Genomic DNA, 57,671 nt, shown 5'->3' on the forward strand with positions numbered 1-57,671 from the left:
AAATCTGCGTGCGCGGCTTTCTGCGCTCCCCGAAAACAATGAGGTTCGGGCACTTTACGTCACGCCGGGGGGCGTCACCGCCGGTGATAAAACTATGATCCATGCTATTATTGCGGCGGCGGGCGCGCGCAACATCACCGCAGAAGAAGGCAAAAGTTATTACCCACCTCTTTCCGCCGAGGCGTTACTACTTGAACCGCCGGAATTTGTTGTTGCTGGATTTTTCCAATCGCGCGATCAAGACGTCAACCATTGGTCGGCGGTGCACCACCCCGCCCTCACTAAGGTGATCGCAGATCGCCCTCATATTAGTCTGCCGCCTGATTTGATTTCGTGCTCAGCATGGTTTGGTGTCGAGGCGGCTGAATTAATCGCTGCGGCGATTGCGGAGAACGACCGATGAAAACAATCCTTCATCACCAGACGCTTTCCATTTCCCTCGTTGTCCTAAGCTCTATACTGATTATCATATCACTGTTTATAGGCCCCGCATCCATCGCCCCAACCGCTGCTATTGCAGCGCTTTTTAATGATCACGGCGCTATAAGCGTTGTCGTCCGCGAAATACGACTACCGCGCGCGCTTGCCGCTTGGGTTGCTGGCGCTTGCCTCGGTGCTGCCGGGGCCGGGCTTCAAGGGTTATTGCGCAACCCACTTGCGGACCCCGGTGTGCTTGGGGTATCTGCGGCAGCCGCCTTAGGCGCTGTTCTCTCTATATATTTTAATTTCGCCACCCTGGCTTTTTGGGTGACGCCATTTTCGGCGATCCTTTTTGCGCTTGGCGCAACCACAATATTATATGTTTTGGGCGCAGGACGGGTTTCAACCGCAAGGTTGATTTTAATCGGCGTAGGAATTTCATCGCTTTGTGGGGCGCTACTCTCTCTCGTCATGAATCTGTCCCCTAACCCTTACGCACTTTCTGATCTTATAAATTGGCTTTTCGGCACCGTAGCCAATCGCAGTTTCCAAGACATCGCTTTAACCGTACCATTCACAGTCGTAGGATTCGCAGCGATATATGCGAGTGGGCCTGGACTATCCGCCCTAACGCTGGGCGAGGAAACTGCCGCAACGATCGGCGCGAATCTTGCGCGCACGACAATGCTCGTGATTGCGGGGGCCGCAGCGCTTGTGGGTGCAAGCGTAGCGATTGCGGGCGCGATTGGTTTTATCGGCATCGTCGCCCCACATATCGTTCGCGCGTTTTCTGGCCACAATCCCGCACACGTGCTCGTACCCAGCGCACTTCTTGGTGGCGCGATACTAACCGCTGCGGACCTTATGATCCGCGTTCTTCCATTTGATCAGGAACTAAAACTCGGCGTTGCAGCAGCACTTATAGGTGCGCCGGGTTTCGTATGGGTCGCCATGAGCAGTAAACGGATTACGTCATGACAATCAATATGCACAGTTTTTGTGTTTCTCTTGGTGGCACCGAGATTTTACGCAACGTATATTTGAACATTTCCCCCGGTGAGTTTATCGGGCTTGTCGGCCCAAATGGCGCTGGAAAATCTACGCTATTGCGGGCTCTGGCCGGACTCCAGTCCGGTGATGCCGGCCAATGTACCGTAAACGAACAAAACATCTCGGAATTATCGCCAATAGAACGAGCAAAAAAACTTGCTTACTTGCCACAATCACGGCCGGTTTATTGGTCAATGATCGCGCGCGACGTAGTTGCGCTTGGGCGATTTGCATATGGCAGCCCGTTGCAGATTGATGCGCGGGATGCAAAAGCGGTCGATAACGCCCTAATGGCCACGGGCGCAACCCATTTGAAAGCCCGACCCGTGGGAGAACTTTCTGGGGGGGAGCGCGCACGAATTCACCTTGCGCGTACATTGGCCGCAGAAACACCGATCATCATTGCCGATGAACCTATTGCGGCGCTTGATCCCGCCCACCAGCTATCGGTCATGCAAATGCTGCGGGACAAAGCAAACAATGGAAGCTCTGTCATCGCCGCACTTCACGAACTACCATTGGCATCGCGTTTCTGCACTCGGATCATTGTTCTTGATCAAGGTAGAATTGTCGGTGATGCCGACGCAAAAATATTACCCACCGAAGTTATTGAATGCACTTTTGGCGTAACCCCTATGCGTGACCAGAGCGGAATTATCAATGGCTTGCTGCCGAAAATCACCTAAGAAAATCCGCACTAGGAAAGGGATTTCTCTTTGCGCCAATAGATTTCATTGACCCCGATATTCCGCGCTTCAATTCGCGCGGCAATAAAGAAGACATCGGAAAGCCGGTTCAAATATTGAAGCGCGAAAATCGCCTCTGGCGCATCGCGATAAAACGTTGCCATCGAGCGTTCAATTCGGCGGCAGGTTGCCCGCGCCACGTGGCAAAAACCAAGTACCGGCGCGCCGCCGGGAAGAATAAACTCCTTCAGCGGCGGCAAATCTGTGTTCAACTCTTCAGCCGCACCATCGAGCCGCGCAACATGACGTTCAGATAAAAGCGGCGTACCCGGAAAACACAAAGCCCCACCGAGATCAAAAAGATCGTGTTGAATCTCCGAAAGCAGTGCCGGTAGCACTCCAGCAGAAAGATGGCTTTGCACCACGCCAACCCAGCTATTCAGCTCATCCACATCGCCCAATAGCGCAACTCGCGCGTCATCTTTAGGGACACGGGTTCCATCGCCCAGTGATGTTTCTCCTTTATCACCGCCCCTCGTCACAATTTTCGTCAGTCGGTTACTCATTTAAACACCGTCATACCGCGTAGACGCTTCATACAACAAAAAAGCGCCCGGCGATAACCGGGCGCTTTTCCTTTAAGCAATCAAGACATTTACGCGCCTTTTTTCTCAGGAGGATGAATGCCCCCTTCCATTGGCTGCCCCGCTTGCGCTTCGCCAGCAAGTGCATGGGACGGGTCACCCATCGTATCAATATGCATAAGCTTCTTGATCAATGGTGACACTAATAACATCACGAAACCTATCGCCATCGCCACGTAACCGACATTGGTATATACCGTCACATAAGTGGCTTTGGCAGCAGCAACATCCGTCAGCTGACCACCAATAGTCTCCGCACCAGTCCCGCGTGCAATAACACCCGCAAGATAGTTAGAAAGACCAGAGTATAGGAACCAAGCTCCCATGCTCATGCCAACGGCACGGGCTGGGGCAAGCTTGGTAACCTGCGAAAGCCCAACCGGCGATACCATCAATTCGCCCATGGTATGAACCCAATAGATCAAGAAGATAAAATAGACCGCCGTCATTGCAACGCCAGAACCCGACGCCGCAATTCCGCCAACAAGTGACAAGAATCCTAATCCAGCAAGGAACACGCCAATCGCAAATTTCACTGGTGCAGATGGTTCCATCTTACGCTTGGCAAGTGCGATCCACATCCATGCAAAAACTGGCGCAAACACAACGATGTAGGCTGCATTGAGGAATTGAAAGACAGGTGTCGGCACAGAAATGCCGAACATTGTTCTGTCTACCAAACGGTCGGTGAAAAGGGTGAGCGAAGAACCCGCCTGTTCAAACAATGCCCAGAACGGGATCTGAGCAAGAATGAAGTAGATCGCGGCCAGCATTCGATCACGTTCCGTACCTTTGAGCTTCGTTACCGCATACCCGATGAGAAAGACGAGGATCAAAATACCAAGACCGCCAACGAACCACTCCTCGATGAGATGCGAGTTCATCACAGTAAGCATCGCAACAATAATGATGCCGACACCAGCCAAATAGCATGCCCATTCCACATTGATTGGGCCAAAGACTTTTTCTTTTAGCTTTGCATAACTCGGCGGATCCGCACGGCCCTCAAGCCAGGGTTGGAAAAACAAGAACGTCAAAAGGCCGGCAAGCATACCAATGCCAGCAAGGCCAAAGCCCCATTTCCAACCCCAAACAATACCGATGATGCCGACAGTCAATGACGATAGCAGCGACCCAAGGTTGATTCCCATATAGAAAATAGTGAAACCCGAATCTCGCCGCGTATCACCAAGCCCATAAAGCGCACCAACAATGGTTGAGATATTCGCCTTTAGGAAGCCAACACCCGCAATAATCAGCGCTAGCGCCAAATAGAGCGTGTTGACGAAAACCTCTTCTTGTTCGATTCGCGTGTCATAAGCATCCGTTGGAATGGAGGCTGGCAAGCCGACAATTTCGGGCTGTTCAATCAACATCTCTTTTGCGCCCTCGCTAAAGGTGATGACTGATTGTCCGTTGTCGGAAATAATGATTTGTGGCGCATCGCCACCCCGACCATCAAGCGTGATCTGATACTCTTGTCCTTCATAGGTTAGTATCTCTTTTGAGCCACTCCCCTCGAAAGCCATCAACCCGTGACCCATCACAAGAAGAATTGCGCCATAGGTCACCGCTTTTCGTTGTCCAAGATACTTGTCCGCCAACGATCCGCCGATGATGGTCATCACATAAACCAGCGCAGTGTATGCGCCATACATGACTGCCGAACGCTCGTCCGAGAACAAGAAATGTTGGGTCAAATAAAGGACCAACAGTCCCCGCATGCCGTAATATGAAAACCGCTCCCACATTTCGGTGAAAAACAAAATGAAAAGGCCGCGTGGATGGCCAAGTATCGTTTTTTCGCCCGGGGGAATTGCCCCAACGGCGCCTGAATCGCTCATAAATGCTCCTTGCGCAGCACCCAAATCCGCAGAAAGCTGATCGGGCTGCCCTTATATTCACCCCATGCGTCGCCCCCTCCGGACGCGCATAAGCGGACACAATAAGCTCAAAATAGACGGAAAATCCAGCCGTTACGCACCCCCGGCATTTAGAAGATTGCCTCAACGTGACCGCATAGAATGGCCGAATATCCCAATGGCTGCGCTTAGAGTTCGAAAATTGATCTGGAGATTATCGCGATTTCAAAAGGAGGGCGCGAATCAACCCTGCCGCCGAAATCACCAACCAAAATACCTCAATCACAAATGACGCTGCATTGAATGTATTGGAAAGCGAATAAAGAATAAGGATGGCCCCGATACCATTAAGGCCGGGATAGAGCGGTTTGCGCACATCCATTCGGCCCATCTGCGACAAGAAATATGTCCCAACCACGAGGGCAACACCAACAAACCCGACAAAGTCTGGAACAGTAAGCTGCATCTTATTGGTTTATCGGAATATCGATAATTGTCGAGGGCACAAAACAAAAATTGACTATCGCCGGATTAGTCACGCCTTAGATGGGCGGAGTCCAAAAACATTTGCCCGTTTCGCGATATTTCGCCCCCAGCCCTTTATAAAAAGAAATTGCCTTTTTGTTTTCCGGCCTCACCGTCCAGCTCACTTGGGCCGATTGTTCTGTGGCAACCTCGAACACAGCTCGCATTAACGCTTCCCCCGCCCCATGGCCTCTACACTCAGCCACGACGAATAAGTCATCCAGCGTAATACGCGTGCGTCCGCTCCAAAGGTGAAAATCATGCGTATAGGTCGCATACCCTATTGGTCTGCCATCGAGAACTGCGAAAAAACCGCTCCACTTTGGATTTGGCCCAAAACCGGAATTACGCAACTCTTCGGGCGTGACCGTTAAAAACTGGTCCTCACCCTCATGAATCGCCAGCGCAGTAATAAAGTCATAAAGCGTATCAACCTCATTCTCGGCAATACGCGTTATGTTCAATTTCATGGGCACAATACTAGACGTTACGCCTGCATCGTCCAGCCTTCAACGGCCATCGCCGCTTGGCGGACGGCCTCGGATCGAGTGGGATGGGCATGGCATGTGCGCGCGATATCTTCGGATGCACCACCAAACTCCATGACGCTGACGGCCTCGGCAATCAACTCACCGGCCTCGACACCAACAATATGAACACCGAGCACGCGATCTGTTTCAGCATCAGCAAGCACTTTCACAAAACCATCTGTCTCATGATTAGTTTTCGCTCGACTGTTTGCCATGAATGGGAATTTACCAGTCTTATAGGAAACCCCTTCCTCTTTGAGCTGCTCTTCAGTTTTACCAACTGACGCCACTTCCGGATAGGTATAAACCACATTCGGCACAGTCTCGTAATTTACGTGACCAGCTTTTCCTGCAATCAACTCGATGCAAGCGACCGCGTCATCCTCGGCTTTATGCGCCAACATAGGCCCATGAATGCAATCGCCAACCGCCCAAACTCCATCCACATTCGTCTTGAAGTGGTCAGTCAAAATAAATCCGCGCTTATCCGTTTTAACGCCAACGGTTTCAAGACCGAGTTTGTCCGTATGAGGACGACGCCCGATTGCAACTAAAACCGCATCAGCCGTGATGGTTTCGACCTCACCGCCCGCAGCAGGTTCTACGGTGAGCTTAACGTTGGATTTGTTTTTCTTTGCGCCCGTCACTTTTGACGAAAGCTTAAAGTCAACGCCCTGTTTTTTCAGAATACGCTGGAATTGTTTGGAAACTTCACCATCCATAGTTGGCAGAATTCGATCAAGAAATTCAACGACCGTTACTTTCGCACCGACCCGGCGCCAAACTGAACCAAGTTCCAAGCCAATAACACCGCCGCCAATAACAACGAGATGCTTTGGCACTTTCGGTAACGCCAAAGCACCTGTGGACGACACAATCTGTGTCTCATCAATTTCGACGCCCGGCAACGGCGTCACTTCGGAACCCGTTGCTATAACAATATTTTTTGCCTCAAGCTCAACGGTCTTCTCGCCCGTCACACGAACCTTACCGGGCGCAATGATCTCACCAGCCCCAAGAAACGTCGTGACTTTGTTTTTCTTCATCAGAAACTCAACGCCGTTCGTCAGCGCATCGACGGCATCATCTTTTTGTTTGAGCATCTGTGGGAGATCAAGCGACACACCAGACGTTTTGATTCCAAGACCAGCAAAATCTTTCTCCGCGATCTCATAGAGCTGCGATGCGTGGAGCAGCGCCTTTGACGGAATGCAACCAACGTTCAAGCAGGTTCCGCCAAGTTTTTTATTATCGCGCTTTTCGATTATCGCAGTCTTCAGCCCCAATTGACCGGCGCGAATAGCCGCGTTGTATCCGCCGGGACCGGCACCAATAATCACGACGTCAAATGATTCACTCATCTGAATTCCTTACTATTGTAAAAGCAAAAACCGGCGCGAAATCGCGCCGGCAAAAGATTAAAGGTCCAACAACAAACGCTGCGGATCTTCGAGGTTCTCTTTGACACGCACAAGGAATGTCACCGCACCTTTTCCGTCAACGATGCGATGATCGTAAGACATAGCAAGGTACATCATTGGGCGGATTATCACTTCGCCATTGCGCGCGATTGGACGTTGTTCAATGCGGTGCATCCCAAGGATGCCCGATTGCGGTTGATTGAGGATCGGCGTCGAGAGAAGCGAGCCATAAACACCACCATTTGAGATAGTGAAAGTACCACCCTGCATATCTTCGAGTTTCAAATCACCAGAGCGAGCTTTACGGCCATAATCAGCAATCTCAAGCTCAATCTCAGCCATTGATTTCAAGTCAGCATCACGAATAATCGGTACGACCAGACCTTTTTCCGTACCTACGGCAACACCAATATCATAATGATTTTTGTAAATAATGTCGGTGCCATCAATTTCAGCATTAACATCTGGCACTTCTTTCAGTGCATGGACGCAGGCCTTAACAAAGAATGACATAAAGCCTAGCTTAATACCGTGCTTTTTATCAAATAGATCCTTGTACTGATTACGAAGCTCCATGACTGCCGTCATATCGACATCATTAAATGTCGTTAGCATCGCCGCGCTGTCCTGCGCTTCTTTCAACCGACGCGCAATTGTCTGGCGCAGACGAGACATCTTTACGCGCTCTTCGCGTTCGCCAAGGTCGCGTGGTGCGGATGGTGCACGCGTTTGTTGTGCTGGTGTCGACTGAGCAGCCAAGGCGTCGCCCTTGGTTACCCGACCGCCTTTACCTGATCCCTGGATCGCCGTCGCATCAAGGCCGCGCTCCGCAACCACCCGGCGCGGTGCCGGTGAAAGCGGTTTATCATTGCTGGCTGATACATCGTGTCCAGCCGCTGCTGCCGCACGCGGTGACGGACGATTAGCATCGCCAATCTCGCTAGACGAAGCCACACCATTAGCAGAAGCCCCAGCTTCGATAATTGCGATCAGCGAGCCGACTTCAACCGTATCGCCTTCCGCAGCAATGATTTTTTTGATCACACCGCCCGCCGGTGCTGGGACATCCATGGCCGCTTTATCTGTTTCCAGACTGACAATTGGCTCGTCCAGCTCGACTGCGTCGCCTTCTTTTTTCAACCATTCGCCGATATCGGCTTCGGTTACGGATTCGCCAGACGCAGGTACCCGCACTTCAATCTCTTCACCGCCGCCCGAGGCAGCCGCAGGTTTTGATTCAGTCTTTTTCGACGCTGGTTCCGTCTTTGCTTCTGCCGATGCGCCCGCAGCTTCAATCGCGCCCAACAGTGCATCCACCTCAACGGTGTCGCCTTCATTGGCAGAAATACTAGCGAGAACACCCGCTGCCGGCGCAGGCACCTCGACCGAAACTTTGTCCGTCTCCAGCTCAACCAACGGTTCATCAACGTTTACTGCGTCGCCCTCGTTCTTCATCCATTTCGCAATCGTGGCTTCGGTTACGGACTCGCCAAGCGTTGGGACGCGGATTTCGGTAGCCATGCTTTAATCTCCTATGGAGGTAACGTGCCCTAAACTGACAACGCTTCGTCCAGAAATTCTTCAAGTTCTTGTTTATGTTTGCTCATCAGGCCAGTCGCCGGTGAGGCCGCAGCCGGACGCCCAACATAGCGCGCGCGCTTATGCTTGGCATCAATCTGATCAAGGGTCCATTCGATATTTGGTTCCATAAAGAACCATGCACCCATATTCTTTGGCTCTTCCTGACACCAGATCATTTCAGCATTACGGAAACGCTGAAGTTCCTTGATCAACGAATGAGCCGGGAACGGATAGAATTGCTCAACTCGGAGCAAATAGACATTATCGATTCCGCGTTTTTCGCGCTCTTCGAGCAAGTCATAATAAACCTTACCGGAACAAATCACGACGCGCTTAATTTTGGCATCAGAGACAAGCTTAACGGTCGAGCCCGGGCGATATTCTGCGTCATCCCACAAAACACGATGGAACGACGAACCCTCACTCATTTCCGCCAAGGTCGAGACACATTTTTTATGACGCAACAGTGATTTTGGCGTCATCAAAACAAGCGGTTTGCGGAAGTTGCGGCGCATTTGACGACGGAGAATATGGAAATAGTTCGCCGGTGTCGTGCAGTTTGCAACTTGCATATTGTCTTGTGCACAAAGCTGTAGGAACCGCTCTAGCCGTGCTGATGAATGTTCTGGCCCCTGACCTTCATAACCATGCGGCAGGAGCAATACGAGGCCACACATCCGAAGCCATTTACGCTCACCCGACGAAATGAACTGGTCAATAATCGTCTGAGCACCATTGGCGAAGTCACCGAACTGACCTTCCCACAAAACGAGGAATTTCGGGTTTGCGAGCGAATAGCCATATTCAAAACCCATGACGGCAAATTCCGACAGATTTGAATCGTGGACTTCAAAGGTCGCATTCGCGCCATTAAGGTGACGCAGCGGGGTGTATGTTTTTTCTGTCTCTTGATCAATAAAGACTGCATGTCGTTGCGAGAATGTACCCCGTCGACAATCTTGGCCGGAAAGGCGAACGCCATAACCGTCTTTTACAAGACTTCCGAACGCGAGCGCTTCGGCTGTCGCCCAATCAATGCCCTCGCCCGAATCGAACATTTTCTTTTTCTGATCAAGAATACGTCCGAGCGTTCGGTGGATATTAAATCCCTTTGGTGCCGTCGTTAGTGACGCGCCCGTATCCTTTAAATCGTCAAGATCGACAGCCGTATCGCCACGACGATCTTCGTCCACCGGCGGGACAAAGCCAGACCACTGGCCATCGAGCCAATCCGCTTTGTTCGGCTTAAAGTTAGTTGCTGCCGAAAATTCATCGTCAAGGAACGTTCGGAAATTCGCTTGAGTGTCTTCGACTTCTTTATTGCCAACCATGCCTTCGTCGACCAACCGCTTGGCATAGATTTCGCGGGTAGACTTCAGGCTACGGATTTTTTTATACATCCGCGGCTGAGTGAAACTCGGTTCATCACCCTCGTTGTGACCAAATCGGCGATAACAGAACATGTCGATAACGACGTCTGACCCGAATTTCTGACGGAATTCCGTTGCGACCTTTGCGGCATAAACAACAGCCTCGGGATCATCACCGTTAACGTGGAAAATTGGTGCTTCAACCATTTTCGCAACGTCAGAAGGATAAGGTGACGACCGGGAAAATTTCGGACTGGTCGTAAAACCAATTTGATTATTGACGATGAAATGGATTGTACCGCCAGCGCGATATCCGCGCAGTCCAGAAAACCCAAAACATTCGGCAACAATACCCTGCCCAGCAAACGCTGCATCACCATGCAGCAAAAGCGGCAGAACATGCGTGCGCGGCGTATCTAAATCAGGCGGCTCAATCCGGTCCTGTTTTGAACGCGCCTTACCCAAGACAACCGGGTTCACCGCTTCAAGGTGAGAAGGGTTCGCCGTAAGCGACAAGTGGACTTTGTTGCCATCAAATTCACGGTCAGATGATGCGCCAAGATGATACTTAACATCGCCTGAACCACCGACGTCGTCGGGGGTCACTGAACCGCCTTGGAATTCATGGAAAATATGATGATAGGGCTTACCCATTACCGCCGCCAAAACGTTTAGACGACCGCGGTGCGGCATTCCGATCACGATTTCTTTTACCCCGAGCGCGCCACCACGTTTGATGATCTGCTCGAGCGCTGGCACCATGGACTCGCCGCCATCAATGCCAAATCGCTTCGTACCCGTATATTTAGTGTTGAGGAAATTTTCAAAGCCCTCAGCCTCTACCAATTTTTGATAGATGGCACGCTTACCTTCGCTCGTAAACGTAATGTCTTTATCCGCGCCCTCGATGCGTTGTTGCATCCAAGCTTTTTGCTCCGGATTAGTGATATGCATGAACTCGACAGCGAACGTACCGCAATAAGTCCGCTTAAGAATATCAAGGATCTGGCGCAATGTTGCGGTTTCGAGCCCGAGCACATTGTCGATAAAGATCGGACGATCCATGTCAGCTTCGGTAAAGCCGAGCGACGCCGGATCAAGTTCAGGATGTACTGTTTTGTTCTGCAACCCGAGAGGGTCGAGATCTGCGATTAAGTGTCCGCGAATTCGGTATGCACGGATCAACATCAACGCGCGCAACGAATCTTTGGTCGCTTGGCGCACATCAGCAAGCGAAGCCGCACCACCCGGAGCCGCTGCTGCCCGTTTCTCGATTTTCGCTTTCAACGCAGGCTCAAGTGCCGACCAATCACCGTCCAGCGCCGCCGTCAGCTCGCCATTAACCCGTGGCGGCCAATCTTGTCGGGCCCAACTTGGGCCGTCAGTCTGGGTAGAACCATCTGAGGCACCAGCTTCGCTTTGAAAGAAGTCGCGCCATTCTTGGCTTACAGAGCCAGAGTCCGCTTTATAACGAGCGTATTGCGCTTCGAGATATCGAGCATTAGAGCCCGAGAGAATTGAGTCTGTTTCCGACTTATTAGAAGCCGAATTTGCGGGAACTTCCCCGTCCTTGGCCATTGCCCTATCCGTCTTTACGCCGATTGACGCTAGCCCCTTAGATACGTCACGTTGCGCGGGTTTCAATCAAAATACACTGCCCATTAACGATAAAAGCGTTTATTTTTTAAGAATTTCCAGAAGTGTCCGGCCCATGGCCGCCGGAGTCGGCGAAACTGCAATTCCTGCGCTCTTCATCGCTTCGATTTTTGCCTCTGCCGTGTCTTCAGCACCAGAAACCAACGCACCGGCGTGACCCATGCGGCGTCCTGGCGGTGCCGTGACACCAGCAATGAAGCCAACAGTCGGTTTTTTGATTTTGTGCTGGCTGAGGAATTTAGCTGCATCCGCCTCCGCAGAGCCGCCGATCTCACCAATCATAATGATCGAATGGGTGTCATCATCATGCAAAAACATGTCGAGGATTTCGATGAAGTCTGTACCCTTTACTGGGTCGCCACCGATACCGACACAAGTGGACTGGCCTAGACCAGCCGCCGTCGTTTGGTGCACAGCCTCATATGTAAGTGTGCCAGAGCGCGAAATCACACCGACATGACCTTTGCGGTGGATATGGCCCGGCATAATGCCAATCTTGCATTCGTCCGGCGTTATCACGCCCGGGCAATTTGGGCCAACAAGGCGTGTCTTAGAACCATCAAGGGCGCGCTGAACCGAGACCATATCTTGAACAGGAATTCCCTCGGTGATGCAGATCACCAATGGAATTTCGGCCGCGATAGCCTCCAGGATTGAATCAGCGGCAAAGGGCGGCGGCACATAAATCACCGATGCATCAGCACCCGTTTTTTCTTTTGCCTCAGCCATCGTATCAAAAATTGGGAGGGTCGCGCCACTGGCTGCGTCGCCCGCTTCCCAAGTCATTCCACCCTTACCCGGCGTAACACCGCCGACCATGTTTGTGCCATAGGCGATGGCCTGCTCCGTATGGAACGTACCGGTTTTTCCGGTTAGGCCTTGGCAAAGAACTTTTGTATTTTTGTCGATGAGAATGGACATTGATGAATTGGCTCCGGCGGTTCATTTACTGACGCGGTCTTATAGACGCGCGCCAGACGCTGCAACAGCTTACCCGCTCGAAAATGGCCTGTTACGCCATTATTTCTCGCAGAACATAACCGTAGGCTATGAGATCGCGCAAAATTGTACATTCCTTCGCCGAAAAACGCGTCCGCGGGGTCGTTGCGTGCACAGGCTGGCCAATTTTTTACGGTTCGCAATCGACACTTTGTGAACGACGGCATCAATTGAATCGAAATTGTCACAAAAGCTTCGTTGCGGCGCAACATATGAAGAGCAAAGAGGCCACGCTTTGAAGCACTCCTTGCTTTTGAAGCCCCTCCAACTTTCAGACCGCGCTTGGCGCGGTCTTTTTTTGCGCGTTACTCATCGACCATGGGCAAGTCCTGTTTAGACCGCGCAGTGACTTCCTCGCCTGTGTTTAGTGTCCCGGCATTTTCGATCAGCAAAATCCAGCATTCGTCTTCGGCCACTGGCTTGTGCTCTTGGTTAGCCGGAACCTTGAGGAAATCCCCTTCCGACATCGGAATAACCCACTCTTTCTCGCGGTCTCGAAAATGCATCTCAAATTGGCCTTTGAAAACGAAAAAGGCTTCCTCCACCCCGTTGTGGTGATGCCAGTCAAACGCACCTTCGATTTTTGCGAGGCGAATATCCTGACCGTTGACGCAATCCGCGATATGCGGCGACCAATGTTCGTTGATCTGATCGAACGCTTTCAGAAGATTGATCTTTTTCAACGGTTGGCGCACGCGCGCACTCCTATTCGTCGTTTTGGTGATCAAGCTTAAACGTACCCTCACCCTGACTCAAACGCTCGGTCAGCTCAGGCAAAATTACGCGCAACTCTTCCGCAAGGTGCCATGGCGGATTGATGATCATCATGCCGGAACCCGCAAGGCCGCCATTCTTCTTAACGGCGCGGATATCAAGACGGACATCAAGAACATTCCGCAATCCCATCCCGGCGACAGCATCACGTAACTTTTGATCCAATCCGTCGCCCGTAACCGGATACCAGACACAGTAAATGCCAGTCGCGAACCGCTTTAGCGCTTCGGTCATCATGCGCACAACACGATCACCCTCATCCGTTAGCTCATAAGGTGGATCAATCAACACCAGGCCGCGTCGCTCGATTGGAGGCAAAGTCGCCTTTAGAAATGCCGTAGCATCGAGTTTGAAAAGCCTGACCTGCCCCGTCTCGCCATAACGTGCTGCAAGCGTTTCATAGTCAGTGGGGTGTAATTCATTAAGGCTGATTTTATCGGTAGGCCGGATGAGCCAATCGGCGATTTCCGGCGACCCCGGATAAAAAGCCAATCTACCCGGATTATTGACCGAGCGGATCGCATCCCGCCACGGTGCGATGATTGCCTCAGCATCCGATGACAATTCGATAGATGAGCCATCGGCCAAAAACAGCCGCCCGACACCTTCACGCCACTCAAAGGTCTTTTCTGCCTCAACACTTTCAAGGCCATAAAGGCCAATGCCGGAATGGGCGTCGAGCACGCGGAACGGTTTGTCTTTTTGCTTGAGGTGATCAATCACGCGCGCAATCACGATATGTTTTAAAACATCCGCATGATTGCCGGCGTGATATGCATGGCGGTAATTCATCTGTCGCGTTCAGCCTCTGGCCCCACGCCCGGCCCACATTTAACGATGCGACCTCAGGCGCGCGCCGGTGTTACCTTTTCAAAGGCTAGAACCTTTTGAATAAAGTCGTCAGGAATTGGAGACGGTTCCTGCGTTTTTGGATCTGCGTGAACATAGACCATCTTGCCTTCGGTCATCAATTGATCACCGCGAAAGATCCCCGCGTCTAGCGTCATGGATGACCGCCCGAATGAAACGCACCGCACACCGATATCAAGCATGTCATCGAATTTTGCCGACGCACGATAGTCCGCCTCTGCGTGGACCGTAAAAAATTCGGCCGTGTCAGAGCCCATAATCCCAAGAGCGCGCAACCATTCGGTCATCGCCACATCAATGAAAAGGAAATAATTGACGTTAAAGACAATGCCTTGGGCGTCGCACTCCGCCCACCGCACACGGAGTGGATGGAGGAGCGCGAAATCACTTTTGTTCTGCATGGAAAGGCTTAGCCCTGAACCGCAGCAACAACCTTCTTCGCAGCGTCTTCAAGGTCGTCAGCGGCTGTGATTTTCAGGCCTGAATTCGAGAGGATTTCTTTGCCCTTTTCGACATTCGTACCTTCAAGGCGAACGACTAGTGGATCTTCGAGGCCAACCTCTTTCACCGCCGCAACAATACCTTCGGCGATGATGTCACAACGCATAATGCCGCCAAAGATATTGACGAGGATGCCTTTTACGCCCGGATCGGTGGTGATGATCTTGAACGCTTCGGTGACTTTTTCCTTGGTCGCGCCGCCGCCAACATCAAGGAAGTTCGCTGGCTCAGCGCCGTAAAGCTTAATGATGTCCATGGTCGCCATAGCAAGGCCGGCACCGTTCACCATGCAACCGATATTGCCGTCGAGCTTTACGTAAGAAAGGTCAAATTCTGATGCTTTCAATTCGGCTGGGTCTTCTTCAGTTTCGTCGCGGAGCTCTAGAATATCAGGATGACGGAACAGTGCATTCGGGTCGAATCCGACCTTAGCGTCTAGCACCAAAAGATCGCCGCCCTTGGTCACGATCAACGGATTGATCTCAAGCATGCTCATATCTTTTTCGACAAACGCTTTGTAAAGCGTCGGGATCAGCTTGCCGCACTGTTTGGCTGCGGGACCAGAAAGGTCAAGCGCCTGTGCGATGCGGCGCGCATGATGCGGCATACAGCCCGTTGCCGGATCAATATTGATTGTCACAATCTTTTCCGGAGTCTCTTCGGCGACTTCTTCGATGTTCATGCCGCCTTCAGTCGAGGCAATAAACGCGATCCGTCCGGTGCCGCGATCAACAAGCGCTGAAAGATAAAGTTCGGTCTCAATATCAGAGCCATTTTCGATATAAACGCGATTGACCTGCTTACCCAAGTCGCCGGTCTGCTTCGTTACCAGCGTTGCGCCCATCATCTGCTTTGCAAATTCAGCCGCTTCCGCCGGTGATTTCGCCAAACGAACGCCACCAGCTTCACCCGCTGATTCTTCTTTGAACTTGCCTTTACCGCGGCCACCAGCATGGATTTGCGCTTTCACGACATAAAGCGGGCCGGGAAGTTCTTTTGCTGCGGCTTCGGCTTTATCGGCCTCTGTCACAATGCGGCCTTCGGAAACTGGCGCACCGTAGCTCTTAAGGACTTGTTTGGCCTGATATTCGTGAATGTTCATTTGGGCTCCGTCAGGAAAAATGGCTGTTTATCTGAATGGGGTTATAACTACGCCGCACCAACTGACAACAGGGCATTTGCTCACAAAGCCATCAAAGTCGCGCACGAATGTCTTTTAGACCCTCGCGCTGCTGGCCGTCTCGGTCAAAATTTGCCGGATTGAGCCATTTTTCGAACGCCGACTTTATAATTGGCCATTCTGAATCGAGCATTGAGAACCAAGCCGTATTCCGATTGCGCCCTTTTACAACTAGGTCCTGACGGAAAACACCTTCAAATTGGAAACCAAGCCTTAAGGCTGCACGTTTCGACGGCTCATTCTCGCCATCACACTTCCATTCATACCGGCGATAACCGAGGTCTTCAAAAATATGGCGGGCCATGAGGTACATTGCTTCGGTCGCAGCTGGTGTGCGCTGGAGCCGCCGCGAGAAAACCACGCAGCCGACTTCTGCCGATCCGGCATTCGGACGAATGCGCATAAAGCTCGCGGTGCCTAATGGTTCGTTCGTATGTGCGTCGAGAATAAGGTGAATTTTCCAATCCGCGCCAACAGTCACCAATGCTGTCGCCAGATCGTCCGGCGAAGCAAAAGGCCCAATCGGAAGATAGGTCCAGAGATCATCATCGTCCGGCCCGCAAATGGTCGGAAATAGCGTAGCCGAACAGTGCGGAAAGTTAGCCGGCTCTATTTTGACAAACCGCCCAGTAATGGATGGCAAGTTCGGTTCGGGCCGTGCCGACCATTTTGTGAGATCGGTCACTTTAGTCCTCCCGCCCTTATTTTTTGCTGAGCCATTTCAAAATCGATTGCGCAAAGTCAGATAGCGTATCGTCACGCGCCCCCATAATCACTATGCGGTCGCCACTACGCACTTCACTTTCCAAATATGTTCGGCAAGCCTCCCGGTCAGCCAGCGCGACGGCGTTCCGCCCACCCTCACGAACGCCAAGCGCGATATCATCGCTTGTGACAGAGCGGTCAACTGTTCCGCCAAAATATGCGGGTTGTGGCATCACTAAAATATCATCCGGCTCAAGGTGATCGATAAAAGTCTGTACAAATTCGGCCTTCATCTTTTTTAGCGGACCAAACCCATGAGGCTGAAACATCACCAACAGCCGCCCAGAAAATTCGTGAAGCGTATTCAGGCTAGCGCTAATCTTGTCGGGATTGTGCCCAAAATCATCAATGATCGTTACTTCATTTTCAGTACCGACATATTCAAGTCTGCGACGCACCCCCTCAAATGTACCAAGTGCTTCAGCGGCATCCGTCAAGGAAACACCACACGCCAACGCCGCAGCAATCGCGGCAAGCGCATTTGATACATTATGGCGACCGGGCATTTTTAGCGTCACATCCGCGCTGTCACCACCGCTATGAATAACCGTAAAGGAAACGCCAAACCGTTGTGGTTCGATCTTCGACGCGAGCAAGTCGACAGAACTATCGGTCAATGAGTAAGTCAGCTTCCCGCCGTCATGGGAAGCGGCAAGGCGCGCGGTTTCGTCATTATCGAGATTGAGCACCGCAAGTTCGGCACGATTGATGAAGCCGCCAAACAGCGTACGCAACTCGTCCATAGTTTTGTGATCGAGAGATATATTATTCAGTACCGCAATCTTTGGACTGAACATTGCGATGGACCCATCGCTTTCATCTACCTCGGAGATAAACGCGTCCCCGTCCCCCACCAAGGCACTGGCAAATAGCGCTTCCTCGGTCACGAAATTTTTCATGACCGCGCCATTCATGACCGTCGGCGATGCCCCCGCGTGATGGAGAATCCAACCGATCATGCCTGTTGTGGTTGATTTGCCAGACGTGCCAGCAACACCTATGGGACGGCGCGATTCGTTAAAAAGCTTTGCTAGGAGCGCCGCCCGCGAAAGACGCGAGGCCCCACGCTTATTCGCCGCAACAATATCGGGCACCGTATCTTCAACCGCTGCTGAAGCGACCAAAATTTGGTTGGCGCGAACCACGCCCGAACCGTCCTGAGGGTGAAGAGCAATACCTAAATCACGCAAATAGTCGAATTTTGCGTTGCTACGCCCTTGATCCAACGCACGGTCAGACCCCTCGACATGGGCACCACGCGCATTGACGATCATCGCCAGTGGCAACATGCCCGATCCGCCGATTCCACAGAAAAAATAGTCTTTTGTTTCACTCATAGGCGGATCGCAGTAACCCAAATTAAGTAATAAGTGGTAAGCACTGAACAATTATTCGATGACAAACGCCACAAAACATATTGCCCTCGTCTGTCCCGGCGGACCCATATCGCGCGAACTCGCCAATAATGTGGCGGAGATTGCCCGAAAGCAGCATGGTGACGGAATCGCGCTAGATTTCCATGCGCAGTGCTTTTTAACGTCCGGCCATTTCGCAGGTAATGATACCCAACGCACCGACGCGTTTCTCGAAGTGGCAAATGACCCGAAATATGATGCGGTGTGGTTTGCTCGTGGCGGATATGGCGCGGCGCGGTTGGATGAAAGCATGTTCAAGAAACTAAACGAACATGCCCGCCGCAAAACCTATCTCGGCTATTCCGATGCGGGATTCCTGCTGGCGCGACTATATAAAGAAGGCATCGGTCGCCCTGTGCATGGTCCAATGCCGCCGGACCTACCCCGCAATCGTGGTGAAACCGCTATCGCACGGGCTCTTGAATTTTTAGCATCCGGATCAGCTACGACCTTCGAGCCAAATGTTGGCTCCGGAAACCCTGTCGTCGCGTTCAACATCACTATTCTCGCGCATCTTTGCGGCACTGACTGGATGCCGGATCTTTCGGGACACGCCATCATGCTCGAAGACGTGTCGGAATATCTTTATCGAATCGACCGAGCCATGTTCTCAATCACCGGCAATCCAAGCATTCGGAGTGCATCAGGAGTATTGCTTGGCCGGATCAGCGATGTACCCGACAATGATCGCCCATTTGGTCAAACCGATGAAGAACTGATCAAAAATTGGTGCGCGCGGAAAAATTTGCCGTATTTGGGTCGCGCAGACATCGGGCACGATGCCGACAATAAAATTGTACCTTTTGGCGCTACATTGAGCGCGTAATGCTTCTGCACGCCAGCTTCGGATAGCAGAAAACGCCAGAACATCTCGGAAATTGAGAGATATGTACCGCCCCTACGCTTGACAGCGGCAGACATTTACCGCTCTTACGCAAGCGCAAAAGTGGAGTGCATATCATGGAAGTGAATGTCGCCGTTGTTGGCGCAACCGGAAATGTCGGTCAGGAAGTTCTGGCCATTCTTGAAGAACGCCTTTTCCCAGCCAAGGAAATTTACGCGCTAGCATCGCGCAAATCTATTGGCCGTGAGGTTTCCTATGGTGACCGAACGTTGAAATGCCGCGATCTTGAGACGTTCGACTTCTCCAAGGTTGATATTGCGCTCTTCGCGGCGGGCGGATCTGTTGCGAAAGAATGGGCACCAAAGGCCGCCAAGGCAGGCGCGATTGTCATCGACAATTCATCGCATTTCCGCATGGACCCAGACGTTCCGCTGATCGTACCAGAGGTGAATGCTGATGCGGTTCTTGGCGCACGCAAGAAAAATATCATTGCCAACCCAAATTGCTCAACCGCACAATTGGTCGTGGCACTAAAACCTTTGCATGATGCCGCAAAAATCAACCGGGTCGTGGTTTCGACATATCAGTCAACTTCCGGTGCTGGCAAAGAAGCCATGGACGAGTTGTTCAATCAGACGAAAGGTATTTTCGTCAATGACAGCCCGACCCCTTCTAAATTCACCAAGCAGATCGCGTTTAATGTCATTCCGCATATCGACGTTTTCATGGAAGATGGATTCACTAAAGAGGAATGGAAGATGGTCGCCGAGACCAAAAAAATTCTCGATCCCAAGATCAAGCTGACCGCAACTTGCGTCCGGGTTCCGGTCTTTGTTGGTCACGCCGAGTCAGTGAATGTGGAATTTGCAAATGCACTTTCCGATGACGAAGCCCGTGAAGTTTTGCGCGAATCGCCCGGCCTGTTGGTTGTCGATAAGCGCGAAGATGGCGGGTATGTTACACCGGTTGAGTGCGTCGGCGATTTTGCAACATTCATCAGCCGCGTTCGCATCGACCCAACAGTCGACAACGGCCTGGCATTCTGGTGTGTATCTGACAACCTTCGCAAGGGTGCAGCACTGAATGCCGTACAAATCGCCGAACTCGTTCTCAATCGCGGCCTTGTGAAAGACGCCGCCGCTTAATAGCACAATAATCGGGTAGGCCCGGAGCAACGGTCGGCCTATAAGGCACCGACCGTAACCGGACCTATTCCGAATGAACGACCATCCTACACCAGCGCAAAGTGCAATTCGCCTCGGCCTCATTACCGGGGTGATTGCCTATTTTATCTGGGGCATCTTCCCGATTTATATAAAATCGGTGGGCGCAGTATCCGCCATGGAAATTATGGCGCACCGCATTTTGTGGTCTATCCCTTTTGGTGCGCTCATCCTCACTTTTCGTCGGCAATGGCCAGAGGTCTTGGGGGCCTTAGGCGACAAACGCGTTCTCTTTATGCTGGCGCTCGCAGCGATCTCAATCGCAGCGAATTGGTATATTTATGTACTCGCCGTTCTTGATGGTCGCGTTCTCGAAGCAAGTCTTGGATATTACATCAATCCCTTAATGTATGTGGCGGCTGGGGTTTTCATCCTCGGTGAAACTCTACGCAAAGCGCAAATTGTTGCCGTTGCGTTGGCATCGGCAGGTGTACTGACATTAACATTTGGCGCTGGGATTTTTCCCCTAACGTCAATTTTACTGGCAGTGCTTTTTACCGCATACGGATATATCAGAAAAACCACCAACGTTGGCGCGATGCCGGGACTCTTTATTGAAGTATGTCTCCTGTCACCTATCGCGTTGATTTACCTGATCTGGCTCATCAAAGCTGGCAACGCTGTTTTTCTATCGGGCGATTTTGGAATGGATGTCTTGTTGGTGTTAGCAGGCCCCGTCACGGTTATACCGCTTGTTTGCTTCGCGCTCGCCGCACGTCGGTTACGCCTTTCAACATTGGGGTTTTTGCAATATATCGGCCCAACGCTCCAATTCGCACTTGGGATTTATTTCGGCGAAAAGTTTACCCTTTATCACGCGATTTGTTTTGGCCTGATCTGGACTGCGCTCGCGATTTTCAGTGTAGACGCCGCCCGTGCCGGAAAGACCATACGCCCTGTCACCCGAGCGGTGTAACACCGCTCACCTAAAAAGATAAAAGCGAGCAGCAATGCAGCCAATCAAATTTTCCAATGAAGAGCGTAAAGAAATTGTTGCGCGCATTCAAACCTATTTCCACGAAGAACTTGAGCACCAGATTGGCGACATTCCCGCAGAATTATTGCTCAATTTCTTTACTGACGAAATTGGTGCGCATTATTATAATCGCGGCCTTTATGATGCGCAGGCAGTTCTAAGCAAGCAGCTCGACCAATTCACCGACGCAGTCTATGGATTGGAACAACGGCCCAAACAGCGCTGACAGTTCAACCAATGCGTTTTAAGGTTCCGGAGTAACTCAAAATCGGTTCTCCGTCCGACGTCACAAGCCCCCTCGCAAAGACTAAATTTCGTCCCGCGCGCGTGACCTCTCCAGTCGCTTCAATAAAAGCGCCTATAGGGCCAGGCCCTACAAATTCCGAATTCATGGTGACAGTTAAACCACGAAAAGTACCGATTTTACGCGATGCGATATCCCAAAGGGACATATCCGCAAGTGTCATCAACGCCCCGCCATGAACAACGCCGGCGAGATTTGCGTGATGGGCTTCTGAGAAAAAGCCAACGCCGGGTATTGGGCCCGGATCACGAAAATAAAACGGGCCTGCATGACCGCTAAAGGTTTCGAGATGCGATTGAGGTCGCCATCCATCCGGTATTGTCGGTGTCTGTTTTTCTTGCGATGCCATTCGGCAATGACAAAGCATATTGATAGACAAGGCAATGACGAAACGCAGATGTAAAAAATACTTGCTGCGCGCAGCCCGAGGCCCGACTATTTACATATGAGCACATTTCCGACCCCGCACAGGATCCGCGCTGGAGATACAACCCTCGCCATTTACGAAAATGACGGCGACCCGACGCGCAAAAACCCACCCATTATTCTGATACATGGTTGGCCAGAGATCGCTTACTCTTGGAAAAACCAACTAGGCCCACTCGCTGATGCAGGCTTTCGCGTCATCGCTGTGGATATCAAGGGGTTTGGATATTCCGATGCACCAATAGACCCGACCCTATATGACGCAAAAACAATGACCGCCGATTTTTGCGGATTGCTCGATACACTCGGCATTAAAAAAGCGATTTTCTGTGGTCACGACTGGGGCGGTAGTTTGATCTGGAGCATGGCGCAGCTCCATCCCGAACGTGTCGTAGGTGCTATTGGGCTCTGCACGCCATTACGCCGGCGTGCACCGGTCGAGCCGATCTCAATACTACGCAAGCGCTTTGGCAATGTGCATTATTTTGTTCACTTCCAGCAACCGGAAATTGCAGAAAATTTGTTCGCTACCGACCCGGAACGCTTTGTAAAATTAATGTTCCGGCGGCCAGTCCCACGAGAAAAATGGCCATCGTTAGTGCCGGAAATTTTCGATGTACCCGGACGTTTTAAAAACGCGCCTGAGCCAAGCGATGACGGGTTAATCATTTCCACGCAAGATGCACAAGTTTATGTTGACGCTTACCGTAATAGTGGTTTCCACGGCGGGGTAAATTTATATCGAAATGTAGATCAAAATTGGAAATATATGGCCGGTCGTGATGAGGTGGTCCGTGCACCATCATTATGGATAGGTGCTGACCTCGATTTATTTCTCCCGCCGGAAACCGCCGTCGATATGGACGAACTGGTTCCAGACCTGGAAAAGCATATCATTCCCGATTGTGGACATTGGATGAATTGGGAAAAACCAAATGAGATCAACAAGATCATGATCGATTGGTTGAACCGTCGATTTTCAACTTAATTTATCACGGTTTCGCAAACAGCTTTTAGACAAAATCACCGCTCACGGATAAGTTTTCGGTGATTTCGCTCTGTCACGGTTTGACCACAACCACAGACGGAGAGATCGATGAAAATTATTCTCACCTTACTGGCAATCGCACTGGTGCTTGGGGCATCCCCGGCTGCGGCCGGATCGAAGCTCGACAAAAAGACGCCCTACCAAGCGAAACCGCGTGCCATTTATTCGCTCGACCTTACCGAGCATAAAATTCAAGTTTTGGCGATCACTAAACTTGCCCGGGCAGACACGAGGCTTCGTCGTGAACACTTAGACGACTGTGAGACAATGGCCAAAATTTTTCCGGGCTATCCGCAACCAGCACTTGTCAGCATAGACCTAAGCTTACGTTTTTAATTAAAGACAGTCATAAAGCGCATCAAGCAAATGCACAGCACGCGGATCACCGACCAAGTGCGGCGACATTTTATTCATTACATAGGCGACCGTCAGGTTATTTTCTGGATCGATCACGACGCATGATCCGCCAAATCCCGCATGGCCATATGCATTCTCATTCGGGCCAAAGTGTCGATTAATGTTACGCATCATCCCAGCGGCCCACGAAAGTCGAAATGGTAACACCAAATCGTCACCACACACTCGCTCTTTCAATGCGGCATCAATCGCGCTCTGTTCGAGTACGGGTTTTCCGTTCGTGTCTACACCATCATTGGCGAACGGATGAACAATCGCCGCAAGAGCGCGAGCAGCGCTATGCATGTTAGAGGCTGGAATTTCAGCCGCCATCCACCCTTCCCGAGAGACACGCGCTGGTGCCGACCACGGTTTCAAAAAAGCATATTTCTTGAACTCATTCATCACACCAAGATCCGGCGCTTTGGGCGGCTTCGGCATAAAACTCGTCCGGGCCATCTCCGTTTCGCTAAGGCCGCAATAAAGCGATAAATCATTAGGCTCCGTAATCTCGCGGATAAGCGCGCCGGCGGTTTTACCCGTAACGCGCCGCAATAGCTCCCCTGCGATATACCCCACTATTTGCGGGTGATATCCGCTCGCGCTACCTGGCTCCCATAATGGCTCCATCACAGCGATTTTCTTTGTGATTAAAACCCAATCCAGCCAGCTTTCTGGCGGCATCTCATCTTTGAATCCCGCCAATCCGCCTTGATGCGAAAGCATTTGCGCAATGGTTATTTCTGCTTTTCCGGCATCACCGAATTCAGGCCAGAAGGCAGCAACAGGCTTATCATAAGCGAGCAAGCCATCACTAACCGCGCGCGCGATTAGAAAGCTCATGACGGCTTTTCCGCTTGAATAAATGCAAGCTATAGTATCATCCGTCCAGGAATGTTCCTTTTTTCGATCCACAAAACCGCCACGAATATCAACGATCAATTCGCCATTTTGGAACGCTGTGAAGCTCGCCCCAAGTTCTAGCGCATTGCGAAAATTTTCCGCAAAAGCATCTCCAACAGGTGCGAATGGCGGTCTCAGCATTCCCGCTGCATTGGGTACAGCGGCATCAGTCCAATTCATAATAATTCAATCAACTAAAGGCGCAGGCGATTCCGGCGCGCGCAATGGCACCTGCTGCACGAGGGTTTTCAATACTTATTAGCGCATCAAGCGATTGCCCGGGAGAGTCTGCTTCATTGATGTTACCGATAAAATCTGCGACGGCTTTGAGGTCACTTCGATTCAACCGATCATCCAACTCATTACCCATACATCTGGCTTTATCTTCCGATAAGCCAAACTCAACAAACCGATTTTCAATCCGCATACGCGGGGAAACGGTGGCGCAGGCGACAACGGTAAGTGTAATCAGGCTAATCGCAAAAATTCTAAACATTACTGGCTCCTTCGTGGCCGATCCGCAACTCGGCGAGAAAAACACCTTATCCGCGTTTCGCATCCATTTCATTAAGACGCCAGACCAAAGAATCCAAACGGTCCTGACCAAAGAATGGTTCCCCGTCGAGCACCATTAGCGGCACACCCCAATGATATTCCAATTGACTGGCCTCATTCTCCTCCAGAGTAGTCGTGATTTCTTGCCTATTCTCAGCGATCCATTCGTCCAATGTCGCTAGCTCTAAGCCTAACTGGGCCGTGACGTCTGATAGTGCGTCATCATCGGCCCATGCTTGGCCGGTCCAAATTCGGTGCGAGAGTGCTTGCGCGAAATCTAAGCTCTTTCCGGCTACTTCTGCCGCAAATGCTAAATCCATTGCGCGCATCAATAAGGGCTGATCTGGCGCAACTTTACCGCTGACCATATCCATATTGATCGGGTCGGGGGTGGGCAACGCAAACCCCAGCCCTAGGCGCTGTGCCTCACGCGGGACATCCCGAAACAAATAGGGCAGGAACTGTTTGCGGCCGCGCTCAAAGAAATCAGGCTCACGCATGGCGAGCGGCCTCACGGGGCGAAAATTGATTTCCACCGCATATGTTTCGCGGATTGAAACCAGTCGATCAATCGCCAGATAGGAATATGGACTGCGAAAAGACCAGTAGATATCAAGCTTTGGCATGACGTTCGCCCTTTTCATTTCATCGTGATTGCAACATCGGCGACGCGCCGTTAAGCGTCAAGCATATCAGGAAGGTAGACCAATGGCCCGCACACTTCGCATCGCCGTTCTTCAGGCCGCTTTCGGCGACGACATGAACCTCAATATTGAAACCGTCGCTCGCCTAACCCGCGATGCCGCAAAGGATGGCGCGCAGATCATTTTGCCACCTGAGCTATTTCAGGGGCCCTATTTCTGTAAGACCGAAGATACCGCGCATTTTGCCTCGGCTTATCCCTATAAGGAGCATCCTGTCGTCACTAAGCTTGCGCCACTAGCCGCTGAGCTAGGGGCGGTTTTACCGCTTTCGATTTTCGAACGGGATGGTCAGGAATATTACAACAGTCTCGTGGTGGTTGATGCTGACGGTTCATTGTTAGATCTTTATCGTAAAAGTCATATCCCCGATGGACCGGGCTATGAGGAGAAGTTCTATTTCCGCCCAGGCGATACCGGCTTCAAAGTGTGGGATACGAAATTCGGAAAAGTTGGTGTCGGCATTTGCTGGGATCAATGGTTCCCCGAAGCCGCACGCGCGATGATGTTGATGGGGGCTGAAGTGTTATTTTACCCGACCGCAATCGGTACTGAGCCAGAAAACCCCGGTCTGGATACCCAGCCGCGTTGGCGACGCGCCATGACCGGACATGCTGTTTCAAATGTTGTCCCCGTCGCCGCGGCGAACCGGATCGGCGACGAAGGCGGGCAATCATTCTACGGATCGTCGTTTATATTGGACGATGGCGGCGATTTTCTCGGCGATATGAATCGGACCGAAGAAGGGTTTATTGCCGCCACGCTGGACCTCGATGAAATCGCAGAAAAACGTGCCGGTTGGGGGTTTTTCCGCGATCGCCGCCCAGATCTCTATGGTCGATTGACAGGTAACCGCTAAGTCTCGCTTGGCATTTTGGCGCGTTTCTCCGCGAGATATGCCGCATCGTCTTCGCTTAACGTCCACGCGGATTCATCAATATCTAGATCTTGATAATCCAGCGGGTCTAACACCGGCCTAACGCCGTTGCGCCGTTGCGCATCAAAATCGCGCATCACCCGCAAGCCGATCGGGAATAGAAGCACCAATGCGAATAGATTTACCAGTGCCAACATGCCCATCGCCGCATCAGCAAACCCGAACGCCGCGCTAAGATCGATATTTGCACCAACGATCACAAACCCCAACGTTGCAATACGGAAAATATTGAAAACGAGCTTGTTGTCTTTGACGAAGAAATCGAGCGCGTTCTCGCCGAGAAAGTAATTATACATGATCGAGCTGAACACAAAAAGCATCAGCGCGAATGCTACAAACTCATCCGCCCAATCACCGACATGGGCCGCGAGGGAAATCTGCGTGAGAAGTACGCCATCAATATTGGGGTCGTTAATATCAACCCCAGACAAAAGAATAATCGATGCCGTGCAAGTACAAATAATCAGTGTATCGATAAACACTGAAAATGCTTGAACAATCCCTTGTCGTGCGGGATGGCGTACATATGCAACTGCGGCAACATTTGGGGCGGACCCCAGACCTGCCTCGTTTGAGAACAGACCCCGTCTAATCCCCTGAGTCAGCGCGACACCTATACCGCCCGCCACTGCTTCGTTAAGTCCGAACGCACTCTCTACGATTGTCCACAGCGCCATTGGCACTTCGGTAATACGAGTCGCGAGGATAAATAAAACCAGCAAAATATAGCTAATGGCCATAACCGGAACAACGACTTCAACAACACGCGTGATCCGGCTGACGCCACCAAAAATCACAACGCCAACGATAACAGCCAACACAACACCGACCGCTGGGGCAGGAACCCCAAAGGCACCGTTTAGAGATGTTGTGACGGCGTAGCTTTGCAGGACATTGAAGGCGAACCCGAACGCAACAAGTAGCAAAATGGAATAGGTGCCCGCCAAAATCGGTGCTGCGGCACCAAGGCGTTTTTTTAATCCGTGCTGGATGTAAAAAGCGGGACCACCCCTAAAGTTCCCGGAGGCTTCGCGCCGTTTGAATAGCTGCGCAATCGAACATTCAAAAAAGCTGGTCGCCATACCCACAAGACCAACAAGCCACATCCAAAAGATTGCCCCCGGACCACCGAGCGCAATGGCCACAGCCACGCCAGCAATATTGCCCGCACCGACCCGCCCAGCGACAGAGAGGGCTAAGGCCTGGAATGATGATGGTTGGTCGGTTTTTCGCTCAAAGGCCTGTCCGAAAATGGAGAACATTTCCGTGAAGTGCCGGACCTGAACGAACCTCGATCGGATCGTGAACCACAATCCGATCGGTATAAGGACGAATAGGAGGATCTTCCCCCAAATAATTGCATTGATTGCCGCGAACATAGGTCTCGCTTTTGCGTTTTAATCTGATTACGGGATAACGATCCCTAACGCACTTTAGCAAGAATGTCGAATTACACGGCCAATTAGGCTGTAGCCTAATCTTTTTTGACGAACGTCACAGCAAAAAGCGGCTCGCCTTCAAACATGTCTTTTGGCGCTTCCATGCCTTCAATCATTTTAAAAACACGTGGCGTGATTGAACCCTCCATGCGATAGCCGCGTTCGGCCATCTTTCCACGGTGGAATTCTAGCGCAGCAGCAGTAAATTCACGGGCAAGGATCGTAATACGTTCAGATTCGTTCGACATGAGTATGCGGCCTTCTTAATGGTCTTGATTGGTGACATGGTTTCGCGCGGAATATGGCGAGGCGCAAGTGGCTTGTCCACTAAGAGGCTGAATATCGCAAGAGCTTGCTATTTTTCTATGCTCGCCGGCACCATAAAGTATTCGACATTAGAAATATCGCCGTCGGTTTCCGTTGGCTCAATCTCTAAAATATTAGCAATTATCCCGTAAATCTCAACATTATCGAACGGCTCAGCGACTTTGCCGTCGACAAAACGCGGCCCTTTACCAATAAATGTTGCCAGCATTGAGGGCGCGTGCCGGTCATAGCCATGAACCCCACCGAGCGGAACCGCAGAATATTTTGCTGTCAGTCCTTCTCCGAACAAAAGCCAGCCCACATCAGCCACCACCACAAGATCACCGGTTCGGTCCGAATTATTTGCGTGCCAACGCGCGGGCAGGTTCTCTCGCCGGTAAACCGTAAAATGGTTCATCAAGGACGCTTCAGCGAGCGCATCATAGATCGCTTCTATATCGCCGCCGTCTTCAAAAATATGGATAAGCGGGCTGCGTCCTGCCCCATCAGGACCTTCAAATTCCGGGATAAAGACATCATCAAAGGAAATGAACTGATCAAGGTTGATGACATTCGTACTGGGAACATTGGCCATACCGTGGTCGGAAACGACAATGTAATTGGCCCGATCACCCAACCCTAGCTTTTCAACACCAGCGACAAGCGCACCGACTTGGGCGTCAACTTGTGCAATCGCTTTGCGCTCTTCTTCCGAACCAACGCCATAAATATGAGCGGCCGTATCAACGGCATGGAAATAGATGGTCACAAATCGTGGACGTTCAGCAAGCGGTTTGGCAAGCCAAGACAGCACCTCCTCCGTACGCGCATCATAAGGCTTCATATGCTCATAGGGTAACCAATAGGTTGGGCGAACGCCGCGAATTTCCGCCTCGGACCCAAGCCAGAACATTGTACCTGTTTTTACACCTTGCTTCTCAGCCGTGACCCAAATCGGCTCGCCGCCCCACCATTCAGATAAAGAATGCTCCGAACGCGCCATAACCCGATCAAGGTGTCGGCTATAGGTCGAATTAGAAACTACACCCGTATTTTCAGAATACAGCCCAGTGGCCAATGAGTAAAAATTGACAAAAGTAACACTCGGCATTGCCGGGACCATGCCCTTGGAACGCACCCCGCGCTCAGCCAGTGCTCGCAAATTCGGCGCATCATCAGGAAAGCGGTCAATCGCATCATTGCGCAAACCATCAAGGCCGATGAGGATCACATACTGATTGCTCGCCGCTTGCCCACCCGTTGCAATGGCGCGTTCTGTGGCTATCGCATCATTCGAGCTTTGCGTTGCGCTGTCCGTAGCTTGCGTGGCGCAAGACGCAAGAAAACCTGCAAAACACAGGAAAAAAAGGGTTGCTCGCAATCTGGGTGTAAATAAAGACATGCTATCTCCGACTGTTCGAAGACCTTTTATCATCTAAACGTGACAGATTGGCAAAGCGAAATCAGCTGTCCGCTTCCACGGTTTTCCGTTTTTGAATCATCTGATCAAAATTTGACCAAACCCCACTATCACCATGCCAGTCGCCGCGTGTTGCCGCTTTGGAATATTCCGTCGCCCGCGCTTCAAAGAAGTTTGCATGCTCGACGCCGTTCAGGATCTCAGTGAGCCAAGGCAGAGGGTGCTTCTCGACACCATAAATCTTAGGCAAATCGAGCTGATCGAGACGCCAATCGGCGATATAGCGAATGTAGTTTTTGATGTCCTGCGCGGTCATCCCTTCAACCGGACCCATTTCGAAGGCAAGGTCAATGAACTTGTCCTCAAGACCCACAACCGTTTTACAGCAATCAATAATATCGTCTGCAACGGCTTTTGTGACACAACCCGTTTCACGAGCGAATGCGTGATAAAGTTTGACCATACCTTCGCAGTGAAGCGACTCGTCGCGGATCGACCATGTGATGATCTGGCCCATCCCCTTCATTTTGTTGAAACGCGGGAAGTTCATCAACATCGCGAATGACGCAAACAGCTGAAGCCCCTCGGTGAATCCACCAAACATTGCAAGTGTGCGCGCAATATCTTCATTCGAATCGACGCCAAACTTCTGCATAAAGTCGTGCTTGTCGCGCATCGCTTCATATTCGAGAAAGGCCGAGAATTCGGAATCCGGCATGCCGATCGTTTCAAGCAAGAGCGCATACGCCGCAATATGGACTGTTTCCATATTCGAGAATGCCGACAACATCATCTTGACTTCGGTCGGCTTAAACACGCGCGCATAGCGCTCCATGTAATTGTCATTCACCTCAATATCAGATTGGGTGAAAAAGCGAAAAATCTGCGTCAGCAGGTTTCGCTCCGAATCACTGAGTGTATTGGCCCAATCCTTACAGTCTTCCCCAAGAGGCACCTCTTCAGGCATCCAATGAACTTGCTGCTGACGCTTCCAAAACTCATAGGCCCAAGGATAGCGAAATGGCTTGTAAGCAAATGACGGTGTCATCAAGCCGGGCAGAGAGGAATTTGGGTTAGAATCATTGAGCATTTTGGAAATCCTGGGATCAGTTTTATCGGGATACGCCGATGGGCAATCCAATACCCTATTTTGTGCCTCCTTTCGAACTCACACGCAAGATATCGCGGTCGATCAGATGAAAACAGTTTTCCCTGTGGATAATTTCCGGATGGCACTACGTCCGAAAATTTGTTGGTCCTAACGAGAAAATTCTCACAATCCCGCACAAAACTTGCATTGCGCGCACCCCTGCGCTTGATGTGCCAAAAACCACTTGAAGGAAAACCCCATGGACGTAACTGCCCTTGCCATCCCCGACGTCAAACTGATCACGCCAAGACGTTTTTCTGATGACCGAGGTTTCTTCAGTGAGACTTACAATGCAAAGGCTTTTAAATCAGCGGGCATTGACTGTGATTTCATTCAAGACAACCATTCATTTTCAGCCCGAAAAGGCACGGTTCGCGGCCTCCACTACCAGTCTCCGCCATTCGCTCAAAGCAAGCTTGTTCGCGTTCTTCGCGGGTCAATCATCGACGTTGCTGTGGATGCCAGAAAAAATTCGTCTACTTTTGGCCAATGGGTGAAAACAGAATTAAGCGCAAAAACCGGCACCCAAATCTTTATCCCTCAGGGTTTCCTCCACGGCTTTGTCACGCTCGAGCCAGACACCGAAGTCGCTTACAAAGTTGACGCGTTTTACGACGGCGCAAGCGACGGATCAGTAAAATGGGACGACACCGACCTCGGGATTGAGTGGGGCCTGTCGGGCGCGGAGGCTTCTCTTTCGGAGAAAGACGCAAAAGCACCGAAATGGGCGGATTTCGCGTCCCCTTTCTAATCAGCGCATCGCTTTTTCCACGCGCTAAGCATTTACCATTTCCTTGGCCTCCCGCAGTATAACTGACGGGCGTTGGAGAATTTGTGACCATTTAAATGTGCGGTTGTCGCTATGCCCTTGTTTTATAAAAATTATTCCGTCACCTTGCTGGCCTTTGCAGCGATGGGCCTAGTCGGCTGCGGTGGTGGAGGTGGCGGCGGACAAACCCCATTCACACCCACGCCTGCCCCTGCGCCAACGCCGGCACCAACCCCAGCGCCAACCAATTTCGATACGGCGGAATATAACCGACAACCCAGCCTCGCGCAGATATCAGCGTTGGAGGCATATGAAGCGGGTGCGACGGGACGCAATGTGGTCGTAACCGTCATTGATTCGGGAATTGATGTTGATAACCCTGAATTCGAGGGCCGCATCCACGCGCAAAGCGCCGATTTAGTGATTTCTAGTGTCGTCGGCGGCGCAGATGCCCGTGATGGCGGCCCAGAGCTACAAGATAGCGACGATCACGGGACACCCGTCGCTGGAATAATAGCGGCCAACAAAAACGACTCCGGTGTGCACGGGGTCGCGCCTTATGCGACACTGCTGATTTACCGTGCGGACGACGATGGTGATGAAGATATATTATACGGCAATGCCATCCAAGAAGGTGTCAACAGATCCGTTAGTCTTGGTGCTGATGTAATCAATATGTCATTTGGCTCAGATGAAGCGGGCGCGCGAAGCGACTTTCGCCAATACCTGACGAGCGCCAAGAACGCAGACATCGTAACCGTTTTAGCTGCCGGAAATGACGGAGACGCGACACCAGATTTGTCTGCCTTGGGCGCTCTTGATGTTCCCGGTGCTCCCGCCGCCATCGTTGCGGGAGCCGTTGGACGATTCAATACCATTTCGACGTTCTCCAATCGCGCAGGCGATGCAGCTGAAATTTATTTGGTCGCACCAGGAGAGTCTATCCGTGGCGTGACCATTTCGGGATCAACACCCGGTCAGACACGGTCATTCTCTGGCACCAGCGCCGCAACACCACATATCTCAGGTGCTGCCGCATTATTACGTTCACTATGGCCAGATCTTACCGCCACAGAAGTGGTCGATATTCTATTGACCAGCGCTACCGATCTCGGCGCGCCCGGCACCGATCCGATATATGGTCGTGGACTATTGAATATCGGAGCCGCAACACAACCCATTGGCGGCGTCACAACCTCCAGCGTCGAGGGCGACAGCATTGATGCAAATACTCTTGGGGGTGATCTCTCCGATGCCTATGGTACAGGCTTCGCAGGTCTGAGTGAGATTGTTGTTTTTGATGCCTATAATCGCGACTTCCAAAAATCTCTCGGCACAACGATAAGTCAAACTCCACCCACGGGGTTTAACATCGAAAGTAGCTTTAGTCCGTTTAACGATCATCAATTTGCATCGAAACGACTCAATGGTCGTGTGGCAATGCATTTTCAAATGACGACACGGGACGAGAGTAATCAATCGCTTTCAAACACTCAAATTTCGCTGGCGCACAAAGGGAACGCGCAAAAAAGACTGATACACCAGAAACTATCGGTCGCTACTCAGGCAGGAATATCAGAAAATATTTCATTGTTTGTGGCGCAAGGCTTTTCCGGCCACGCCGTAGATCGCATGACGCTCTCAACCCGGCAAACTCCCTTCCTAAGCCGCGACACTTTCACCGACTCGTTTCTTCCTAAATCCGACAATGCCGTCACTGCACAAATGCGGTTCAAACTCTCTAGGAACTTCTCGCTAGATCTCACAACGAGCACGGGCGATAATGATCGTTATCCAGACACAAAATCTTTATTTAGCACATTGGACAACACGCCCGCGGTCACTGTTTCTGTCGCGCGCGCAGGCCTAAGCTTTGATCGCCAAAACGCGACACTCCGAATAGAACAGGGCTTGCGACATGAACAAGGCGCAGTTCTTGGAGCAGAATTTGCCGACAGCAATCAGGCCACAACAGTTTATTCCGCCTTTGAAGGAATTTGGCGCCCCGCGCGGCTATGGCAGTTACAGGGCAGACTGTCTGTTGGGCTTACCCAATCCGATGCGAGCCTGTTCAGGCAGTTCAGCGATGACCGTTTGTCACTCGTCACAACTCAGGCATCATTTGCCATCAAACGCCAAAAACTGTTCGGTGACCATGATAGTTTGTGGCTAGGCGTAAGTCAGCCAATGCAGATCGAGCGTGGCGGCATTGAAATGCTGTTGCCAACCGATTTTGACCAATCAACACGCAGTCTTAGTTTTACGCCGACCGAAGTATCGCTTGCGGCCGCAAAGCGCCGTCTTGATATTGAGGCGAGCTATCGTTTGTTGTCAGCCAAATACGGCGCAATCGACCTAAACGTAATTCATCAAACGTTTGGGGATTTCGATATGTCGTCGCAAACAACAGTACTGGTTCGCAGCAAATTTTCATTCTAAGGGCGGATTAGAAAACCCAAAAGCGATTGATAATATAACTCATAATCGGCACCATCATCGCCGCCAAAACAAGTTTTATCTGCGGTGCCAATTCGGCCCCATCTAACAAAAATAACAACCCCGCACTTGCGGCATAGCCAGACATTGCGGTGATTAAAAAACGCGGAATCACCTCCCGCATTACTTTATTGCTTTGAAATGTAAAATAGTAATGCCCCAGAAACGAAAATCCTAGCGCAACACTAAACGCTAAAAGATTTGCGACCTGAATAGAAAATAGAAAAAAACTGGCACTCGAAATACTGGTAATTAAATGGATCATTGTCGCGAGTGCACCGACAATAGAAAACCGCCCTATGCGGAATATTTCAGAAATGAACGAATCCAGTTTCATCGGCTACACAAACATACAACAGACAGACCAGCAATTTTATTTGCCCGCATAACATAACATTCAACCGCGCATATTCCCGCTAAAATCGAATTGACCACTTTACCATGTGGCCGCAAATCCGACCCTTGACGTCCAGTAATACGATTGAGTAGCCGCACCATCATCGCAATGGGAAACACACCACCATAGAAATAATGAATAGATTGAACATGCGCGCCGGCACCCACAACCGTCTCAGTCAAAGATTGGATTGTGTACCTTCGGCGGTGCTCCAAATACTCGTCATGCGGGCTCCACAAAAATTGAAATGCTGGAACAGTAATAAACGCGCCCGTACCCGTTGGGGTTTTATCCAAATATGATTTCAAAAGCGCAACATCATCATCGACATGCTCAAGAACGTCCATCATCAAAATCATATCGGCGTCTGATTGATCGATAGCTTTCTTAAAGCATAGCTCCTTGCCGTTGATTTCAGTCTGACTGTCTTTCGGATATCCTATGTCAACGCAGGTTGACCTGCTCGCCACATCATTTTTAAGCAACCATCGACTAAACCAGCCTGACCCAGCGCCAACATCCAAAAGTTTGTAAGACCGACCGCGCAAATGCGCCGCCATCATTTCAGCCTTGGATGTATAATACCAATGGCTATCGATGGCTTCGCCAAGGATTTCTTCTTCTTTTAAATCCATCTTCCATTCCTAATCGCGGAGAGTAATGTCGCTGCATTCTAGAGTTATCTTTTATTTCAATAGCTTGCTTAGGAAAAGACCTTCACGGACCAGCACACCGGAAGTTTCTAAGCATTGTTGCAGGATCTCGCTAGATGCGCAGCGCCATCAGATCAAGTCGTTTACAAAAATCCGGGGCTGAGTCCACACATCTGTACACAGATATATACGTCTGCTTGAGCAGTATTCGGCAACCCGCTCCAACGAGAAAAAATCAACGATTTTGTTGGCAAGAAAAACCTATGCTCCATCACCAAACGTCCATCACAGAGGGCGAAAGACAAATCAGTTCAATTTCATGACCTAACGCAACTATATCGGTTTTGGCTTTTCGTGATTTAATTCGACACCAATTGTCTCGCGAACCAGATATAGGGGGCGTCGTTTCACTTCGACAAAAACACGGCCAACATATTCCCCCAGGATCCCAAGCCCTAGCATGTTAAGACCACTGAAGAATAAAATAACAACAATGGTCGAGGCGTATCCCGGAACATCAATTCCCAAAAAACTGGTCCGCACAATAATAAACAGCGCATATGCGGGCGCGATAACTGAGATTGCAAACCCCATATAGGTCCAAATTCTAAGCGGGAGCGTGGTGAAAGAGAAAATCCCTTCGAGGGCAAAATTCCAGAGCTTCCAAAACTTCCATTTTGTTGTTCCTGCTACGCGTTCAGGGCGAGAATAGGTAACTTCGGCCTGTTTAAAGCCTAGCCACGCAAATATCCCTTTCATAAACCGCGTCCGCTCGGGCAACGCCTTCAATGCATCGATTACCTTCCGATCCATCAATCGAAAATCGCCTGCATTGTTAGGGATGCCCGTATCGCTGAGTCGCCCGGCAACCCGATAGAACAAATTCGCCGAAGTTCGTTTAAACCATCCATCGGTACCGCGATCAGTCCGGACCGCAATCACCATATCGGCACCATCACGCCATTTCTCAACCATCTCGTTAATTAACTCAGGCGGGTCTTGAAGGTCGGCGTCTATTGGCACCACCGCATCACCAGTGGCAAAGTCTAGCCCAGCCGTTAGCGCTATTTCTTTCCCAAAATTGCGGCTGAGGTCGATAATCTTAATGGCTGGATCGGCACCACGCGCAGCAATAAGCTTTGGCAGTGTCATATCGGTGCTGCCATCATTCACACAAATAATTTCATAAGAAGTCGTTAGTGAACGGAGAACCTTGGTAATTGCTTCAAAAAAAACCTCGACAACCTCTTCTTCGTTGTACATCGGCACAACGACACTGATCATCGGATTTGTCGCCATTGTCATTTCATTCTCTTCTTAAGACGTGTCGGGCTGGCTTGCTGGATTTGCCACTAAGCTCTACTTTTTGCGCTAAGCTCTATTGAGGTACACCCTTATGGTAAGCTAACGCCTCGTTGATTTCACCAAAGAACACCGGCTTTCCTTGATGTAACACCATGCCTTTGTTGCACATTCGGGCCATCAAAGCATCATTATGACTTGCGAACGCAAAAATGCCGGTTTTATCAATCAACCCAGTCAGGCGTTCTCGCGCTTTTTTCTGAAAGTAATCATCCCCCGCCGACAACCACTCATCCAAAATTAAAATCTCGGGGCTGAACGCGGTCGCAATTGAAAATGCAAGGCGCAGTCTCATTCCTGCTGAATAAGACCGAATAGGCAGGTCGAGATAATCCCCCAGCTCTGAAAACGCTGCGATATCATCAAATCTGGAATCAATCTCTTCCTCAGTCAGCCCCATAAAACGGGCACGACTGCGGATATTTTCATAGCCAGTAGAATAAGAGTCCAACCCCAACTGAATCGACATTAGCGCAGAAATACGCCCCTCAACCCTGATACGGCCAGACGTCGGCGGCAAAATGCCGGAAAGAACTCGCAACAATGTGGACTTGCCTGCACCATTATGTCCGATCAACCCAAGACGGTCACCATTCACAAGAGAAAAACTGATGTCATCAAGCGCCGTCACGCCGATGCGGCCATGCCTCTTGCCAATTACGCCCCCCATGGCTAACGACCGCATCGCACCAACAAGACCGGCCGATTTTGCTTGTGGGATCAGATAGTGCACACCAACATTGTTGAGTTCGATAGACGCCATAATGCGCAATTAGCTCCAATAACAAAGGCGGCGCGCAAAATACCCAAAGGTCACGACGCCAAATACTGTTGCCAATATCGAAAACCCACCCGCCCAAATGAAACTATTCATTACGCCATCAAGTCCTAGCAAAGGTCCACGAACCACGTTGAGAAAGTGCGCCAGCGGATTATATTGCACGACGAACTGATACTCGCCCAACCGGGATGCCTGCCAGAAAACTGGCGTTACAAAAAATGCGAATGTCAGCCCGGCGGCTGTAAGCTGCCCGACGTCGCGGAAACGAGTCCCGATTGTCCCAATGCCTAACGCAAACCAAAAGCCCGTCCAAACAACCATCAGCAAGCCTAGGAAAGACAGCCCAACATCGCCAAGGCTTGGGCGCAACCCAACCGCGAAAACCACAACAGCAATGACAATCAGTTTGTAACAGAACCCAAGCGCAGCAATACCGATTGCGCGCACCACAAACAAACTTTTGGGAATGGGTGATTGTGTAAACGTCCCCGACGCAGCAAGAAAAACTGAAGCACCATCATTAATGATAGTGGATATCAGCCCCCAGACGACAATCCCAACCGCAACATAGGGGAAATATTTACTTAGGTCTGCCCCAAAAATCTGACCGTATAACACCGCCAGCCCGCTAACCGTCAGCGCTGTTGTCGCCGTCACCCAGAGACCACCAAGGATAGTGCCATGATAGCGCGTAAAAAACCCTGTACGGATCAATGACCAAATCAGCTTGGGGCGAGCGAACGCACGCTTTAGATCTTCTAGTGCATAATCATAACGGCTACTTGATGCATCAAAATAATAGACCGGGGATTTCTCATTATGAGAGATACGAGAATTCGGCTCTATCGATGTATTGCTCATTTTAAGTGCATTTCAGAAAAAGGGCATTTTGCAGCTAAGGGACGTTAGGCTGATCCATCAAGAGAAATAAATTATGGCTGATAAGGCTCCCATTTACTAATATCAAAACCATCCTTGTACACCGCAAGATTTTTCTCGGTAATTACTTTATGACTAATAAACATAACATCAGCCTGAACAAATCGTCCATTATAGTAGCAAATATCCACAATATCGAAAATTTGGAACCCCGCTTTCTGAACTGCCTGAATACGTTCCAGCATATTTGTTATACCAACCTCAATGATTACGACATTGCAGTCTTTTAAAGTTGTTTCAGCACCAGCGAGAACCTGAAGCTCCGCACCATCAATATCAATTTTAAGGAGAAAGGGTTTCTGTAGGTCTCGCTCACCCACGATCGTATCCAATTTACTCATTGGCACAATACGATTTCCCGTTTTGGTGTCGTCCGCCATTCTTGCATGGGTAATTTTTTGTGTATCTCGAACAGTAGCCACGTCCATAGATATCTCGCCGTCACGATCAGAAACAGCAACATTTAGGATTTCATAAGAGGCATTAACGGACGAATAGTTCCTATTAATTGAATCGTTCCACTCTTTGATGGGCTCCATCAAAAGATGGAATTTTGACCTATAATTCGACATTAGTTCGCCGGTACAAGTCAGCACCCCAACATCAAGGATAGTTTCAACAGGTACGTCCATCTCGATCAGCCTTTTCAGTGCTGAACTCTTTGTCGGTAAACGGCGCTCCGAAACAGCATTTGGCAAAGGCTCGCCCCCCGTCACCTGCTGTGGTGCCTCAACGTTTGGCGAGAACCTACTTTTGATTTTTCTCAAGAATGCACGCACGTAAAACTCCAATTTTTTAACCGACCTGCATTTATCCAAGTACAGACCGAGCCTCTCACCCATCGCAAGTATCGTAATATCGCGCTCGTGCGATGCCCGACTGGACCTTTTGATCACTTTCGAATATTGATTCTGCTAGCATCAAGCGCTGTTATAGTACAGGAATTAGCACTATATTTTCCCGCGAATTTAACCCTTTCAGGACTGGCACATGCGCCTAGTAATTGGCCTCGCCCACAGCAAAAGCCGTAACAATGTCAAATTTAACTTCGCTTCAGCGTCTGGTGATTCGCCCGTATACACCCGCGATATTACACCCGACGGCTTACGCTTTGACCGGGACGTATTGGAGCCAAAAACTCGTGTGACCGCAATCGAGCGGTTTCAACAATTTGGACCGACAGCCATTGCGGAGCTTGGGGAGCCAGGAACGTGGCCGCTCATTGACGCGCTTCTTTCCGCTGACGATGATGTCCGAGCGCTTTTTATCTACCAAGGGGCCGCGTCCTATATTGCCAACGCACTCGCCGAGGGTGTGCCGACTGAAGACGCCCTCAATCAATGGCAAGAATTGGTCAGGCCGTTACTCACAGCCTATCGTCGTCATCGCAACAAAACAGTGCTGATCGAGCGCGACAACGCAACTCACACGCCGAGGGATTTTCATTTCGCATGCAAAGACAATTTTGAAATCGACGCAGAAGTTATTCTGACACAGGAAAACCCATCATCACTGGCTATCTTTAAAAGCATCGCCACACAAATCATTGCAGACCACCCCGAGACAGAGAATCTTTCCTCCGAGCTTAGCGTATCGGCGCTGCGATTTTCGCAAAAACCTGGCGCTCTCGGCGACAAAGCACTGAACGAACTCACTATGCTAAATGAGCGCATTAGCGCGTTACATCAGAAATTGGAGCAATCCACACAAAACGTCGAACAACTTGAACGCAAAGGTGAAGAAAACAACCTTCTACGTACACAACTATATCGCGTTCAAAGCGAGCTCGAGACGCGTTACAAGTCCATCGCCTTTGGCGCTGAGCACGAAAAGAAGTTAAAAAAATACCGTCAGGAAATCGCCCAACTTAAGCAAGACATCGTAAAAATCCGATCTAGCTCTTCATGGCGAATAACAGCCCCCATAAGGTGGACGTTTCAATCGCTGAGTGGTGCGTTCCGACTTCGTAACCTTCTGCGCACTAAGCGTCACGCCAGGTTAATTCGTAATTCTCAGTATTTTGACCAAGCATGGTACATCGCAAAATATGACGATGTCATTAGACTAGGGGCGGATCCAGCGGAACATTATATTCGGCATGGAGGACGCGAAGGGCGCGCACCAGGGCCAAATTTCGACAGTATCGCTTATCTAAAGGCCAATCCCGACATCGCTGCTGCTGGCCTCAATCCACTTGTTCACTACCTGCAACACGGGAAGACTGAGGGACGCGCCCTTAAACCTATGAGCACAAAACAACGATAGACGCCTACGGATTATATTTATTGCTAAAGGAACTCTCAATTGTCCGATAACGCGCAAAAAAACTTTGATACTATCGTCCACCTCGGCGCAGGACGCGACACGAATGGACAACAAGCCGACTATGGGGCACGGCGCATCATTCTAGTAGAAGCCAATCCTGATGCTGCCGATGTTTTAGCCGCGCGCAACGCAAAACGTTCTCATGTCACCGTACTGCCAAAAGCAGTAGCGGGTAGTGTCGGCACGCGCGTTTTAAATGTTCTCAACTTGCAAAGTGCCAGTAGCCTTAACACTCCGACGGGCCTGAAAAAGCTATATCCAAACATCGAAATCGTGAAAACAATTCCGGTGAACACCCTTGCAGCGGATAATTTTATTCAAGAACTTGGTTTGGGCGAAACACAGCGGCATCTGTTGGTTATCGACACGCCCGGCGTTGAATACGAGATCCTTCAATCACTGATTGATAGCAAACTTCTTACGCAGTTCACACGCGTTCACATACACAGTACAGAAAATCAGCTATATGAAGGCGCAAAAACAACCCGAGAAATTGGGCCCCTTCTTTCAAAACAGGGCTTTAGCACTTCGATTGATGCGTCCACACCAGATCACCCGATCATAAAAGCAGAACTGTCACAGTTTTACGCAGAGCTCGTGAAAACTCGCGCCGAGCTTGCCGAAGCAAAGGCTGAAATCGCACGCCTCGAGAAAGAATCCGGAATAGAAATTGCGCGCTTGGAAAGAATTGTACAAGAAGCGCATTATCGAAGCGAGCTGACAAATAGCGAGTTGGTAAAAACAGATGCGCAACTGGAATTGATCAAAGACTTCTTGTCTCGGAATAAAGCATCCTAACATGACATCCAATAACCATAGCAGCGCAAAATCGAATGCAGCGCTATCGTTCTCTAAAGGTGACTGGGGTGCCCTCATCGAATTTTCCGAGACGCAGCTCAGCGATGATCCAAATGGTGCAAAAGCATATGCCTATGTCGCTTGCGCGCACCAACAACTAGGACACAAAAAAGAAGCCGAACGCTTTGTTAAAAAGAGTCAAGAACACGGATGTCCACCAAAGGCTATTGCTCATATTTTAATCGCAGGTGTACATCGTTCATTAGGCCGCGCCTTGCTTTTAAACAAAAAAATAGACGAAGCTGAATCTCACTTTTTAGAAGCCCTAAAGGTAACAGGATTAGACATAGCACCGCTACAGGCGCACGATGTTGCAGTCCGTGAAATGATCGAATTAGGACTTCTCCCCGATGCCGCAAATAAAATTGCACACCACACTGACGAACTAAAGTCGATCCCGCGTCCGCCATCGGATTTTTCAAAACTGGCAATTTTGGATTCGGAATTGCGCCTTTTAAAACATGAATTCACCGTTGCTCTTACGCGCGGACAACTCTACCAATCGTCAACCGACCACACGCCTAATTCAACCGATTTGAAAAGTCGTTCCATGGCACAGCTCGGTCAGGACCTTTGGGTCCTAGAAACTTGCGGCCATAAACGCGCCGGTTTTTTTGTGGAATTTGGTGCCACTAATGGGGTCACCTTGAGCAATACCTATTTACTCGAAAAGGAGTTTGATTGGGGCGGCTTGCTCGCAGAGCCAAACCCAAAATTCCTGCAAGAGCTAAAGAAAAACCGACAATCTACAGTTAGCGACGCATGCATTGGCGCAACAACGGGTGAAGAAGTCGAGTTCATCTTTGCAGATGTTTTTGGCGGCATGAGCAAACACGCCGACGCGGATGGCCATGGTGACCGGCGCACAGCCTATAAGGACGCCGGCGAGCTAACCGTCTTAACAACCATTTCACTTCATGACTTTCTACGAAAACACAAAGCACCCAAACAAATTGATTATATCAGTGTCGATACTGAGGGAAGCGAATATGAGATCCTAAAAGAGTTTCCGTTTGATGAGTGGGATGTTCGTTGCTGGACTGTAGAACACAACTTCGCGCCCATTCGAAAGGAAATCCATGCCCTTTTCATATCCCATGGCTACACCCGCGTTGAGGCCCAGTGGGATGATTGGTATTATCGCTGAGCAACGTGACATATAAAATGCAAGAAAAAAATGCCACAAACGTTTTCGTTGTTACACCAAGCTTCAATGCTGGAACCACAATCATTCGCACACTAATGAGCGTAGCGTCACAATCTGGCAATATTCGGATATTCCACCATGTAGCAGATGGGGGCTCAAACGATTCAACAGTCTCAAAACTGCGCGACTGGAGCAAATTAGTTCAGACACAGACCTTCCCGGTTCTCGCAAGGAAATACCAGTTCTCATTCAGTTCTGAACCTGACAATGGAATGTACGATGCGATCGCAAACGGGTTCAGCCAATTTTCGCTAACACCAGATGATTGGATGTGTTGGATTAATGCTGACGATGTGTTTTTACCGGGATCATTTGCTCTTTTAGGACAAGTTTCAAGAGCTGCCGACTCTAAAGAAATATCATGGCTGACGGGCACCGCTGCAATTGCAGCAGAAGATATTTCTATGCTTCACACCAGTAGGCCGGTCGGGTCCTCTGTTGTGAAGCACGACTTATGCGACGGCACCCACTGGGAGTTTATTCAATCTGAAGGCACATTCTTTAAAAATAAACTATGGCACCAAATTGATATTCAAAATGATTTCCGACGCTTTCGATACGCAGGTGATTGGAATTTATGGCGGCTATTTGCTCAGAACCATGAGCTTTTTCAGACAAAGCATCCCCTTGCTGTTTTTTCAATTCGAGACGGACAACTAAGTAGCACCAATAGAAGTGAATACGAAGCCGAGATCGAAGCGCAAGTTTCTACGGCGGAAAGAGAATCCAACTTCGACGCACTAGGCAAAAACGATTTAGTCGGCAAAGCAATTAGAGTTTCTATGAAACCAATCCGCATAATCGTTGAAGACCGGAATTTGAAAAATCACCTCGAATATCGCCATCTAGAACGGAAAAAATCCAATGCGCTAGTTGCATCACAACAGGCCTGCGGCTCAATCATCGCGCATGACGAAAAATGGCAGTTCCCGGCCATTACAGAACAGCATGCGTTTAACAAAGTAAAAGAATGGATGCCACCAAATGCTACAGCGCTATATTTCGCATTTCCGTGGGCAACGTTAATCGACAAAACCAATAACAAAGCAGATGATGCCGGGGTACTTGAAAAAGAAGCGTTAAATGCTGCAAAGAACATATTCCCGTCAGGGCGGCCGGTTATAACCGTTTGCCAACACATCCTTATGGAAGATTTTTTAGATATTTTCCGGGAGTGCGGAATTACGGATATATTCTGGACACACGCGACAAAAATGAATGAAACGGAAGATATCAGAAATGGTATTCGTATACATCCTTTTCCGTTGTTTCCAGTGCAAGTCGGCGATAACGCACAATCCATTCAACCCCGCGACATTCTTTTTTCTTTCATTGGTGCAAAATCAAACCAATGGTATCTAACCGACACTCGACGTCATATAATTGAATTATTGGAAGACGACCCGCGCGGCGTTGTGATTGGTCGGGAAGATTGGCACTACAACAAAATTGTTTATAGTCATCAAGTTAAAGCTACCCATGTTGATCCGACGGGTCTCGTCGACATGGATAGAAGCAAAGTATTCAAAGAAACGCTCAACCGGAGTATATTTTCACTTTGCCCTTCCGGGTCTGGGCCGAACTCAATCCGCCTATGGGAATCGATTGCGTCGGGTTCAATTCCGGTCATTATGGCAGATACATACCTACCCCCTGGCGATGAAACTTTGTGGCAAGAAGCAGCAGTTTTTGTTGAGGAAACTCAGCAAAACATTACGGAATTGCCTGAGCTTCTGGAGGAGCTAGCCAAAGACACCGACCTAATTTCCACGAAGCGTAAAGCGATGCAGCAATTGCTGATGTTGTACGGTCCCGACGCATTTATCTACGACATACAAAATCTTATCCTCCAAAAGGATCAAGACGCCATTGCAAAATCACACATTTCAGAACTGCCATTATCGGGTGATCAACTCCTTGAAAGCGCTCAACTGGCATTCGACAAAAAAGACGCTGCAAGCAGGTCGGTATTCCTCAACGCACTGGCGAGCCGAGCATTAATCGCACCCGAAGAATTTTCAGCGCACATCAACGACAATAAAAATTTGCAACCCTACATAGATCGTGCGGTTAAAGATAATCCTGAAGATGAGAATGTAAAAATTATAAATCGCACTCGCAACGCCTCCCTGACAACATTATCTTCGAAATACATCAAAGAGAAAGTTCAGGTTTCATTGCAAGGTAAGCATTCAAATCGCACACCACTTTCCTATCCTGCTTATAGAGAATTATTTACGCCGTATATAGATTATACCGCCAGCACTACTTCTAAAAGTATCTGTGTCACAGGATTTGATATTGATTTTAGAGATTCTAACATCGTATCGCAATGTCTAGATAAGTTCGAAAAAAAACCAGTCGTTATTTCCGAAGAGCCCTTATGGGATACGGTTTGGGCAACCGCATTCGATAAAGATACAGTAAAAATGGGAATTAATGGACAGGACTTTGCCTACAAAGCACTAAACCACATGACCTCGCCGATATTCGCTTTTGACAAACTTCCGTATTTTATAACTACCGAAAACCATTACTTCGTTCGGTATGCCAATCTTTTTAAACGAAACGCCGAGCTAACACCGGCTGAAATCTTGGCTGTTTGGGATAAGGCCAAGTGGAAATTCGCATCCTTTGCAGAACGTCGCGAAGACTCGCGCTATGACTTCACTCGACCGAACGAGGATTTATACGGCTTATCCGCGTATAGAACCCGAATTGCTGATGGCTTTGGTGGTAATGATGCCCTTCGTTGCGGAAAAGGGTGGAATGAAACGGGACCGCGCCAAGCATTACCCGATTGGCATCTCGACAAATTAGCGTCACTTGACCGAAATTCCTTTGTCGTTTCAGGTTTAGAAAACACACACCAGCAGCATTACATCACCGAGAAAATTTTTGATGCGTTCGCTTGTCTCGGGGTGCCTCTTTATTTCGCTAGCCCAAAACACCGCATCCACGACATCATTCCATCTGATACATTCATTAATTTGTTCGGATTAGAATCTGACGAGGCCATCGAAAAGATCAAAAGTTTCGCCCCAGATCTCGCATTCGCTGAAGCTTACCTGGAAACGCAAAAACGCCTCAGCAAGCTGTTCTCCGATCCGCAAACCCTAATCAAAGAACGAAATCGTGTTGTTGACGAAACCGTTTCTGCCTTGATCAAGCTATAGCGTCATTGGTCAGCTCTATCTTCTTCATGGGCCAATTGCGCAGCTCTTGTGGATGTCGCTCGTAAATAGATTGCTCGCGCCAAATTCGCCAAAGGCTGCGGCAGAAACTTTGCGCCGGCGGTACGGATTTCTTGGATATATTTTTCCTCGCCCACGATTGATCGATTGTTGGCGTGCCGCCGAAATCCACCCAAAACAGTTGGTACGGTTACCAATTTTGTCTGGGCCGCAAATGACTTCCATAACTTGAAATCACCGGCAAGATTTGCGTTTTGAAACATCGCCTTTTCAGACGTAGACAATCCCTCAAACAAACTCCGTTTAAAGAATACACTCTCTTGCTGAATGTACCCTAGCAACTGACTGTGAAACCACCCACCTTTGATCAAAATTTGTGGGTGCCACCCCTCAGGCCGCAAAAATCGCAGCGTTCCGTCTGCGTCCCAACAGGCCGGAAATCCACTCACCCAGTCAGCATCTTCTCGTCTTTTTGCAAAACCAAAAACCACCTCTAGTGCCCATGAGGTGTATAAATCATCGGCATTCAACCATGATAGCCAGTCACCGCACGCGTGACCAAACCCCTCTACGATCGCTGCATATTGACCAAGGCCCGGACGTTCCAAAACTTGAAGGCGAGAGTCTTGAGATGCCGCTTCGTTTGCTATGGTCAATGTCTGATCACTTGAACCACCATCAACGATAATATGTTCATAGGAATCAAACGATTGAGAACGGATTGAGTTAATCGTCTCTGCGAGATATTTCTCGCCGTTCAAGACTGGCGTGATAATGGAAAATTTGGGTAATTTTCCATCTAAAGAATGAGACAAGTTTTTTAGTTCAGCGCGTTCAATCATCTGTTTTTGTTTTACGTAAAATTTCCCGGACACGATCAACTTGACGCTCGTTCATCTTTGCATCAGAGCGATGCCCCGGATGGAGTAACGTAACGGGGTCATAATTCCCGCTTTTTGGTGATTGCATCATGGCTAACTCATGCGCGATTGCTTCCGACATCGACTTCTCCAACAGAATTTCCAGCCGCGAACAAAGGCCTTCAATAACCGTCAGCGGTTGCTTTGTGACCTCTTCATACTGCGCAATGTAATCAGCCCTCTCTTCCCAGTACAATCGAAGTCGCTGATGGTTCGTTGCAGCATTTTTGATTGCGACCTCTTCGTCGGCAAGCCACCCCATGCGCACCAGTGATGCCAAGCTCTCCGCGACGTCGCGGTTAGTGGCAAAGGTAATCTCCGGATGCGCATGTAATTGCTCGGGCTTATGAACTTTGATCAGATGCCTAGACGCTGACGTATTGGGGTCATAGTCGGCGCACCACGCCCCATAAATGGAGCGCCCAGCGCGGTCGTGAATCAGTCTCACCGCATTATAGAGCCACGTCGTTCCCGAACGCGGGACACCAGCGATTGCTATCAATTTGGGCATTCATCGCTCCAAGTATTTTCATTGCGTCAAGCGTTCGCATTAGGCCTCGGTTTGTCTGGATATCAAAGCCAAGAAAGGCCCCTCATGAAAACATGAGGGGCCTTAATTTCGAAACTGATTTTATATAAAAATATTAGGAAGCAGCGATCGCTGACTTTTTCTTGCGCTTAGCAAACACACCGCCAGCAAGGGCAGTACCGAACAACCAAACAGCCCCCGGCAGTGGGTTCACGATCACATCGCCATCCGAAACAATGCTCACACCGTCAAAGTTTACCTGACCAACGGTACCTGAAAAGAAAATCCCAAGCTCTTGACCAACATAGCCAACAAGCGCTGTGGCCAGAACTGAAAATTCTTGCAAGCCCCACAGGCCGTCACCTGAGGAAATCATCGCAGTTGAAGCGATAATGTTTGATGGGTCGCCAGCATAAAAACCAAATACACCACCAAAAGATTTATCACTACGGTCGCCGATCAAAGCCGAAAGCGTAAATGACTGGCCGACACCAATGGTGATTCCCAAATCTTGAGACATTGTCGCGCCTGCGGCAGCAAAACCAATTTGGTCGCCTACTGCGGCTGGTGTGCTGGAAAAGAAGTTCCCGAAATTCGGTGCCCATACACCTGCTTTGCCATCAGTATCCCAGCCAACAGCACTGTTTTCCCACTCACCATAGAACGCATTACTATTAGTAAACGTCTGTGATGCTTCAAAATTCTCATTAGCGACGGCAACGGGCGCGGCATGCGCGGCCCCAAAAAGGGCACCTGCAGCGGCGATTAAACTTAATACTCTCATGGATACTATTCCCCAAATACTACGGCAAAATACTAGAGTGTGTCCTGCGACAACGGTTATACGCGTTCAAAGTTCCCCAAAGCAATCTTCGTTCCGCCCAATTTCCTAAATAAACTGTTAATGTGGCACCAATTTGACAATGCCGACAATCATAGGGCGAATCATCGAAAAATCGCGCAACTACAGACCCTTACTCGACGCCCCTTCTCCCCTGACTAACTGTTTTCACCCTCCCCTTTAGGAAATCCCCCTTCTCAGTGTTTCATTCAAAGAACAATTAATTTTACTTCGCCTGTCCCAATGTGACCCGACATCTCTTGAATAGGCCAAGCGGCCCGGGATATAGCCACCCTATAATGACGCCATGAGCCCACTGGGCTCTTTTTTTAAATTCAGCCCGGATGCCAATCATGACAACGACGCCCAGATCAAACAAAACGGCCCTCATTACCGGTGTAACCGGTCAGGATGGGGCGTACCTGGCCCGGCTCCTGCTTGAAAAAGGCTACGAAGTTCATGGCGTGAAGCGTCGCTCATCATCATTTAACACCGGCCGGATCGACGATATTTACTCAGACCCCCATGAAGGAAAAACTAATTTCCACTTGCATTATGGGGACTTAACTGATTCCACCAATCTCATCCGGTTAATTCAGGAAACCCAGCCAGACGAAATTTACAATCTCGGCGCGCAAAGCCATGTCCAAGTCAGCTTTGAGACTCCCGAATATACGGCGAATTCCGATGCGCTTGGCGTGCTTCGCCTGCTTGAGGGCATCCGCATCCTGAAGTTGGAAGACAAAGTTCGATTTTATCAGGCCTCAACATCTGAGTTATACGGATTGGTGCAGGAAGTCCCTCAGCGCGAAACGACACCTTTCTATCCGCGCTCCCCCTATGCTGCCGCAAAATTGTATGGCTACTGGATTACCGTCAATTATCGCGAAGCTTACGGAATGCACGCCTCAAACGGCATCTTATTCAACCATGAAAGCCCGCTACGCGGCGAGACCTTTGTCACCCGCAAAATCACTCGCGCCGTCACCGCAATAAAGCGCGAAGAGCAAACCTGTCTTTATCTCGGTAATCTCGACGCGCAGCGCGATTGGGGTCACGCCAGAGACTATGTGGACGGCATGTGGCGTATCCTCCAACAAGAAACGCCGGACGACTATGTGCTTGGCACCGGCGAAATGCATTCCGTCCGCGAATTTACAGAGTTGGCATTTAAAGAAGTCGGCATAACGATCGAATGGCGCGGCAAAGGCATCGAAGAAGAAGGGATCGACAAAGAAACCGGTCGTGTCGTGGTCCGTATCGATCCGCGCTACTTCCGCCCCGCTGAGGTAGAAGAACTACTCGCGGACCCGAAAAAGGCACATGAAAAACTAGGGTGGAAACACACGACGAAATTCCGAGAGCTCGTTTCGGAAATGGTCCGTGAGGATATGAATGACCCTGCATTTCGAGTGCGCGGCGAGGCGAACTAGTCGATGTCAAACACCTACTCGCTAGAGGGAAAACGTGTTTTTGTGGCTGGCCATCGTGGCATGGTCGGTGCTGCGATTGTTGAGCGCCTCAAAAGCGAAAATTGCGCCGCGATTCTGACTGCTGGCCGAGCGGACCTTGATCTAATTCAGCAATCAAATGTCAACGCATGGATGAACGATCAGAAACCAGATGCGGTCATTGTCGCCGCTGCAAGGGTTGGCGGTATCTACGCCAATGATACGTACCCGGCAGATTTTCTATATGACAATCTCATGATTGAGGCCAACCTGATTCAGGCGGCACACAAGAATGGGGTTGAGAAACTATTGTTTCTAGGCTCGTCGTGCATCTACCCAAAATTTGCAGAACAACCGATTACCGAAGAGGCGCTTTTAACCGGCGCGCTCGAACCAACAAATGAATGGTACGCGATTGCGAAAATCGCAGGGATAAAGCTTTGTCAGGCTTACCGCCGACAGCATGGTGCAGATTATATTTCCGCTATGCCTACGAACCTATACGGGCCAAATGATAATTTTGATCTCAAAAATTCCCATGTGATCCCGGCGCTTATTCGAAAAGCATTGGCCGCAAAAGACGCGGGCGAAACCGGTATCGAGGTTTGGGGGACGGGCGCGCCTCGCCGCGAATTTTTACATGTCCGTGATTGCGCCGATGCTTTGGTATTCCTGTTAAAAAACTATTCCGGTCATGAACATGTGAATGTGGGCTATGGGGACGACATACCGATAGCCGAAATCGCAACGCTTATTTGTGATATTGTCGGCCTATCTGGCCCTATGCGGTTCGATACCAGCAAGCCAGATGGCACACCGCGCAAACTGATGTCAGCGGATAAGCTTCGCGCTATGGGTTGGACACCCGAAATATCATTGCGTGACGGCCTGACGGAAACGATCGAATGGTTCTTAGATAATCAAGCTGACGCACGACTTAGCTAAGCCCAGCGACAATTCCGAAAACGAACTGTCTGGCCATCTTTTGCGATCAGCCGAATACAAATCGTTTCACCCGATAAAACGTTCTCATGTGTTGTTAGCCTGACCAGATTGCCAGAGGTCGTCGCTTCATAAGCGCGATCACAAATCTCCGCACTCATCAGCTTTGAAGCATCTTCTACTTCGACGACCAGACTATTTTTCGGCTCTGCGTCGTAATGCGCCACAAAAATTTCTGCGCTCTCTGAGATCGCACCGTCCGCAGCTAATCCGTAAACAATCTTCCGACCGCGCGTCAAAGCCCGGGTCACGACGTTTTGTATCGCAGCGGGCTTAATCCGTGAAAGCACGTTTTGAATAGCGAATGAACGAAAAATCGAAGCCTGCTTCGCCTGAGGTGCATACATCTTGATGATACGTTGCAACTCTTCGCGGCGGCGCGCGTTGAAAGATGCTGTTTTGGTATCCGCGCCCCACAACACCATCGACAAAGGCGTATCGATGAAATCGAACTTCGCGCCCGTTTGATAGATCCGAATAAATAAATCCCAATCCATGGTATAGTGAAGCGACAAATCTATACCGCCCGCCGCTTCGTAGGAGGCGCGCCGGAAAAAACACGACGGCTGAGAAATAATCCCCCCCTCAAGGAGGCGCAGTCCCGGCGGCTCTACCGCCCAATGATAACCAGTCATGCGGGCTTCATCATCGAGAATGGTCGAATGGCCATAAACAACATCAAGTGTTGGGTCACCGCCAAGCTTATCGCTGACTTTTTTTAGCGCATTGGGAAATAAAATATCATCCGCGTTGAGCCACCCAAGAAATGGTGCGGTACTATTATCCCACCCTTCTTTGATCGCATCGGATTGTCCATCATCAGGCCCGTGACGCCGATAGGTCAGCGCCGCATTATAATGATCCGCAATTTCGCGCACGCGGGGGTCACCCGACGCATCAAGAAGGCAGATCTCAACTGAATCACCCTGCTGCGCGAGGCTTTCTAGGCACCAAGGTAAAAAGGGGTGATACGCGCCAATGGGTACCGATATCGAGAACTTCATATTGTACAGCTTTTTTCACTCTGCGAGCGCTCTTTTATCGGGATAGTCTTTCCCTGTCGACGCAATAAAGCAAAGGGCGACCAGACCATTCGCGCCGCGATATAGGCACTCTTTTTTTGCACTGATAAAATTGCACGATCATCTCTGAACTGAGCAAGGTTTCCATATCCGTCTTTGATCGCATTAAAATATGCGCCAGAAGTTCCGGACAGCAACGCTTTGCCCAACAACAGTAAATCACCAATCCCGCGAATCGGAACGGTCAACCAATACAGAACCGCCGGCGTGTTCTTGTAATAAAGCCAAATCCGATTGCGATGGCCGTGATACACTGAAAATTCGCTATTCCGTCCAGTGACGCCTGATCCTTCATGGTGAACAACGGCATCGTGCAATTGCACTGTTTCTCCGCCAGAAAGTAATAATCGAAAGCCTAGATCGACATCCTCGCCGTAACAAAAAAACCGCTCATCAAATCCGCCGAGCGCTTCAAATACATCACGGCGATAAAATGCGGCCGCTGCGCAAGCAGCAAAGCAACCGCTATCCTGCGGGCGTTTTTTGCGCGGCCAACCGAAAAACCCGCGATAGGCAATTCCATAAACAGAACACACATCTCCGGCACCATCGAGTCGGTCGTGGTCATGGTCATCAATTTGTGTTGACCCAAATGCCTCAACGACCGGGAAACGCCTCTGTCCAGCGACAAAAGCCGTAAGCCAGTTAGGCTCGGCATAAGCATCGGGGTTCAGAAATGCGAGCCAGCGACCGCGCGCAGATTTCGCAGCAAGATTGTTGGCCGCCGCAAAGCCAAGATTGTCACCCGCTTCAATAAGCGTAAATTTAATATCACTGGCTGTGGCTACCGCAAGTGAATCATCATCGGACGCATTATCGACGACGATAATATCGAAATTGCGGAAAACCTGTGCCGCCAAATGCTCAAGGCATCGACGTAACCGGTCACCAGCATTGTAATTGACAATGATGACCGTGACCAAGGGTGATGAATGATCCGCTTCCATACCCCTCTTTAGTCTTGGCACTAGGTAAACCACAAGCGCAGAAGTTATTTGTCGCGCAACGCCTTGTTACTCATGACCGACATCGGCTTAACGATATAGGCTAGGACCGAGCGCTTGCCATTGAGGATAGCAACGTCAGCGGCCATCCCAGAGACGATTTTAAGATCGCCTTGCCGAGATTTCAACGCTTCGGCTTTGGTACGAACTTTGATCGAGTAATATCGTTCGCCAGATTTTTCCTCTTCGATTGCGTCGGGGCTAATTGTTTCGATCGTCCCATCGAGTGAACCGTAAACCGAAGAATCATAGGCCGATATCGATACACGCGCATCTTGACCGATCCGAAGGAAACCAATATCGGCGGGTTTTATTTTCGCTTCAACCAATAGCGTATCTTCGCTCGGGACAATCTCAACGATGGTTTCCCCAGGCGAAACTACGCCCCCAATTGTTGAAATCAGTACACGATTGATAACGCCCGATACCGGGGCGCGAACTTCCGTTCTGGCAACTTTGTCCTGAAGCGCCGGCAATTCACCCTTTAGTTCTTCAAGCTCTGCTTTGGATTGCGTCAATTCATCAAACGCCGAGGCAGAGAATGTCTTGCGTATGCGATTAATTTCACCTTCGGCCTCAGATATCTCAAGTTTAAACCGACCAATCGCGATTTCCGCACGCTGGACCTCGCCACGTGCCGCGGCCTCGCGTTGACGTGCGCGCAACAATTCGACCTGTGGTTCAATACCGCGACTGACCAACCGCTTCATTATGCTATGTTCTTCGGTTGCAAGATCAAATGCCTCTTGCGCAGTCATCAGCGCGACTTCTGAATCCGCGAGTGCCTTTCGGCGTTGTTCCAACTTGCTCGTTTCAATCCCAATCGACGCTTGGAACTCTTCCTGCCGGGCATTAAACAATTTTCGCTCGTTCAACACAGCCTGCGGTGATGCTTTGACCAAACCTTGCGGAAAAGCGACGGGCGATAAGCTCGCCTCCGCTTCTAACCGCGCGATACGCGCCGCGAGCACATTGTGGCCTTCTTGGCCCTGTGCGAATGCAACATTCATCTGTGTGGGATCTAGTCGAACCAATAATTCGCCTGATTCGACGTGATCCCCTGCCGAAACCAGAATTTCTTTAACAATACCGCCTTCGAAATACTGCAACTCTTGTAGCTGGTTCGATGTTACGACCCACCCCGCACCACGCGTGACACGATCAAGCTTTGCGAGGGACGCCCAAACCAAGGTCAACACCACAAGCCCGGCTAAAATATAAAGCAGCATTTGCGCCGCCTTAGCGGGTTCGATTGGCATCGAATCATCGATATCGAAGTCGTGTGTATTCTGATCGCTCATGATCTATGCTGCTCTAATGCCGTTAACAGATGGCGGCGGGGCAATTCGTTTTTCTTTCAGATCCCGCGCAGAAGACATCGCCCGCAAAACAGTATCGCGTGGGCCATCAACAAGTATCCGCCCACGATCAAGAACAATGATCCGATCTACCAATCGCACCATTGACATTCTGTGGGTCACGATAAGCACCGTTCTGTCTCTTGTGGCTTCGTGTAGGCGCGCAATTAAGGCCGCCTCGGCTTGCGAATCGAGCGCACTCGATGGTTCATCTAGCAATAGAATTGACGGTTTCGGTGCCAATGCCCGCGCCAAGGCAATCGCCTGCCGCTGACCGCCCGAAAGCCCCTCACCGCGCTCGGTCAATCGCTGATCATATCCGCCCGCACTTGCGCCAACAAAATCGTGCACGCCCGAAATTTTTGCCGCTTCCAGAATATCTTCGTCGGAAATTTTATCGAGACCAAGCGCAATATTCTCCCGCACCGACCCTGAGAATAGACAAACATCTTGTAAAACCACGCCAATATTAGAACGCAAATCAGCGGGTCGAAGCTGCCGAATATCGGTATCGTCAACAAGTACAGACCCTTCTGTCGGCTGATAAACACCTGTGATCTGGCGCACGATCGTACTTTTTCCGGAACCGTTACGCCCGAGAATTGCCACGCGTTCGCCTGGCTCTATCGTGAAAGATACATCTTCCAATGCCCTTGTGGTTTCACCCGGGTAAGAGAAGGCAACATCCCGAAACTCTATTTTTCCACTTAGCGACGGACGCGCTAAATATTCTCGTTTGGGATCGGTTTCGCTCTGCGCCGTCATCAATTCATCAAGTGATTTATAGGATGCCATCGCCCCATTAACGCGGCTCAACAGCGATGCCACTTGCGCCAGCGGCCCCATTGCGCGCCCCGTTAAAATAACGCAAGCGATTAAAGCGCCAGTTGTGATTTCGTTTGCGCTTACTAAGAAAACACCAATGACAACAACACCGACTTGACTGGCCTGCTGAGAAAAACCGGCAGCATTTACCGCAAATTGATTGAGGAAACGGCCAACCGTGGAAACTTTCGCATGCCGGGTTACACCGCCGCGCCAACGCGAACGCATCATCTCGCTCGCTTGAACACTTTTCACGGTTTCCAACCCGCCCAAGGTTTCAATCAGAACCGCATTTTTCTGATGGCCTTCAACCATCGCTTGCTGGGTACGTTTCAAAATCAACGGCTGGATCAAAAGTCCGGAACCTAACGCAAGCACGACCCCTAAAAGCGGAACAAACGCAATCGGCCCGCCGATCAACGCGACTGCTCCGATAAAGAAAAAGATGAAGGGTAAATCAACAATGGCCACAAGGGTTGCAGACGAAAAGAAGTCACGAAGGTTTTCGAATTCTTTAACCAAACCTGCGATCGCCCCCGTCGCGCTTTTTCGCGCCTCCAGACGCATAGACATCAAATTATCAAAGACACTAACACCGACCGTGGCATCAAGACGTTGTCCCGCAATATCGATGAAATAACCACGCAACGATTTTAAAAGAAAATCAAAAATATGCGCGAGCATAACCCCAATCGTTAGGGCAATGAGTGATTCAATTGCTTGGTTTGGTAGAACACGGTCATAAACCGTCATAATAAAGAACGACGAAACTAGTCCGAGCAAATTCACCACTGTCGCGGCTAAAACCGTCTGTCCATATATCTTGGTGTTTTTACGTAGCGGCCCAAATAACCAATGCTCACTCGGCGCCATGTCTTTAAAGAATGAGCGCTTATCCATTTGCATCACCAAATCGCACTTCATTATATTCATTCTCTGGAGAAAACAGACGGAGTAAATCACCTGTATGTTCCATCAGTGCGTAACCAGCGATATCACGCCCTGAGAGGCCAATGAGATATGCGACACCTGCATCAAAATAATCATTTTCTGCCTGAAGAACATCAATCAAATCACCGCGCGATAGCTTGTATCGTTCTAAAACCAATTCACGGGTTTCATCATGCGCCACAAGCGCGTCAGCAAGCGAACTAAGCCGGGCATCTGCGCTCTGAAGACGCTCATAAGCCATCGCCGCTTCACGAGCGACATCTTGTCGAATACGCTCTTCGTTGTATTTTTCTTTGCGTGCGCGAGATCGTGCAATGGCAATATCCGCCGCACGACTTCCTCCACCAAAAATATTGTAATTGATCTTTAGGCCAGCCCGAACATCAAAGTCATCGCCGCCCTCAAAGATATCATATTTTACAGCATCAACGGATAACCGCACCTCTGGCATACGCGCACTTTTCGCAACTTTGACATCAGCTTGGCGGGCATCTAACCGCGCTTGCGCAACCGATATCTCTGGGTTTTGTTCCAGCGCCGTTGCCACAGTTTCGTTTCGCGAATTTACGTCTGGTGTTGCCATTCCTGGGCGTTTTAGTTTTGGCGGTGCGTCACCAAAAAACTCTTCATAGGCGATGTCCGTAAAAAGCTTGCTCTCTTGAATTTCTGAAAGCCTAGCGCGCGCCGCCGACAACCGCGCGAATGCGCGCGTTACATCTGCTCTTGATCCAGCGCCTAGACGTTCACGCTCTTTTACATCCGCGAGGATTTCTTCATTGCGCCGGATGAACGCTTCAGCGAAGGCCACAAGGGCTTGGTGAGCTGCAACATCGTGATAAGCCGTTAACGCTGAAAGTGCGAGGTTATTGATCTGCGAGCTCATGGCGAATTTATATTCTCGGTCGAGTGCGCGTGCCCCGCGGATACGTTGGATTGTCGCGCCGCCATCAAAAATTAACTGCGACGCTGAAATACCTGCGGTGTATTGCTCACGCGGGCGCAACGATTCCACCACATTATCTGTGCCCGTGGCAAACTCACGCGTCAGAGAATAGTCGCCGTTCAATTGTGCCGATAATTGCGGGTATAACGCCGATTTTGCACGATGACGAACCGCGTTCGCCTCGCCAAGGTCAGACGCAGTGGCATGGAATGCAGGATGCCGCCCCACCGCACGCCGGATTGCCGTTGTAAAATCTGAAGCGGATTGTTGTTCCGTGACGAGGTAACTCGCGGGACCAAGTGCATGTTCGAGTTTTGAATTCGCTGTAAATGTATCACGAGCCGCGCCAGAATTAGATTTGCCTTCCTCTACAGGGGCAACGATATCGCCGGGGTAAACCGATCCGACTTCGGCAATATTATCCTGTGCCCCAATCGCTACGCTAGGCAAAATAATTGCGATGACACTAAATAGAAAAACCGTCCGAAGTCTGATCATCAACCATACCCATCCGCATAAACAACACACGGCATGGTGCCGCGCACTCGTGTTAAGGTTAACCAAAACCTTAATAGAGTGAGATCACTGACAAAGGCTTAATTAGAGAGAATTCGCCCACACTCAGACTAGGAAGAAAGATGAAACATTCTTAAAAACTTTCTTGCGAAGCTTTAATTAGTTTTTAATAAATTCAGCTTGTTTGCCATTAACGATACTAAGCAAGGCCGCTTCAAATTCATCGGTCGCCGTTTCCCAATCGCGGCGGCGTGCCGTTTCAACGCAATTTTCTGAAAGGCGAGACCAATCCTCTTCGGTAAGTTCGAGAATTTTTTGTGTGGCTTTTACCGCTGAATCAACGTCGTGAGAAATGATCGCACCATTCTTTTCGGAGACCAGTTGGGGGGCT

The 57,671-nt window shown here is 50.0% G+C and carries 55 protein-coding genes (2 of these 55 only partly in view); 18 read left to right on the forward strand and 37 right to left on the reverse strand.

Annotation, left to right across the window (positions count from 1 at the left end):
* The 3 genes in view from ABFZ84_RS02725 to ABFZ84_RS02735 are tightly spaced (each overlapping or abutting the next) and all read left to right on the forward strand, a layout consistent with a single transcriptional unit that may run on beyond the window.
* A protein-coding gene (locus ABFZ84_RS02725) for an ABC transporter substrate-binding protein (protein WP_369312375.1) crosses the window boundary here: on the forward strand, positions 1 to 403 show its end. 413 nt of this gene lie to the left of the window's left edge; the window shows 403 of its 816 coding nt (coding positions 414–816); its start codon lies beyond the left edge, outside the window; its stop codon occupies positions 401 to 403.
* On the forward strand, positions 400 to 1,398 hold the full coding sequence (locus ABFZ84_RS02730; protein WP_369312376.1) for a FecCD family ABC transporter permease: 999 nt from the start codon (positions 400 to 402) through the stop codon (positions 1,396 to 1,398). Before ABFZ84_RS02725 ends, ABFZ84_RS02730 begins: the two co-directional genes overlap by 4 nt.
* Positions 1,395 to 2,156, forward strand: coding sequence for an ABC transporter ATP-binding protein (locus ABFZ84_RS02735; protein ID WP_369312377.1), 762 nt, complete (start codon positions 1,395 to 1,397; stop codon positions 2,154 to 2,156). The genes ABFZ84_RS02730 and ABFZ84_RS02735 overlap by 4 nt, the downstream gene beginning before the upstream one ends.
* A gap of 11 nt (positions 2,157 to 2,167) precedes the next feature.
* Here ABFZ84_RS02735 and ABFZ84_RS02740 read toward each other — a convergent pair whose 3' ends face one another.
* The 14 genes from ABFZ84_RS02740 to ABFZ84_RS02805 all read right to left on the reverse strand — a co-directional run bounded on the left by ABFZ84_RS02740 (position 2,168) and on the right by ABFZ84_RS02805 (position 18,171).
* Positions 2,168 to 2,722, reverse strand: a complete 555-nt coding sequence (locus tag ABFZ84_RS02740; RefSeq protein ID WP_369312378.1) for a cob(I)yrinic acid a,c-diamide adenosyltransferase — start codon at positions 2,720 to 2,722, stop codon at positions 2,168 to 2,170.
* A gap of 89 nt (positions 2,723 to 2,811) precedes the next feature.
* The gene (locus ABFZ84_RS02745; RefSeq protein WP_369312379.1) at positions 2,812 to 4,644 is read right to left on the reverse strand and encodes a peptide MFS transporter; all 1,833 of its coding nucleotides are present in this window, start codon (positions 4,642 to 4,644) and stop codon (positions 2,812 to 2,814) included.
* A gap of 232 nt (positions 4,645 to 4,876) precedes the next feature.
* Positions 4,877 to 5,128, reverse strand: coding sequence for a CBU_0592 family membrane protein (locus tag ABFZ84_RS02750; protein WP_369312380.1), 252 nt, complete (start codon positions 5,126 to 5,128; stop codon positions 4,877 to 4,879).
* 76 nt (positions 5,129 to 5,204) lie between these two features.
* Entirely contained in the window at positions 5,205 to 5,657 is a 453-nt protein-coding gene (locus ABFZ84_RS02755; RefSeq protein ID WP_369312381.1) for a GNAT family N-acetyltransferase, read from the reverse strand.
* Positions 5,658 to 5,674: 17 nt separating this feature from the next.
* Positions 5,675 to 7,078: a dihydrolipoyl dehydrogenase gene (lpdA, locus tag ABFZ84_RS02760; RefSeq protein ID WP_369312382.1), complete on the reverse strand. Its 1,404-nt coding sequence runs from the start codon at positions 7,076 to 7,078 to the stop codon at positions 5,675 to 5,677.
* Between the two features lie 57 nt (positions 7,079 to 7,135).
* Positions 7,136 to 8,659: a 2-oxoglutarate dehydrogenase complex dihydrolipoyllysine-residue succinyltransferase gene (gene odhB / locus ABFZ84_RS02765; RefSeq protein WP_369312383.1), complete on the reverse strand. Its 1,524-nt coding sequence runs from the start codon at positions 8,657 to 8,659 to the stop codon at positions 7,136 to 7,138.
* 29 nt (positions 8,660 to 8,688) lie between these two features.
* Complete coding sequence (locus ABFZ84_RS02770) at positions 8,689 to 11,667, reverse strand: 2-oxoglutarate dehydrogenase E1 component (RefSeq protein ID WP_369312384.1); 2,979 nt, start codon at positions 11,665 to 11,667, stop codon at positions 8,689 to 8,691.
* A gap of 99 nt (positions 11,668 to 11,766) precedes the next feature.
* Positions 11,767 to 12,666, reverse strand: a complete 900-nt coding sequence (gene sucD / locus ABFZ84_RS02775; RefSeq protein WP_369312385.1) for a succinate--CoA ligase subunit alpha — start codon at positions 12,664 to 12,666, stop codon at positions 11,767 to 11,769.
* Between the two features lie 383 nt (positions 12,667 to 13,049).
* A complete protein-coding gene (locus ABFZ84_RS02780; protein WP_369312386.1) occupies positions 13,050 to 13,439 on the reverse strand; it encodes a cupin domain-containing protein in 390 nt (129 codons plus the stop codon).
* Positions 13,440 to 13,449: 10 nt separating this feature from the next.
* Positions 13,450 to 14,310: a 23S rRNA (adenine(2030)-N(6))-methyltransferase RlmJ gene (locus ABFZ84_RS02785; RefSeq protein WP_369312387.1), complete on the reverse strand. Its 861-nt coding sequence runs from the start codon at positions 14,308 to 14,310 to the stop codon at positions 13,450 to 13,452.
* A gap of 53 nt (positions 14,311 to 14,363) precedes the next feature.
* Complete coding sequence (locus ABFZ84_RS02790; RefSeq protein WP_369312388.1) at positions 14,364 to 14,789, reverse strand: acyl-CoA thioesterase; 426 nt, start codon at positions 14,787 to 14,789, stop codon at positions 14,364 to 14,366.
* An 8-nt stretch (positions 14,790 to 14,797) separates the two neighbouring features.
* Positions 14,798 to 15,991, reverse strand: coding sequence for an ADP-forming succinate--CoA ligase subunit beta (gene sucC / locus ABFZ84_RS02795; protein ID WP_369312389.1), 1,194 nt, complete (start codon positions 15,989 to 15,991; stop codon positions 14,798 to 14,800).
* 91 nt (positions 15,992 to 16,082) lie between these two features.
* A complete protein-coding gene (locus ABFZ84_RS02800; protein WP_369312390.1) occupies positions 16,083 to 16,754 on the reverse strand; it encodes a GNAT family N-acetyltransferase in 672 nt (223 codons plus the stop codon).
* A gap of 16 nt (positions 16,755 to 16,770) precedes the next feature.
* A complete protein-coding gene (locus tag ABFZ84_RS02805) occupies positions 16,771 to 18,171 on the reverse strand; it encodes a UDP-N-acetylmuramate--L-alanine ligase (protein ID WP_369312391.1) in 1,401 nt (466 codons plus the stop codon).
* 58 nt (positions 18,172 to 18,229) lie between these two features.
* Here ABFZ84_RS02805 and ABFZ84_RS02810 point away from each other — a divergent pair, with 58 nt between their 5' ends.
* The 4 genes from ABFZ84_RS02810 (at position 18,230) to ABFZ84_RS02825 (ending at position 21,518) form a co-directional block, all read left to right on the forward strand.
* Positions 18,230 to 19,075 carry an LD-carboxypeptidase gene (locus ABFZ84_RS02810; protein WP_369312392.1) on the forward strand — a complete coding sequence of 282 codons (846 nt, stop codon included), beginning with the start codon at positions 18,230 to 18,232 and terminating at the stop codon, positions 19,073 to 19,075.
* 134 nt (positions 19,076 to 19,209) lie between these two features.
* Positions 19,210 to 20,238 carry an aspartate-semialdehyde dehydrogenase gene (locus ABFZ84_RS02815; protein WP_369312393.1) on the forward strand — a complete coding sequence of 343 codons (1,029 nt, stop codon included), beginning with the start codon at positions 19,210 to 19,212 and terminating at the stop codon, positions 20,236 to 20,238.
* Between the two features lie 73 nt (positions 20,239 to 20,311).
* On the forward strand, positions 20,312 to 21,232 hold the full coding sequence (gene rarD / locus ABFZ84_RS02820; protein WP_369312394.1) for an EamA family transporter RarD: 921 nt from the start codon (positions 20,312 to 20,314) through the stop codon (positions 21,230 to 21,232).
* Positions 21,233 to 21,266: 34 nt separating this feature from the next.
* Complete coding sequence (locus ABFZ84_RS02825; RefSeq protein WP_369312395.1) at positions 21,267 to 21,518, forward strand: DUF2164 domain-containing protein; 252 nt, start codon at positions 21,267 to 21,269, stop codon at positions 21,516 to 21,518.
* A gap of 4 nt (positions 21,519 to 21,522) precedes the next feature.
* Here ABFZ84_RS02825 and ABFZ84_RS02830 read toward each other — a convergent pair whose 3' ends face one another.
* Positions 21,523 to 21,945, reverse strand: a complete 423-nt coding sequence (locus ABFZ84_RS02830; RefSeq protein ID WP_369312396.1) for a PaaI family thioesterase — start codon at positions 21,943 to 21,945, stop codon at positions 21,523 to 21,525.
* A 96-nt stretch (positions 21,946 to 22,041) separates the two neighbouring features.
* Here ABFZ84_RS02830 and ABFZ84_RS02835 point away from each other — a divergent pair, with 96 nt between their 5' ends.
* Positions 22,042 to 23,010, forward strand: coding sequence for an alpha/beta fold hydrolase (locus tag ABFZ84_RS02835; protein WP_369312397.1), 969 nt, complete (start codon positions 22,042 to 22,044; stop codon positions 23,008 to 23,010).
* Between the two features lie 108 nt (positions 23,011 to 23,118).
* The gene (locus ABFZ84_RS02840) at positions 23,119 to 23,406 is read left to right on the forward strand and encodes a hypothetical protein (RefSeq protein WP_369312398.1); all 288 of its coding nucleotides are present in this window, start codon (positions 23,119 to 23,121) and stop codon (positions 23,404 to 23,406) included.
* On the opposite strand, the gene ABFZ84_RS02845 is transcribed toward ABFZ84_RS02840, so the two are convergent.
* From ABFZ84_RS02845 to ABFZ84_RS02855, 3 genes are read right to left on the reverse strand one after another with little or no spacing between them, the layout of a single operon-like run.
* Complete coding sequence (locus ABFZ84_RS02845) at positions 23,407 to 24,549, reverse strand: serine hydrolase domain-containing protein (protein WP_369312399.1); 1,143 nt, start codon at positions 24,547 to 24,549, stop codon at positions 23,407 to 23,409.
* A 10-nt stretch (positions 24,550 to 24,559) separates the two neighbouring features.
* Positions 24,560 to 24,865, reverse strand: a complete 306-nt coding sequence (locus tag ABFZ84_RS02850) for a hypothetical protein (protein WP_369312400.1) — start codon at positions 24,863 to 24,865, stop codon at positions 24,560 to 24,562.
* Between the two features lie 46 nt (positions 24,866 to 24,911).
* Positions 24,912 to 25,550 carry a 2-hydroxychromene-2-carboxylate isomerase gene (locus tag ABFZ84_RS02855; RefSeq protein ID WP_369312401.1) on the reverse strand — a complete coding sequence of 213 codons (639 nt, stop codon included), beginning with the start codon at positions 25,548 to 25,550 and terminating at the stop codon, positions 24,912 to 24,914.
* Between the two features lie 82 nt (positions 25,551 to 25,632).
* Here ABFZ84_RS02855 and aguB point away from each other — a divergent pair, with 82 nt between their 5' ends.
* Positions 25,633 to 26,484 carry an N-carbamoylputrescine amidase gene (gene aguB / locus ABFZ84_RS02860; RefSeq protein ID WP_369312402.1) on the forward strand — a complete coding sequence of 284 codons (852 nt, stop codon included), beginning with the start codon at positions 25,633 to 25,635 and terminating at the stop codon, positions 26,482 to 26,484.
* Here aguB and ABFZ84_RS02865 read toward each other — a convergent pair.
* From ABFZ84_RS02865 to ABFZ84_RS02880, 4 genes are all read right to left on the reverse strand, one after another.
* Entirely contained in the window at positions 26,481 to 27,941 is a 1,461-nt protein-coding gene (locus ABFZ84_RS02865) for an alanine/glycine:cation symporter family protein (RefSeq protein WP_369312403.1), read from the reverse strand. The two genes, aguB and ABFZ84_RS02865, sit on opposite strands and share 4 nt — an antisense overlap.
* Positions 27,942 to 28,036: 95 nt before the next feature.
* Complete coding sequence (locus ABFZ84_RS02870) at positions 28,037 to 28,249, reverse strand: AMP nucleosidase (RefSeq protein ID WP_369312404.1); 213 nt, start codon at positions 28,247 to 28,249, stop codon at positions 28,037 to 28,039.
* A 107-nt stretch (positions 28,250 to 28,356) separates the two neighbouring features.
* A complete protein-coding gene (locus ABFZ84_RS02875) occupies positions 28,357 to 29,709 on the reverse strand; it encodes an alkaline phosphatase family protein (RefSeq protein ID WP_369312405.1) in 1,353 nt (450 codons plus the stop codon).
* Positions 29,710 to 29,770: 61 nt separating this feature from the next.
* Complete coding sequence (locus tag ABFZ84_RS02880; RefSeq protein ID WP_369312406.1) at positions 29,771 to 30,817, reverse strand: ribonucleotide-diphosphate reductase subunit beta; 1,047 nt, start codon at positions 30,815 to 30,817, stop codon at positions 29,771 to 29,773.
* Between the two features lie 259 nt (positions 30,818 to 31,076).
* Between ABFZ84_RS02880 and rfbC the strand changes: the two genes are divergently transcribed.
* Both rfbC and ABFZ84_RS02890 read left to right on the forward strand, forming a co-directional pair.
* On the forward strand, positions 31,077 to 31,628 hold the full coding sequence (gene rfbC, locus ABFZ84_RS02885) for a dTDP-4-dehydrorhamnose 3,5-epimerase (protein ID WP_369312407.1): 552 nt from the start codon (positions 31,077 to 31,079) through the stop codon (positions 31,626 to 31,628).
* Positions 31,629 to 31,739: 111 nt separating this feature from the next.
* Positions 31,740 to 34,085 carry a S8 family peptidase gene (locus tag ABFZ84_RS02890; RefSeq protein ID WP_369312408.1) on the forward strand — a complete coding sequence of 782 codons (2,346 nt, stop codon included), beginning with the start codon at positions 31,740 to 31,742 and terminating at the stop codon, positions 34,083 to 34,085.
* A gap of 7 nt (positions 34,086 to 34,092) precedes the next feature.
* Here ABFZ84_RS02890 and ABFZ84_RS02895 read toward each other — a convergent pair whose 3' ends face one another.
* The 6 genes from ABFZ84_RS02895 to ABFZ84_RS02920 form a co-directional block, all read right to left on the reverse strand.
* The gene (locus tag ABFZ84_RS02895; RefSeq protein WP_369312409.1) at positions 34,093 to 34,479 is read right to left on the reverse strand and encodes a GtrA family protein; all 387 of its coding nucleotides are present in this window, start codon (positions 34,477 to 34,479) and stop codon (positions 34,093 to 34,095) included.
* Positions 34,476 to 35,174 (reverse strand): methyltransferase domain-containing protein, encoded by a 699-nt coding sequence (locus ABFZ84_RS02900; RefSeq protein WP_369312410.1) that lies wholly within the window; start codon positions 35,172 to 35,174, stop codon positions 34,476 to 34,478. The genes ABFZ84_RS02895 and ABFZ84_RS02900 overlap by 4 nt, the downstream gene beginning before the upstream one ends.
* A 351-nt stretch (positions 35,175 to 35,525) precedes the next feature.
* The gene (locus ABFZ84_RS02905) at positions 35,526 to 36,497 is read right to left on the reverse strand and encodes a glycosyltransferase family 2 protein (RefSeq protein WP_369312411.1); all 972 of its coding nucleotides are present in this window, start codon (positions 36,495 to 36,497) and stop codon (positions 35,526 to 35,528) included.
* A gap of 73 nt (positions 36,498 to 36,570) precedes the next feature.
* Entirely contained in the window at positions 36,571 to 37,317 is a 747-nt protein-coding gene (locus ABFZ84_RS02910) for an ABC transporter ATP-binding protein (RefSeq protein WP_369312412.1), read from the reverse strand.
* A 9-nt stretch (positions 37,318 to 37,326) separates the two neighbouring features.
* Positions 37,327 to 38,196 carry an ABC transporter permease gene (locus ABFZ84_RS02915; RefSeq protein WP_369312413.1) on the reverse strand — a complete coding sequence of 290 codons (870 nt, stop codon included), beginning with the start codon at positions 38,194 to 38,196 and terminating at the stop codon, positions 37,327 to 37,329.
* Positions 38,197 to 38,267: 71 nt separating this feature from the next.
* A complete protein-coding gene (locus ABFZ84_RS02920) occupies positions 38,268 to 39,053 on the reverse strand; it encodes an FkbM family methyltransferase (protein WP_369312414.1) in 786 nt (261 codons plus the stop codon).
* A gap of 211 nt (positions 39,054 to 39,264) precedes the next feature.
* Between ABFZ84_RS02920 and ABFZ84_RS02925 the strand changes: the two genes are divergently transcribed.
* The 4 genes from ABFZ84_RS02925 to ABFZ84_RS02940 are packed head-to-tail and all read left to right on the forward strand — an operon-like array spanning position 39,265 to position 45,840.
* Complete coding sequence (locus ABFZ84_RS02925; RefSeq protein WP_369312415.1) at positions 39,265 to 40,539, forward strand: hypothetical protein; 1,275 nt, start codon at positions 39,265 to 39,267, stop codon at positions 40,537 to 40,539.
* Between the two features lie 39 nt (positions 40,540 to 40,578).
* Entirely contained in the window at positions 40,579 to 41,397 is an 819-nt protein-coding gene (locus ABFZ84_RS02930; protein WP_369312416.1) for an FkbM family methyltransferase, read from the forward strand.
* A gap of 1 nt (position 41,398) precedes the next feature.
* Positions 41,399 to 42,604: an FkbM family methyltransferase gene (locus ABFZ84_RS02935; protein ID WP_369312417.1), complete on the forward strand. Its 1,206-nt coding sequence runs from the start codon at positions 41,399 to 41,401 to the stop codon at positions 42,602 to 42,604.
* A gap of 17 nt (positions 42,605 to 42,621) precedes the next feature.
* Positions 42,622 to 45,840, forward strand: a complete 3,219-nt coding sequence (locus tag ABFZ84_RS02940) for an exostosin domain-containing protein (RefSeq protein WP_369312418.1) — start codon at positions 42,622 to 42,624, stop codon at positions 45,838 to 45,840.
* Between the two features lie 2 nt (positions 45,841 to 45,842).
* Here ABFZ84_RS02940 and ABFZ84_RS02945 read toward each other — a convergent pair whose 3' ends face one another.
* From ABFZ84_RS02945 to ABFZ84_RS02955, 3 genes are all read right to left on the reverse strand, one after another.
* Positions 45,843 to 46,733: a glycosyltransferase gene (locus tag ABFZ84_RS02945; protein WP_369312419.1), complete on the reverse strand. Its 891-nt coding sequence runs from the start codon at positions 46,731 to 46,733 to the stop codon at positions 45,843 to 45,845.
* Positions 46,693 to 47,289 carry a sulfotransferase family protein gene (locus tag ABFZ84_RS02950; RefSeq protein ID WP_369312420.1) on the reverse strand — a complete coding sequence of 199 codons (597 nt, stop codon included), beginning with the start codon at positions 47,287 to 47,289 and terminating at the stop codon, positions 46,693 to 46,695. Before ABFZ84_RS02950 ends, ABFZ84_RS02945 begins: the two co-directional genes overlap by 41 nt.
* A gap of 133 nt (positions 47,290 to 47,422) precedes the next feature.
* Positions 47,423 to 48,091, reverse strand: a complete 669-nt coding sequence (locus ABFZ84_RS02955; protein ID WP_369312421.1) for a hypothetical protein — start codon at positions 48,089 to 48,091, stop codon at positions 47,423 to 47,425.
* A 410-nt stretch (positions 48,092 to 48,501) separates the two neighbouring features.
* Here ABFZ84_RS02955 and gmd point away from each other — a divergent pair, with 410 nt between their 5' ends.
* Both gmd and fcl read left to right on the forward strand, forming a co-directional pair.
* A complete protein-coding gene (gene gmd / locus ABFZ84_RS02960; RefSeq protein WP_369312422.1) occupies positions 48,502 to 49,581 on the forward strand; it encodes a GDP-mannose 4,6-dehydratase in 1,080 nt (359 codons plus the stop codon).
* 3 nt (positions 49,582 to 49,584) lie between these two features.
* Positions 49,585 to 50,544, forward strand: a complete 960-nt coding sequence (fcl, locus tag ABFZ84_RS02965) for a GDP-L-fucose synthase (protein ID WP_369312423.1) — start codon at positions 49,585 to 49,587, stop codon at positions 50,542 to 50,544.
* On the opposite strand, the gene ABFZ84_RS02970 is transcribed toward fcl, so the two are convergent.
* The 6 genes from ABFZ84_RS02970 to ABFZ84_RS02995 form a co-directional block, all read right to left on the reverse strand.
* Positions 50,541 to 51,605 (reverse strand): glycosyltransferase, encoded by a 1,065-nt coding sequence (locus ABFZ84_RS02970; protein ID WP_369312424.1) that lies wholly within the window; start codon positions 51,603 to 51,605, stop codon positions 50,541 to 50,543. The two genes, fcl and ABFZ84_RS02970, sit on opposite strands and share 4 nt — an antisense overlap.
* Complete coding sequence (locus tag ABFZ84_RS02975; RefSeq protein WP_369312425.1) at positions 51,602 to 52,630, reverse strand: glycosyltransferase family 2 protein; 1,029 nt, start codon at positions 52,628 to 52,630, stop codon at positions 51,602 to 51,604. Before ABFZ84_RS02975 ends, ABFZ84_RS02970 begins: the two co-directional genes overlap by 4 nt.
* A gap of 44 nt (positions 52,631 to 52,674) precedes the next feature.
* Complete coding sequence (locus ABFZ84_RS02980; RefSeq protein ID WP_369312426.1) at positions 52,675 to 53,988, reverse strand: HlyD family type I secretion periplasmic adaptor subunit; 1,314 nt, start codon at positions 53,986 to 53,988, stop codon at positions 52,675 to 52,677.
* 3 nt (positions 53,989 to 53,991) lie between these two features.
* A complete protein-coding gene (locus ABFZ84_RS02985; protein ID WP_369312427.1) occupies positions 53,992 to 55,770 on the reverse strand; it encodes a type I secretion system permease/ATPase in 1,779 nt (592 codons plus the stop codon).
* Complete coding sequence (locus ABFZ84_RS02990) at positions 55,763 to 57,262, reverse strand: TolC family protein (protein ID WP_369312428.1); 1,500 nt, start codon at positions 57,260 to 57,262, stop codon at positions 55,763 to 55,765. Before ABFZ84_RS02990 ends, ABFZ84_RS02985 begins: the two co-directional genes overlap by 8 nt.
* A gap of 177 nt (positions 57,263 to 57,439) precedes the next feature.
* Positions 57,440 to 57,671: the final stretch of a glycosyltransferase family 4 protein gene (locus ABFZ84_RS02995; RefSeq protein ID WP_369312429.1), read on the reverse strand. 890 nt of this gene lie beyond the right edge of the window; only the last 232 of its 1,122 coding nucleotides appear in the window; its start codon lies beyond the right edge, outside the window; the stop codon is at positions 57,440 to 57,442.

It is taken from the genome of Hyphococcus lacteus, assembly GCF_041058985.1.
In the GTDB taxonomy this organism is placed as follows: domain Bacteria; phylum Pseudomonadota; class Alphaproteobacteria; order Caulobacterales; family Parvularculaceae; genus Hyphococcus; species Hyphococcus lacteus.

What these genes read in the sequence shown, in the direction of transcription:
- ABFZ84_RS02730 (WP_369312376.1), top strand. Translation starts at nt 400, where the DNA reads ATGAAAACAATCCTTCATCACCAGACGCTTTCCATTTCCCTCGTTGTC.
- ABFZ84_RS02735 (WP_369312377.1), top strand. Translation starts at nt 1,395, where the DNA reads ATGACAATCAATATGCACAGTTTTTGTGTTTCTCTTGGTGGCACCGAG.
- ABFZ84_RS02740 (WP_369312378.1), bottom strand. Translation starts at nt 2,722, where the DNA reads ATGAGTAACCGACTGACGAAAATTGTGACGAGGGGCGGTGATAAAGGA.
- ABFZ84_RS02745 (WP_369312379.1), bottom strand. Translation starts at nt 4,644, where the DNA reads ATGAGCGATTCAGGCGCCGTTGGGGCAATTCCCCCGGGCGAAAAAACG.
- ABFZ84_RS02750 (WP_369312380.1), bottom strand. Translation starts at nt 5,128, where the DNA reads ATGCAGCTTACTGTTCCAGACTTTGTCGGGTTTGTTGGTGTTGCCCTC.
- ABFZ84_RS02755 (WP_369312381.1), bottom strand. Translation starts at nt 5,657, where the DNA reads ATGAAATTGAACATAACGCGTATTGCCGAGAATGAGGTTGATACGCTT.
- lpdA (WP_369312382.1), bottom strand. Translation starts at nt 7,078, where the DNA reads ATGAGTGAATCATTTGACGTCGTGATTATTGGTGCCGGTCCCGGCGGA.
- odhB (WP_369312383.1), bottom strand. Translation starts at nt 8,659, where the DNA reads ATGGCTACCGAAATCCGCGTCCCAACGCTTGGCGAGTCCGTAACCGAA.
- ABFZ84_RS02770 (WP_369312384.1), bottom strand. Translation starts at nt 11,667, where the DNA reads ATGGCCAAGGACGGGGAAGTTCCCGCAAATTCGGCTTCTAATAAGTCG.
- sucD (WP_369312385.1), bottom strand. Translation starts at nt 12,666, where the DNA reads ATGTCCATTCTCATCGACAAAAATACAAAAGTTCTTTGCCAAGGCCTA.
- ABFZ84_RS02785 (WP_369312387.1), bottom strand. Translation starts at nt 14,310, where the DNA reads ATGAATTACCGCCATGCATATCACGCCGGCAATCATGCGGATGTTTTA.
- ABFZ84_RS02790 (WP_369312388.1), bottom strand. Translation starts at nt 14,789, where the DNA reads ATGCAGAACAAAAGTGATTTCGCGCTCCTCCATCCACTCCGTGTGCGG.
- sucC (WP_369312389.1), bottom strand. Translation starts at nt 15,991, where the DNA reads ATGAACATTCACGAATATCAGGCCAAACAAGTCCTTAAGAGCTACGGT.
- ABFZ84_RS02805 (WP_369312391.1), bottom strand. Translation starts at nt 18,171, where the DNA reads ATGAGTGAAACAAAAGACTATTTTTTCTGTGGAATCGGCGGATCGGGC.
- ABFZ84_RS02810 (WP_369312392.1), top strand. Translation starts at nt 18,230, where the DNA reads ATGACAAACGCCACAAAACATATTGCCCTCGTCTGTCCCGGCGGACCC.
- ABFZ84_RS02815 (WP_369312393.1), top strand. Translation starts at nt 19,210, where the DNA reads ATGGAAGTGAATGTCGCCGTTGTTGGCGCAACCGGAAATGTCGGTCAG.
- rarD (WP_369312394.1), top strand. Translation starts at nt 20,312, where the DNA reads ATGAACGACCATCCTACACCAGCGCAAAGTGCAATTCGCCTCGGCCTC.
- ABFZ84_RS02825 (WP_369312395.1), top strand. Translation starts at nt 21,267, where the DNA reads ATGCAGCCAATCAAATTTTCCAATGAAGAGCGTAAAGAAATTGTTGCG.
- ABFZ84_RS02830 (WP_369312396.1), bottom strand. Translation starts at nt 21,945, where the DNA reads ATGGCATCGCAAGAAAAACAGACACCGACAATACCGGATGGATGGCGA.
- ABFZ84_RS02835 (WP_369312397.1), top strand. Translation starts at nt 22,042, where the DNA reads ATGAGCACATTTCCGACCCCGCACAGGATCCGCGCTGGAGATACAACC.
- ABFZ84_RS02840 (WP_369312398.1), top strand. Translation starts at nt 23,119, where the DNA reads ATGAAAATTATTCTCACCTTACTGGCAATCGCACTGGTGCTTGGGGCA.
- ABFZ84_RS02845 (WP_369312399.1), bottom strand. Translation starts at nt 24,549, where the DNA reads ATGAATTGGACTGATGCCGCTGTACCCAATGCAGCGGGAATGCTGAGA.
- ABFZ84_RS02850 (WP_369312400.1), bottom strand. Translation starts at nt 24,865, where the DNA reads ATGTTTAGAATTTTTGCGATTAGCCTGATTACACTTACCGTTGTCGCC.
- ABFZ84_RS02855 (WP_369312401.1), bottom strand. Translation starts at nt 25,550, where the DNA reads ATGCCAAAGCTTGATATCTACTGGTCTTTTCGCAGTCCATATTCCTAT.
- aguB (WP_369312402.1), top strand. Translation starts at nt 25,633, where the DNA reads ATGGCCCGCACACTTCGCATCGCCGTTCTTCAGGCCGCTTTCGGCGAC.
- ABFZ84_RS02865 (WP_369312403.1), bottom strand. Translation starts at nt 27,941, where the DNA reads ATGTTCGCGGCAATCAATGCAATTATTTGGGGGAAGATCCTCCTATTC.
- ABFZ84_RS02870 (WP_369312404.1), bottom strand. Translation starts at nt 28,249, where the DNA reads ATGTCGAACGAATCTGAACGTATTACGATCCTTGCCCGTGAATTTACT.
- ABFZ84_RS02875 (WP_369312405.1), bottom strand. Translation starts at nt 29,709, where the DNA reads ATGTCTTTATTTACACCCAGATTGCGAGCAACCCTTTTTTTCCTGTGT.
- ABFZ84_RS02880 (WP_369312406.1), bottom strand. Translation starts at nt 30,817, where the DNA reads ATGCTCAATGATTCTAACCCAAATTCCTCTCTGCCCGGCTTGATGACA.
- rfbC (WP_369312407.1), top strand. Translation starts at nt 31,077, where the DNA reads ATGGACGTAACTGCCCTTGCCATCCCCGACGTCAAACTGATCACGCCA.
- ABFZ84_RS02890 (WP_369312408.1), top strand. Translation starts at nt 31,740, where the DNA reads ATGCCCTTGTTTTATAAAAATTATTCCGTCACCTTGCTGGCCTTTGCA.
- ABFZ84_RS02895 (WP_369312409.1), bottom strand. Translation starts at nt 34,479, where the DNA reads ATGAAACTGGATTCGTTCATTTCTGAAATATTCCGCATAGGGCGGTTT.
- ABFZ84_RS02900 (WP_369312410.1), bottom strand. Translation starts at nt 35,174, where the DNA reads ATGGATTTAAAAGAAGAAGAAATCCTTGGCGAAGCCATCGATAGCCAT.
- ABFZ84_RS02905 (WP_369312411.1), bottom strand. Translation starts at nt 36,497, where the DNA reads ATGACAATGGCGACAAATCCGATGATCAGTGTCGTTGTGCCGATGTAC.
- ABFZ84_RS02910 (WP_369312412.1), bottom strand. Translation starts at nt 37,317, where the DNA reads ATGGCGTCTATCGAACTCAACAATGTTGGTGTGCACTATCTGATCCCA.
- ABFZ84_RS02915 (WP_369312413.1), bottom strand. Translation starts at nt 38,196, where the DNA reads ATGAGCAATACATCGATAGAGCCGAATTCTCGTATCTCTCATAATGAG.
- ABFZ84_RS02925 (WP_369312415.1), top strand. Translation starts at nt 39,265, where the DNA reads ATGCGCCTAGTAATTGGCCTCGCCCACAGCAAAAGCCGTAACAATGTC.
- ABFZ84_RS02935 (WP_369312417.1), top strand. Translation starts at nt 41,399, where the DNA reads ATGACATCCAATAACCATAGCAGCGCAAAATCGAATGCAGCGCTATCG.
- ABFZ84_RS02940 (WP_369312418.1), top strand. Translation starts at nt 42,622, where the DNA reads ATGCAAGAAAAAAATGCCACAAACGTTTTCGTTGTTACACCAAGCTTC.
- ABFZ84_RS02950 (WP_369312420.1), bottom strand. Translation starts at nt 47,289, where the DNA reads ATGCCCAAATTGATAGCAATCGCTGGTGTCCCGCGTTCGGGAACGACG.
- ABFZ84_RS02955 (WP_369312421.1), bottom strand. Translation starts at nt 48,091, where the DNA reads ATGAGAGTATTAAGTTTAATCGCCGCTGCAGGTGCCCTTTTTGGGGCC.
- gmd (WP_369312422.1), top strand. Translation starts at nt 48,502, where the DNA reads ATGACAACGACGCCCAGATCAAACAAAACGGCCCTCATTACCGGTGTA.
- fcl (WP_369312423.1), top strand. Translation starts at nt 49,585, where the DNA reads ATGTCAAACACCTACTCGCTAGAGGGAAAACGTGTTTTTGTGGCTGGC.
- ABFZ84_RS02970 (WP_369312424.1), bottom strand. Translation starts at nt 51,605, where the DNA reads ATGAAGTTCTCGATATCGGTACCCATTGGCGCGTATCACCCCTTTTTA.
- ABFZ84_RS02975 (WP_369312425.1), bottom strand. Translation starts at nt 52,630, where the DNA reads ATGGAAGCGGATCATTCATCACCCTTGGTCACGGTCATCATTGTCAAT.
- ABFZ84_RS02980 (WP_369312426.1), bottom strand. Translation starts at nt 53,988, where the DNA reads ATGAGCGATCAGAATACACACGACTTCGATATCGATGATTCGATGCCA.
- ABFZ84_RS02985 (WP_369312427.1), bottom strand. Translation starts at nt 55,770, where the DNA reads ATGGATAAGCGCTCATTCTTTAAAGACATGGCGCCGAGTGAGCATTGG.
- ABFZ84_RS02990 (WP_369312428.1), bottom strand. Translation starts at nt 57,262, where the DNA reads ATGATCAGACTTCGGACGGTTTTTCTATTTAGTGTCATCGCAATTATT.